Source organism: Microbispora sp. ATCC PTA-5024 (assembly GCF_000511135.2).
In the GTDB taxonomy this organism is placed as follows: domain Bacteria; phylum Actinomycetota; class Actinomycetes; order Streptosporangiales; family Streptosporangiaceae; genus Microbispora; species Microbispora corallina.
The window spans coordinates 797,969-843,517 of sequence record NZ_KI866523.1; the positions used below are offsets into that span (position 1 = coordinate 797,969).

The 45,549-nt window shown below is 71.6% G+C and carries 47 protein-coding genes; 20 read left to right on the plus strand and 27 right to left on the minus strand.

Annotated elements, in window-relative coordinates:
- The first annotated feature begins 171 nt into the window (after window positions 1-171).
- Window positions 172-1,401: a serine hydrolase domain-containing protein gene (locus MPTA5024_RS16230; RefSeq protein ID WP_036324860.1), complete on the plus strand. Its 1,230-nt coding sequence runs from the start codon at window positions 172-174 to the stop codon at window positions 1,399-1,401.
- Between the two features lie 89 nt (window positions 1,402-1,490).
- Here the strand turns inward: MPTA5024_RS16230 and MPTA5024_RS16235 are convergent, their stop codons facing one another.
- Together MPTA5024_RS16235 and MPTA5024_RS16240 are read right to left on the minus strand one after the other, a co-directional pair.
- Window positions 1,491-2,135, minus strand: coding sequence for a response regulator transcription factor (locus MPTA5024_RS16235; protein WP_036326414.1), 645 nt, complete (start codon window positions 2,133-2,135; stop codon window positions 1,491-1,493).
- On the minus strand, window positions 2,132-3,037 hold the full coding sequence (locus tag MPTA5024_RS16240) for a sensor histidine kinase (RefSeq protein WP_198167184.1): 906 nt from the start codon (window positions 3,035-3,037) through the stop codon (window positions 2,132-2,134). The genes MPTA5024_RS16235 and MPTA5024_RS16240 overlap by 4 nt, the downstream gene beginning before the upstream one ends.
- Before the next feature lie 333 nt (window positions 3,038-3,370).
- Here MPTA5024_RS16240 and MPTA5024_RS16245 point away from each other — a divergent pair, with 333 nt between their 5' ends.
- Together MPTA5024_RS16245 and MPTA5024_RS16250 are read left to right on the plus strand one after the other, a co-directional pair.
- Window positions 3,371-3,904 carry a hypothetical protein gene (locus MPTA5024_RS16245; RefSeq protein WP_036324862.1) on the plus strand — a complete coding sequence of 178 codons (534 nt, stop codon included), beginning with the start codon at window positions 3,371-3,373 and terminating at the stop codon, window positions 3,902-3,904.
- Window positions 3,905-4,019: 115 nt separating this feature from the next.
- Window positions 4,020-4,430 carry a cupin domain-containing protein gene (locus tag MPTA5024_RS16250; RefSeq protein WP_036324863.1) on the plus strand — a complete coding sequence of 137 codons (411 nt, stop codon included), beginning with the start codon at window positions 4,020-4,022 and terminating at the stop codon, window positions 4,428-4,430.
- Between the two features lie 50 nt (window positions 4,431-4,480).
- On the opposite strand, the gene MPTA5024_RS16255 is transcribed toward MPTA5024_RS16250, so the two are convergent.
- The 4 genes from MPTA5024_RS16255 to MPTA5024_RS16270 all read right to left on the minus strand — a co-directional run bounded on the left by MPTA5024_RS16255 (window position 4,481) and on the right by MPTA5024_RS16270 (window position 7,216).
- Complete coding sequence (locus tag MPTA5024_RS16255; RefSeq protein WP_036324864.1) at window positions 4,481-4,759, minus strand: hypothetical protein; 279 nt, start codon at window positions 4,757-4,759, stop codon at window positions 4,481-4,483.
- A 91-nt stretch (window positions 4,760-4,850) separates the two neighbouring features.
- Window positions 4,851-5,399: a TetR/AcrR family transcriptional regulator gene (locus MPTA5024_RS16260; protein WP_036324866.1), complete on the minus strand. Its 549-nt coding sequence runs from the start codon at window positions 5,397-5,399 to the stop codon at window positions 4,851-4,853.
- Entirely contained in the window at window positions 5,392-6,228 is an 837-nt protein-coding gene (locus MPTA5024_RS16265; protein ID WP_036324869.1) for an alpha/beta fold hydrolase, read from the minus strand. The genes MPTA5024_RS16260 and MPTA5024_RS16265 overlap by 8 nt, the downstream gene beginning before the upstream one ends.
- Before the next feature lie 88 nt (window positions 6,229-6,316).
- Window positions 6,317-7,216: a helix-turn-helix domain-containing protein gene (locus MPTA5024_RS16270; protein WP_036324871.1), complete on the minus strand. Its 900-nt coding sequence runs from the start codon at window positions 7,214-7,216 to the stop codon at window positions 6,317-6,319.
- A gap of 121 nt (window positions 7,217-7,337) precedes the next feature.
- On the opposite strand from MPTA5024_RS16270, the gene MPTA5024_RS16275 reads away from it, so the two are divergent.
- The gene (locus MPTA5024_RS16275; protein WP_232326492.1) at window positions 7,338-7,952 is read left to right on the plus strand and encodes a trimeric intracellular cation channel family protein; all 615 of its coding nucleotides are present in this window, start codon (window positions 7,338-7,340) and stop codon (window positions 7,950-7,952) included.
- A 107-nt stretch (window positions 7,953-8,059) separates the two neighbouring features.
- Here MPTA5024_RS16275 and MPTA5024_RS16280 read toward each other — a convergent pair whose 3' ends face one another.
- The 6 genes from MPTA5024_RS16280 to MPTA5024_RS16305 all read right to left on the minus strand — a co-directional run bounded on the left by MPTA5024_RS16280 (window position 8,060) and on the right by MPTA5024_RS16305 (window position 12,767).
- On the minus strand, window positions 8,060-8,419 hold the full coding sequence (locus MPTA5024_RS16280) for a ribbon-helix-helix domain-containing protein (RefSeq protein WP_036324874.1): 360 nt from the start codon (window positions 8,417-8,419) through the stop codon (window positions 8,060-8,062).
- A 367-nt stretch (window positions 8,420-8,786) separates the two neighbouring features.
- On the minus strand, window positions 8,787-9,629 hold the full coding sequence (locus MPTA5024_RS16285; protein WP_051458243.1) for a hypothetical protein: 843 nt from the start codon (window positions 9,627-9,629) through the stop codon (window positions 8,787-8,789).
- 56 nt (window positions 9,630-9,685) lie between these two features.
- On the minus strand, window positions 9,686-10,555 hold the full coding sequence (locus tag MPTA5024_RS16290) for an oxidoreductase (protein ID WP_036324876.1): 870 nt from the start codon (window positions 10,553-10,555) through the stop codon (window positions 9,686-9,688).
- Window positions 10,556-10,603: 48 nt separating this feature from the next.
- The gene (locus MPTA5024_RS16295) at window positions 10,604-11,152 is read right to left on the minus strand and encodes a dihydrofolate reductase family protein (RefSeq protein WP_036324878.1); all 549 of its coding nucleotides are present in this window, start codon (window positions 11,150-11,152) and stop codon (window positions 10,604-10,606) included.
- Window positions 11,153-11,216: 64 nt separating this feature from the next.
- A complete protein-coding gene (locus MPTA5024_RS16300; RefSeq protein WP_036326421.1) occupies window positions 11,217-11,918 on the minus strand; it encodes a helix-turn-helix transcriptional regulator in 702 nt (233 codons plus the stop codon).
- A gap of 180 nt (window positions 11,919-12,098) precedes the next feature.
- Window positions 12,099-12,767, minus strand: a complete 669-nt coding sequence (locus tag MPTA5024_RS16305) for a hypothetical protein (protein WP_157099502.1) — start codon at window positions 12,765-12,767, stop codon at window positions 12,099-12,101.
- A 150-nt stretch (window positions 12,768-12,917) separates the two neighbouring features.
- On the opposite strand from MPTA5024_RS16305, the gene argG reads away from it, so the two are divergent.
- Window positions 12,918-14,366, plus strand: a complete 1,449-nt coding sequence (gene argG / locus MPTA5024_RS16310) for an argininosuccinate synthase (protein WP_036324881.1) — start codon at window positions 12,918-12,920, stop codon at window positions 14,364-14,366.
- A 97-nt stretch (window positions 14,367-14,463) separates the two neighbouring features.
- On the opposite strand, the gene MPTA5024_RS16315 is transcribed toward argG, so the two are convergent.
- Window positions 14,464-14,940: a hypothetical protein gene (locus tag MPTA5024_RS16315; protein ID WP_036324884.1), complete on the minus strand. Its 477-nt coding sequence runs from the start codon at window positions 14,938-14,940 to the stop codon at window positions 14,464-14,466.
- A 187-nt stretch (window positions 14,941-15,127) separates the two neighbouring features.
- Here MPTA5024_RS16315 and MPTA5024_RS16320 point away from each other — a divergent pair, with 187 nt between their 5' ends.
- The gene (locus tag MPTA5024_RS16320) at window positions 15,128-16,177 is read left to right on the plus strand and encodes an aldo/keto reductase (protein ID WP_036324885.1); all 1,050 of its coding nucleotides are present in this window, start codon (window positions 15,128-15,130) and stop codon (window positions 16,175-16,177) included.
- A gap of 56 nt (window positions 16,178-16,233) precedes the next feature.
- Here MPTA5024_RS16320 and MPTA5024_RS16325 read toward each other — a convergent pair whose 3' ends face one another.
- Window positions 16,234-16,872 carry a GNAT family N-acetyltransferase gene (locus MPTA5024_RS16325; protein WP_036324886.1) on the minus strand — a complete coding sequence of 213 codons (639 nt, stop codon included), beginning with the start codon at window positions 16,870-16,872 and terminating at the stop codon, window positions 16,234-16,236.
- A 101-nt stretch (window positions 16,873-16,973) separates the two neighbouring features.
- On the opposite strand from MPTA5024_RS16325, the gene MPTA5024_RS16330 reads away from it, so the two are divergent.
- The 3 genes from MPTA5024_RS16330 (at window position 16,974) to MPTA5024_RS16340 (ending at window position 19,292) form a co-directional block, all read left to right on the plus strand.
- The gene (locus MPTA5024_RS16330) at window positions 16,974-17,825 is read left to right on the plus strand and encodes a DUF72 domain-containing protein (RefSeq protein WP_036324888.1); all 852 of its coding nucleotides are present in this window, start codon (window positions 16,974-16,976) and stop codon (window positions 17,823-17,825) included.
- A 104-nt stretch (window positions 17,826-17,929) separates the two neighbouring features.
- Window positions 17,930-18,664 carry a trypsin-like serine protease gene (locus MPTA5024_RS16335; RefSeq protein WP_051458244.1) on the plus strand — a complete coding sequence of 245 codons (735 nt, stop codon included), beginning with the start codon at window positions 17,930-17,932 and terminating at the stop codon, window positions 18,662-18,664.
- 124 nt (window positions 18,665-18,788) lie between these two features.
- Window positions 18,789-19,292, plus strand: a complete 504-nt coding sequence (locus MPTA5024_RS16340; RefSeq protein ID WP_036324890.1) for a DUF421 domain-containing protein — start codon at window positions 18,789-18,791, stop codon at window positions 19,290-19,292.
- On the opposite strand, the gene MPTA5024_RS16345 is transcribed toward MPTA5024_RS16340, so the two are convergent.
- Complete coding sequence (locus MPTA5024_RS16345; protein ID WP_036324891.1) at window positions 19,289-20,698, minus strand: FAD-dependent oxidoreductase; 1,410 nt, start codon at window positions 20,696-20,698, stop codon at window positions 19,289-19,291. The genes MPTA5024_RS16340 and MPTA5024_RS16345 overlap by 4 nt on opposite strands.
- A 61-nt stretch (window positions 20,699-20,759) precedes the next feature.
- Window positions 20,760-21,914, minus strand: a complete 1,155-nt coding sequence (locus MPTA5024_RS16350) for a methyltransferase (RefSeq protein WP_036324893.1) — start codon at window positions 21,912-21,914, stop codon at window positions 20,760-20,762.
- Window positions 21,915-21,978: 64 nt separating this feature from the next.
- On the opposite strand from MPTA5024_RS16350, the gene MPTA5024_RS16355 reads away from it, so the two are divergent.
- Window positions 21,979-22,476: an NUDIX domain-containing protein gene (locus MPTA5024_RS16355; protein WP_198167185.1), complete on the plus strand. Its 498-nt coding sequence runs from the start codon at window positions 21,979-21,981 to the stop codon at window positions 22,474-22,476.
- 121 nt (window positions 22,477-22,597) lie between these two features.
- On the opposite strand, the gene MPTA5024_RS16360 is transcribed toward MPTA5024_RS16355, so the two are convergent.
- From MPTA5024_RS16360 to MPTA5024_RS16385, 6 genes are all read right to left on the minus strand, one after another.
- Complete coding sequence (locus MPTA5024_RS16360) at window positions 22,598-23,560, minus strand: SDR family oxidoreductase (RefSeq protein WP_036324895.1); 963 nt, start codon at window positions 23,558-23,560, stop codon at window positions 22,598-22,600.
- A gap of 212 nt (window positions 23,561-23,772) precedes the next feature.
- A complete protein-coding gene (locus tag MPTA5024_RS16365) occupies window positions 23,773-25,152 on the minus strand; it encodes a chitinase (RefSeq protein ID WP_036324897.1) in 1,380 nt (459 codons plus the stop codon).
- A gap of 185 nt (window positions 25,153-25,337) precedes the next feature.
- The gene (locus MPTA5024_RS16370; RefSeq protein ID WP_036324899.1) at window positions 25,338-27,191 is read right to left on the minus strand and encodes a ricin-type beta-trefoil lectin domain protein; all 1,854 of its coding nucleotides are present in this window, start codon (window positions 27,189-27,191) and stop codon (window positions 25,338-25,340) included.
- A 128-nt stretch (window positions 27,192-27,319) separates the two neighbouring features.
- Complete coding sequence (locus MPTA5024_RS16375; RefSeq protein WP_036326425.1) at window positions 27,320-28,576, minus strand: MFS transporter; 1,257 nt, start codon at window positions 28,574-28,576, stop codon at window positions 27,320-27,322.
- A 111-nt stretch (window positions 28,577-28,687) separates the two neighbouring features.
- Window positions 28,688-29,944 (minus strand): MFS transporter, encoded by a 1,257-nt coding sequence (locus MPTA5024_RS16380; protein WP_036324901.1) that lies wholly within the window; start codon window positions 29,942-29,944, stop codon window positions 28,688-28,690.
- Window positions 29,945-30,254: 310 nt separating this feature from the next.
- Window positions 30,255-30,839, minus strand: a complete 585-nt coding sequence (locus MPTA5024_RS16385; RefSeq protein ID WP_036324902.1) for a dihydrofolate reductase family protein — start codon at window positions 30,837-30,839, stop codon at window positions 30,255-30,257.
- 562 nt (window positions 30,840-31,401) lie between these two features.
- On the opposite strand from MPTA5024_RS16385, the gene MPTA5024_RS16390 reads away from it, so the two are divergent.
- The 5 genes from MPTA5024_RS16390 to MPTA5024_RS16410 all read left to right on the plus strand — a co-directional run bounded on the left by MPTA5024_RS16390 (window position 31,402) and on the right by MPTA5024_RS16410 (window position 37,911).
- Window positions 31,402-32,913 (plus strand): PP2C family protein-serine/threonine phosphatase, encoded by a 1,512-nt coding sequence (locus tag MPTA5024_RS16390; RefSeq protein WP_232326564.1) that lies wholly within the window; start codon window positions 31,402-31,404, stop codon window positions 32,911-32,913.
- Entirely contained in the window at window positions 32,913-33,287 is a 375-nt protein-coding gene (locus MPTA5024_RS16395) for an STAS domain-containing protein (RefSeq protein ID WP_051458247.1), read from the plus strand. The genes MPTA5024_RS16390 and MPTA5024_RS16395 overlap by 1 nt, the downstream gene beginning before the upstream one ends.
- Window positions 33,288-33,435: 148 nt before the next feature.
- A complete protein-coding gene (locus MPTA5024_RS43525; protein WP_036324904.1) occupies window positions 33,436-33,906 on the plus strand; it encodes a hypothetical protein in 471 nt (156 codons plus the stop codon).
- Window positions 33,903-35,078: a zinc-dependent alcohol dehydrogenase gene (locus tag MPTA5024_RS16405; RefSeq protein ID WP_036324905.1), complete on the plus strand. Its 1,176-nt coding sequence runs from the start codon at window positions 33,903-33,905 to the stop codon at window positions 35,076-35,078. Before MPTA5024_RS43525 ends, MPTA5024_RS16405 begins: the two co-directional genes overlap by 4 nt.
- Window positions 35,079-35,586: 508 nt before the next feature.
- Complete coding sequence (locus MPTA5024_RS16410; protein WP_051458248.1) at window positions 35,587-37,911, plus strand: HelD family protein; 2,325 nt, start codon at window positions 35,587-35,589, stop codon at window positions 37,909-37,911.
- On the opposite strand, the gene MPTA5024_RS16415 is transcribed toward MPTA5024_RS16410, so the two are convergent.
- The 3 genes from MPTA5024_RS16415 to MPTA5024_RS16425 all read right to left on the minus strand — a co-directional run bounded on the left by MPTA5024_RS16415 (window position 37,858) and on the right by MPTA5024_RS16425 (window position 40,124).
- Window positions 37,858-38,385: a Rieske (2Fe-2S) protein gene (locus MPTA5024_RS16415; RefSeq protein WP_051458249.1), complete on the minus strand. Its 528-nt coding sequence runs from the start codon at window positions 38,383-38,385 to the stop codon at window positions 37,858-37,860. The two genes, MPTA5024_RS16410 and MPTA5024_RS16415, sit on opposite strands and share 54 nt — an antisense overlap.
- A gap of 77 nt (window positions 38,386-38,462) precedes the next feature.
- Window positions 38,463-39,545 carry a hypothetical protein gene (locus MPTA5024_RS16420; protein ID WP_036324907.1) on the minus strand — a complete coding sequence of 361 codons (1,083 nt, stop codon included), beginning with the start codon at window positions 39,543-39,545 and terminating at the stop codon, window positions 38,463-38,465.
- 186 nt (window positions 39,546-39,731) lie between these two features.
- Window positions 39,732-40,124, minus strand: coding sequence for a hypothetical protein (locus MPTA5024_RS16425; protein WP_051458250.1), 393 nt, complete (start codon window positions 40,122-40,124; stop codon window positions 39,732-39,734).
- Window positions 40,125-40,372: 248 nt separating this feature from the next.
- On the opposite strand from MPTA5024_RS16425, the gene MPTA5024_RS16430 reads away from it, so the two are divergent.
- Together MPTA5024_RS16430 and MPTA5024_RS16435 are read left to right on the plus strand one after the other, a co-directional pair.
- The gene (locus tag MPTA5024_RS16430) at window positions 40,373-40,903 is read left to right on the plus strand and encodes a peptidylprolyl isomerase (protein ID WP_036324908.1); all 531 of its coding nucleotides are present in this window, start codon (window positions 40,373-40,375) and stop codon (window positions 40,901-40,903) included.
- Between the two features lie 103 nt (window positions 40,904-41,006).
- Window positions 41,007-41,873 carry a rhomboid family intramembrane serine protease gene (locus MPTA5024_RS16435; RefSeq protein ID WP_036324909.1) on the plus strand — a complete coding sequence of 289 codons (867 nt, stop codon included), beginning with the start codon at window positions 41,007-41,009 and terminating at the stop codon, window positions 41,871-41,873.
- A 63-nt stretch (window positions 41,874-41,936) separates the two neighbouring features.
- Here the strand turns inward: MPTA5024_RS16435 and MPTA5024_RS16440 are convergent, their stop codons facing one another.
- Entirely contained in the window at window positions 41,937-42,182 is a 246-nt protein-coding gene (locus MPTA5024_RS16440; protein ID WP_036324910.1) for a cell division protein CrgA, read from the minus strand.
- Between the two features lie 170 nt (window positions 42,183-42,352).
- Here MPTA5024_RS16440 and MPTA5024_RS16445 point away from each other — a divergent pair, with 170 nt between their 5' ends.
- On the plus strand, window positions 42,353-42,952 hold the full coding sequence (locus MPTA5024_RS16445) for an anthranilate synthase component II (protein WP_036324912.1): 600 nt from the start codon (window positions 42,353-42,355) through the stop codon (window positions 42,950-42,952).
- Window positions 42,953-43,208: 256 nt separating this feature from the next.
- On the opposite strand, the gene pknB is transcribed toward MPTA5024_RS16445, so the two are convergent.
- Entirely contained in the window at window positions 43,209-45,065 is a 1,857-nt protein-coding gene (gene pknB / locus MPTA5024_RS16450) for a Stk1 family PASTA domain-containing Ser/Thr kinase (protein ID WP_036324913.1), read from the minus strand.
- A 41-nt stretch (window positions 45,066-45,106) separates the two neighbouring features.
- Here pknB and MPTA5024_RS42225 point away from each other — a divergent pair, with 41 nt between their 5' ends.
- Together MPTA5024_RS42225 and MPTA5024_RS42230 are read left to right on the plus strand one after the other, a co-directional pair.
- Entirely contained in the window at window positions 45,107-45,346 is a 240-nt protein-coding gene (locus MPTA5024_RS42225; RefSeq protein ID WP_198167187.1) for a hypothetical protein, read from the plus strand.
- A 6-nt stretch (window positions 45,347-45,352) separates the two neighbouring features.
- Window positions 45,353-45,549, plus strand: a 197-nt coding sequence (locus MPTA5024_RS42230; protein WP_198167188.1) for a hypothetical protein, incomplete at its 3' end; no start/stop codon positions are given.

Here is a 45,549-nt window from a genome sequence, read left to right on the forward strand (position 1 = left end):
CCAGCAAGATCACCGAAGCCCTCGACGCCGCCTGACCCGACACCGCGGGGTCCTCTCCGGACCCCCGGGACCCGCGGCGGGTCAGCGGCGGCCCGCCATCAGCGCGGCCGGCGATGGTGAATGCCGTGAACGGGTCTCGCAGAGATCGAAACTACGCGTAAGGAGATTCAGATGGGACACACCAAGGGCGGCTTCTCCGAAGCAGGGCTGCGCAGGCTGCGTGAGGTGCTGGCGCGGTATGTCGATTCAGGGAGGATTCCCGGGCTTGTCGCCCTGGTCGGCCGGGGCGACGAGACGCATGTCGAGGTGCTCGGGACGATGCGTCATGACGGTGGCGCGCCGATGCGCCGCGACACGATCTTCCGGATGGCCTCGACGTCCAAGCCGGTCACGATCGCGGCGGCGATGGTCCTGCTGGACGAGTGCCGGCTGCGGCTGGACGACCTGGTGGAGCCGTGGCTGCCGGAGCTGGCCGACCGGCAGGTGCTCAAGCGGATCGACGGCCCGCTGGACGAGACCGTCCCGGCGCGGCGGCCGATCACCGTACGGGACGTGCTGACCTCCACGTTCGGGCTCGGCATGGACATGACGTCGCTGGGCACCCCGATCATGAACGCGGTCTTCGAGCAGGGGCTCACGCCCAACCTGCCGGTGCCCATGCCCGAGCCGGACGAGTGGATGCGCCGCCTGGGCGAGCTGCCGCTCATGTACCAGCCCGGTGAGCGCTGGCAGTACCACATCAGCAGCGACCTGCTCGGCGTGCTGGTGGCCAGGGTCACCGGCCGGCCGTTCGAGGAGTTCCTGAGCGAACGCGTCTTCGAGCCGCTGGGCATGCGGGACACCGGCTTCCACGTGCCCGCCGACCGGCTCGACCGGCTCCCGCCCCTCTACGCTCCCCACCCGCAGACCGGAGAGTTCCTCGTGTGGGACGAGGCCGAGGGGGGACGCCACAGCAAGCCTCCGGCGTTCGCGGGCGGTGGCGGCGGGCTGAACTCCACCGCCGACGACTACCACGCCTACTTCCGGATGCTGCTGAACGGCGGGATGCACGGCGGCGAACGGATCCTGTCGCGGCCCGCCGTCGAGTTGATGACCACCAACCGCCTCACGCCCGAGCAGAACGCCGCCCGCAACGCCATGGCCACCGGCAACGTCCATGTGTCGCACGGCCAGGGGCAGCACGGCGGCTGGGGATTCGGGATGGCGGTGCGGACCTACCGCGGCGACTACGCGCCCGTCGGCCAGTTCGGCTGGGACGGCGGAAGCGGCACCGCGACCTACGCCGACCCGGTCAACCAGCTCACAGGCATCCTGCTCACCCAGGTCGGGGCGTCCACCCCGGACTCGACGCAGCTCATCCACGACTTCTGGACCACGCTCTACCAGGCCGTCGACGACTGACCCCGAGCCGCGACGCAGGCCGGCCCGCCGGTCGCCCTGACCTCGGCGATTCGCGGCCGGCCTCGGCCGGAACCTGCGGCATGCCGCGGTCAGAGAGGACCCAGGTTGTGGCGGCGCGCGTAGTCGGCCGCCGCGGCCCGGTCGGTGACGTTCGCTTTGGCGAAGGCCCGGTTGATGTGCGACTTCACCGTCGCCGGCGAGACGCGCAGGCGGAGCGCGATCTGCGCGTTGGTCAGCCCGGCGGCGATGAGCGCGAGCACCTCCGCCTCACGCGGCGTCAGCCCGCCGGGCGGAGACGGCGGCACACGACCGAGCCGTGCCGTGCCGACGATTCGCGACTGCACCGCCGGATCCATGGGTGACAGGCCGGCCGCCGCCGCGAGGATGGCCTGGGAGATCTCCCGGCGGCCCGCGTTCTTCGTCAGGAATCCGCGGGCTCCCGCGGCGAGCGCGGCCAGCACGGTCTCGTCGTCGGCGTGACTGGTCAGCACCACGACAGCGGTCGAGGGGTGCGCCCGGGCCAACTCCGCGGTCGCGGCGACCCCGTCCGTGTCCGGCATCCGTACGTCCATGAGCACGACGTCCGGGGCGTGCCGGGCGACGGCGGCCACCGCGGTCCGGCCGTCGGCCGCCTCCGCGACCACCTCGATCCCTGGAAGGATCTCCAGCAGGGCGACCAGGCCCTCGCGTACGGTCGCCTGATCGTCCACCACGACCACGCGGACCGGGTTCACGCGCCGACCCACGCGTGGACCCGCCACTGCGCACCCACACGGCCGGCGGTGAGCGTGCCTCCTGCGGCCGTGATGCGTTCGCGCATGCCGGCGAGGCCGTTGCCGCCGCTCACCGGTGCGGCCGTGTCGGCCGCGGCGTCATTGGTGACCGAGACGGCGAACCCGTCGCCGGTGAACGAGAGATGCACGTCGACGGGGGCGCCCGGGGCATGCTTCGCGGCGTTGGTCAGCGCTTCTTGCACCAGCCGGTAGACCGCCATCCCGTGCGACGCGGGCAGGGTGGGCACCGGCCCGGTCACGCGCAGCGTCACCTGCCCTCCCGCCTCGCGGAAGGCGCCGACCAGCCTCTCCACCATCGCCAGTGCCGCGACATCGCCTTCGCGGAGGGCCCGGACCGCCGCGACCGCCTCCTCCTGGCCGCTTCTGACGAGCCTTCCCGCATGCTCCAGGTGGGACAGGGCGCGTTCCTGGTCGCCGGTGGTCTCCAGCGCCGCCGAGGCCGCCTCGACCTGCAACGACAGGCTGGTCAGCGAATGCGCGAGGACGTCGTGGAGTTCCCTGGCGATGCGTGTCCGCTCGGTGAGCGTCGCCGCCCGCGCACGGTCGTCGGCGGCGCGTAGTGCCTGTTGTGCCATGTCCACGTACAGCTTGCGGTTGTGGCCGAGCAGATAGGCCACGAACGCCACCGCGGCATACCCGGCGAGCGCGTCACCACGGTGGTCCAGATATCCCACCAGCAGGACGCAACAGCAGCAGATCACCACGACGCCGCCCGTCCGCGAAGGGAAGTCGGCTCCGGCGCCCACACAGGCCCAGAACGTGAACCAGAAGACGGCCAGCGCGGGATGGAGCACCAGCAACACGCTGCCTGCCAGGCCGGTGGCCAGGATGAGGATCAGCAACGTCCGCGACCCGCCACGCGGCCCCACGACCATCACGGCGACCCAGCTCACGGACGCGACCGCCAGCGCTATGGGAACCTCCGGTCCGGCGCCGCGCAGGCCGGCGGCTCCCGGATGGGCGATCTCCCCCCAGAGTATGAGGGCCAGACCGGCGGACATCGCCGCACGCAGACCCCACATGCCGCGGACGCCCTGCTCCCCCATCCGACGCTTCCCTTCAGGTGGTGGACGGAGTCACACCCGCCTGCACCCAGATCTCAGCCCGTCAGGTTGACGATCTCCACCGGGCACCCCAGCTTAATGTGACCCGAAACTCGCCATTTCGGAGGTCCCGTGTCCACCGCGCTCACCCTCGCCGGCCTCGCGATCGTCGCGGTCGTACTGCTCAAGGACTGGGGTCATCGCAGGGCCACCCCGCTGGGGCTCCTCAGGCCTCTGCTGGTGGCGGCGGTCGTCGTGCCGTTCGTCATGCCGGGCTGGGACATGTCGGGCGGCGGTCTCGTGCTGGAGATCGTCGGACTGCTGGCCGGTGCCGCGATCGGCGTGCTCGCGTCCTCGTTCCTCAAGGTCAGCGTCGACAAGGACGGCCAGGCGTGGACCGACGCAGGGGTGGCGTACGCCGCCGTCTGGATCGTCTACACCGTGGCCCGGCAGGTCTTCATCTATGGCTGCGAGCACTGGTATTCACGGTCACTCGGCATGTTCCTCATCGGCAACCACATCAGCGTGGCGGCCTTCGCCGACTCGATCATGTTCCTCAGCCTTGCCCCGATTGTGAGCAACCGCCTGGCCATCCTGATCCGCAGCCGCAGGCAGACCGTAGCCCACCCCGCCGGCCGGGCGGCGGCTGGGAGTGCCAGGTCGTGAGGGCTTCTGCCTGAGGCAGGGGCGATTCCAGACGGGTTCGCCGCGCAGGGCTGTCACAAACGGGGGAGGCCGTCTGGTCCTTCATGTGGACACTCCCTGCTGTTTGGAGGAACACATGAGCGCTGAGCACGCACACCTGCCCCCGGGCGTCGAGGTGATCGCGGCCCTGTCGGAGGCGGCCGCCCGGATCCCGGACGGCGCCGAGGCCAGGACCGTCCGAGTCACCCTTTCGCCCGGCGACCCCGGCGCGCCGCCGCACCGGCACCCCGGGCCGCTCTTCGGCTACGTGACCGAGGGCGAGATCCTCTTCGAGCTGGAGGGGCAGCCGCCCCGGGTGCTCAAGGCCGGTGACGCCCTGTTCGAGCCCGGAGGCGACGTGATCCACTACCAGGGCGCCAACAACCTTCCGGACGCGCAGTCGCAGCTGGTCGTGACCATGTTCGCGCCGCCCGGTACCCCGGTTCTGACCGTGGTCGGCGCGGAGGAGCTGGCCGAACGACGGCACCTGCGGTTCGCCCAGCCGTGATGACCCTCAAAGCGGCAGCCGGCCGTCGTCGGGAAGGCTGGTAGCAGTGCTCACGTCCTCCTCGCAGCTCGCACTTCCCTGCCGTGCCCGGCCGAGAACGGCGGCTGCGAGGAGGACGGGGCCGACGAGGGCCCGCGCAGAAACGCCGTCACGTGCCCCGGACCGCACCCCACATCGGCAGCCGGCCCGGATGCCAGTTCGGCGAACAGCGTCAGCAGGCTCCGCTTCACCGGCTGCCCGGGCAGATCGTCGGCGAAGAGGGTGGAGTAGCGGGCAGCCACAGCGTCGTAGGAGGAACGGGTCGGCTCGAGGAAGCCCAGATCGGTCATGGCCGGAAAGGTTAGCGATCCCCTCTGACAGGCCGGCTGCCGGCGAGCGCGCGGGAATTCGTGTGTGGTCACACGGCGGGCGGTCGGGGTCTCACTTCGGCAGCCCTGAGATGATCATGCGTTTGAGCTGCTCGTAGCTGTCGTCCAGATCGGCGGGAAGCCCGAACCCGCCTGCGGCCTCAAGGACGGCGAAGCCGTGCACGGCCGACCGCACGCACCTCGCCGCGTGGATGGCGTCCGCGCCCTCGAGCCCGTACCCCCGGAGCAGGGCGAGGAGGATGTCGACCAGCCGCCCGCCCGCCTCGGCCAGCTCCGGCCGGGCCGCCTGGATCATCGCGGCGTACCGGCCGGGGCTGCTCCTGGCGTACTCCCGCCAGACGTTCATGAACGCGTGCAGCGCCTCGGCTCCTGAGAGGCCGAGCACACGCTCGCGGGCCTTGTCCGCCAGCTCGTCCATGACGCGGATGGACACCAGCGTGTTGACCTCCGCGAGGTTGCGTACGTGCTTGTAGAGGGACGGCGTGGCGACGCCCGCGCGACCGGCCACCGCCGACAGGGTGACCGCGGCCGGTCCCTCCTCGTCGATGATCTGCAGCGCGAGATCGACGATCGCGTCGGGCGACAAGCCCGCTCTAGCCACGGGCGTGCTCCTTCAGGAACGGCAGAACGGCATCGGCGACCGCGTCGGGATACTGCGCGTGGGGGTAGTGGCCCGCGCCGTCGATCATGGCGATCGTGCCGCGCCCGGCCGGCATCTCCGCGACGATGCCCTCCGCCTCGGCCCGGGGGTCGCTCCAGTCGGGATCCAGCGTGCCCATGACGACCAGGGCGGGCACCCGGAGGTTCCGGAGCTGGGCGCCGGCGTCGGTCGGCGCGGACATGCCCATTTTGCCGACCACGCCCATCCGGCCCGGGCGGCGCAACGCCCGCCCCAGATCGGCCATGTAGGCGTCGTAGTCGGCGGGCTTGTCGCCGGGGTAGGCGTGGTCGAGGTACCGCCTCCACATCCTCACGCTGCGGAGCGCTCCCGTCGCCATCAGGAGCATCATCCCCTTCCGGTGCCGGCCGTCGCGCAGCAGGGCGCCCAGGTCCGGCTTCTGCGCCCGCGTGAACGGGCCGATCTCGACCACCGCGGTGACCAGATCCGGATCGAGCGCCGCCGCGATGGTGGCCGAGCCGCCGGAGAAGGAATGCCCGACCACGACCGCCGGCCCGCCTAGATGGCGGATGAGGGCGAGCAGATCGTTGGCGGTGTCGGTGCGGGTGTAGGACGACCAGCCGGTCGTCGACTCGCCGTGACCGCGCAGGTCGGCCGTGGCGACGCGATACCCGGCGGCCACGAGCGTGGCGGCGAGGAAGCGGTAGGCCTCCCGGCCGTCGCCCATGCCGTGGGACAGCACGACGAGCGGGCCTTCGCCGGTCACGTCGTACGCGAGCCGTCCGCCCTCGATCTCCAGGTATTCGGTCACAATGGCCTCCTTGGCTAAAGCTAATAGCCGCAAAGCTAACGCTATTAGCCCTGGTCGTCAAGTCATGCGCCGTACGGCGCTGGGGGCCTCACCCGTGGGCGCGAAGAGCGGCGATCAGCCAGGTGAGGGCGGGCATGGCGGACGGAGCGGGCTCATGCCCGTTGAGCACGGCTATCAGCTGCCAGTAGCGCTCCACCCGGGCGTCGGCGACGGTCTCAAGCCACCGACGCAGCTCGCCGCGTTCGTCGGGGGACAGGTCGGGCTTGACGATCTGATTCAGAACGGTCCGGCCCTCGACCGAGTCCGGCGCGACCGACTCGGCTGTCGCCCGGTTGGCGTGCTCCAGGGCAAGCGACCGGAGCTCGTACCCGTGGCGCGACGCCGCCGACGAGGCTCCCGTGAGCGCGATCCGCCGGAGCCGTCGCCGGAAGTCCTCGTCGGCGACGAGGTCGGCCAGCTCGATCCAGGCGTCGATCTGGCGCGGCGCCGGATCGTCCGGCAGGTCCCGCATCCACTCCGCGACCACCTTGGCGTCGTCGTCCAGCGTGATCCCGGCGAACGTGGTCTCGATGAACTCGTCGATGACCTGCTGACGCCCGGCGGCGGACAGGTGGGCGAGTTTGTGCGTCATCATCGTCTCCTCGGTTGTGCCACCGCGCTTCGCGATCGTGCGGAGTACGGCACGGCGAAGCTTCAGAGCTGTGATCTCCGCGTCCAACGCTCGGGCGTGCGCCTCGGCCACCTCGGCCACCGTGACCTGCCGCGCCATGATCTGCTGGACGGCCTCCAGCCCGATGCCGAGCTCGCGCAGGGTCCGGACCAGATCGAACCGGGCCACGGCGGCGGCGTCGTAGAGGCGGTACCCGCTGGCCGACCTGTCAGTGGGCACGATCAGGCCGCTGTCGGACCAGAAGCGGATGGTATGCACCGAAAGACCGGTACGTCGAGCGATCTGGCCCACGGTGTACAGCTCTGTTCCGTCACTCACGAGGACGAGCCTGCACCTTCGAGCCACTCGAGACTCAAGCCGTTCCACGAAGTGATCGTCGGGTTGTTGGCCTTGGGGCAGTATGTGGCGATGAGCAGGGCTTATGGGAGACTGCACGGCTGTGACACCCCTGCTCGACCTCGCCGGAGTCTTCGTTTTCGCCCTGTCCGGCGCGCTTGAGGGCGTGCGCAAACGGTTCGACGTGGTCGGCATGGTGGTGCTCGCGTTCTTCACCGCCGTCGGGGGCGGCGTCATGCGTGACCTGTTCATCGGCGTGCAGCCCGCCGCGTTCCGGGACGCGGGATATCTCCTCGTGCCGGTCGCGGCCACCGTCATCGCCTTCTTCTGGCACCGGCAGGTCGAGCGGGCGATGCCCGGCGTGCTCGTCTTCGACGCGGCGGGCCTCGGCCTGTTCTGCGCCGTCGGGACCACCAAGGCCCTCTACTACGGCCTCGCGCCGCTGCACGCCGTGTTCCTCGGGGTCTGCACCGCCGTCGGCGGCGGCGTCATCCGGGACGTCCTGTCCGGCCAGAGGCCGACCCTGCTCTACGACCGCCAGCTCTACGCCGTGCCGGCGATGCTCGGCTCGACGGCGATGGCCGTGCTGTACACACTCGGCGTACGAGGATTCGCCGCCACCCTGTCCTCGGCCGTGCTCGCCTTCACGCTCCGCATTCTCGCCATGCGGTACGGCTGGCGCGCCCCCCTGGCCAAAGGCATCAGCGGGTCCACGTGAGCCGCCGAGTCGGCGCCGTCACTTCGCTGGAACGTGACGTCAACAACGCGGTTCACACGTCGGCGAGGCACTCCGGCTGAGGGTGGGATGACCTGTGGGTCGTGTGCTCATCCCGCTCTGAGGAACTGCTCAAAGGCTTCCCGTGCGAGCGCGGACACACTCTTGCCCTCTTGCTCGGCGCGGGCCTTCGCGCGCTCGCGCAACTCCTCCGGAAGCCTGAAGGAGACCCTTGGAGAATGTGTGCCCTCGCCGGTGAGTGACGGACGGCCGAGGCGACTGGTCGGTTGAGGAACACGGCCTTCGTCGATTGCTTGGTGAACATCGCTGATCGCGTTCCGCACGTACTCGTCGTCGATCAGGTTGCCCTTGGTGTCGTAGATCTCTTCAGACTCGCTGTCGATATCGGAGTCGTGGTCCAGGATGAGTTCGATGTCTTCCGGCGGCCAGGCTGCCTCGTGCTCAGTCATGCGTCCTTCTCCGAAGCGCGGTCGGCATCACATGGATGATCACCAGAGCTTTGTCAGTGAGGATGCCGATCATTTCCAGCTCCACACCCCGATCATCGGGGGCCGATCCAGACCCATCTGTCCTCCAAGGTCGGGTCTTTGGCCGGCACGATCGCCGGAGGCCCGGCGCGGACGACATGTAGGGCACGCGCCTGTCCGATGCGATGCTTTCGCGCCGATCGTTAGAAGCGCAACTTCTTCATGCCCGCATTATGTCTGACATAACATTCCTCGATGGCCCGTTCTGGAATGCCGGACGCCGAGTCTCGACAGGCCGCTCCGACCATGGGATGGGCACGGCTCGCCTATGGCCGCCCACCCGTCGCGATCACCGACTCGGGCTCCGGCGCCGGCGGCGATCGCGAACGGTGGCGTTTCTCCGCCAGACGAGTGGCCGGAGCTCTGCGGGTGCGCCGGGTGCGTTCTCGGCGGCGAGCATCTCGCGGCGGGAGATCATGGCGACGGACACCTGCCGGCGGAAGTCGCAGAAGGTCTGCACCTCGCCCTCCCCGCGGCGCAACTCCCGGTAAGGGCCGTCCAACTCGGTGTAGGACATCCCCTCGTGCGCATGGTCGTGCAGCGTCGCCACATTGACGGCCCAGCTGCGGAGCAAGGAGGACGAGGCCCGTACGGTGACCAGGCCGCCCGGGTTCGTCACCTCGGCGGCCCGGAGGTCTTCCGGGGGACGCCATCTCCGCCACCAGGTGCCGTCGTCCCGCTGATCGCGCCACTCGCGGACCGCCGCGTCGAGACCCCAGGTCTGCCACCGCACCGTCCCCCGCGCCTCTCTCGGTACGGCGAGGCTTCGGGTGAGGAGACGGACGGAGCGTGCCGGCAGATGCGTCACCTCAGCGGGCACAAGCGCAATGGGAGAGCCGTGTTCGGCGTCGAACGGGTTGGGGCAGATGAACCGCCGGTCGATGAGCACGACCGTGCCGGGCCGCCGCTGGAAGGACAGGCCCCACAGCAGGCGGCTCAGCAGGAGCGCGCCATGCGGGTCGGAGAGGATGTGCCAGGTCTCGTGGTGGAAGTTCGTCGAGAACCGGACGCGGGTGCCGGGCCGGAGCGTGATCACTGTGTAGTCGCGGCCGTCGGCCCGCAGATCGTGCCGGTGAAGCTTGAGCCCGTCTCCGATATCGCGGGCGTTGGACGGCCTGAGGCGGCTACGCACGATCTCGCGGGGCTGGGGGACCGGGTGGCCGACACCCGTCCTCCTGACGGAGAGGGCTATGCGACGTCCCCGGCGAGCTCGGCGAGGTCGTCGGCGGTCAGCCGCAGCGCGCCGGCGGCGACGTTCTCCTCCAGGTGCTCCGGTGACCCGGTGCCGGGGATGGGCAGGATGTTCGGCGACCGGGCCAGGAGCCAGGCCAGCGCCACCTGCGGCACGGTCGCGCCGTGGCGGGCCGCGACGGCGTCCAGGTGCTTCGCCGTGATCGGCTGGAAACCGCCCACCGGGAAGAAGGGGACGTAGGCGATGCCCGCCTCGGCGCACGCGTCGACGAGGGGGTCGTCGTCGCGGCGGGACAGGTTGTAGAGGTTCTGCACGCAGGCGATGGGCGCGATCGAGCGGGCTTCGGCGAACTCGGCCGCGGTGACGTTGGAGATGCCGATGTGGCGGATCAGGCCCTCCTCGCGCAGCGCGAGCAGGGTCTCCAGGGGCCCGGCCAGGGACGTCTCGGTCTGATCGGGATCGCCCATCCGAAGGTTCACCACGTCGAGGCGGTCGAGGCCGAGCGAGCGCAGGTTCGCCTCGACGCCGCGGCGGAGCCCGCCGGGGGTGAGCCCGGTCCTCTCCCCCGGGGGCAGGGCGATGTCGGAGCCCTCGACCAGCGATCCCACCTTGGTCACGATGACCAGGTCGTCCGGGTAGGGGGACAGCGCCTCCCGGATCAGCTCGTTGGCCACCACCCCGTCACGCGAGTAGTAGTGCGAGGTGTCGATGTGGTTCACCCCGAGCTCCACGGCCCGGCGCAGGACGGCGAGGGCCATCTCCCTCCCGGGCCGGTCACCCCTCGGCCAACCGGTCAGCTTCATCGCGCCGTACCCGATGCGCGACACCTTCAGGTCGCCGCCCAGGAGCCAGGGTTCGCCCGTCATGGGCACCGACTCTAACCGAGCCGGGCCCATGCAGCCGGGGGAAATCGGTCAGCCGGCGTCCGGCACGTAGCTCAGGTTGAGCACACCGGTCTTGAACGTCTCCGACGTGACCAGCTTCAGCTTGTGGGTCGGGGTGTCCTCGAACAGCCGCTGGCCGTGGCCGACGACGATCGGGTGCACGAGCAGGTTCAGCTCGTCGAGCAGCCCGTTGGCGAGAAGCCACCGCACGGTCGTCGCGGAGCCGGACATCTGGATGGCGCCGTCGGTCTGCTCCTTGATCTCGCGCAGCCTGGCGGCGGCGACGTCGCCGGAGAGGACCGTGGTGTTGTTCCAGTCCGCCTTCTCCAGGGTGTTCGACACGACGTACTTGTCGGCGTTGTTGATGAACGCGGCGAAGTCCTGGTCCTGGTCGGTCGTCGTCCAGTACGCGGACCACTCGTCGTACAGCTTCCGGCCCATCAGGAACCCCGTGGCCCGCTGCATTCCCGCTCCGACCGCGGCGCCCATCTCGTCGTCGAAGTACGGGAAGTGCCACTGGTCCGGCGACTCGACCACGCCGTCCAGAGAAATGAAGAAATTGGCGACGATAATGCCCATTGCTCTGCTCCCTTGCCTCATGACTGACATGGCTGCGACAGGGAGGATAGGCGGGCGGCAACCCTCAGGTCTTGTACAGAAGCGACAGCGGCTCCGCCGGGTCCCGCTCGCTCAGCTGCGTGGCGGTCCGCCCGACGTAACGGGTCAGCGACCGGGCCAGGTGGGGCTGGTCGAAGTACCCGAGCCGATGGGTCACGTCCTGGGCCGGCACACCCTCCTGGAGCAGGATCGCGGCCCGCCTGGCGCGGTCGATCTGCCGGATGGCGCCGCGGGTGAGGCCGGTGGCCGCGACGAACCGCCGCTGGACGGTACGTTCGGACACGTCCGGCGGGGCGCCGCGAAGCACCCCGGCGATGACCGGGTCGACCTCCAGGATGCCCTCGCGCGCCAGCCGCCGGACGAACTCCTCGGCGTTGTCGTAGTCGGGACGGCGCCAGGTGGAGCCCTTCAGCCAGAAGGATTTGCGGGTCGTGTCCGGGATCTCGGCGGACCCGTCGACGAGCCGGTGGAGCGGAAGGTGGGGCATCGACGTGCCGAGCGCGAAGATGATCCCGAAGAACGTCGCGTCCTCGGGCACCGGCGCGACCCCCGCCCTCGACTCCGGCCCCTGCACCGACGCGCTGACCTGACCGCGGTGCTCCCAGAAGACCAGATCCCAGTGGGCCGTCGCGACCGACGTCATCCGTTCGACGTCGTGGCTCCTGCTCCGCCACACCCGCTCGATGTACGGCGAGTCGGACGATCGGCTCTCGATCTCCAAGCCCACCTGAGACATCCCCCTTCGTCCCATTGGCGCCCTGAACGGCCAGTCTGGCATGAGATCGCCACGACGTCGTGGGCGTTCGCCTCGACGCGCTCTTCATCGGAATCGGCCGCGACCGAGAATCGGCCGCGACCGACGTCCAGCGCCGGGAGGCGCAACGGGGGACCGCTCCGCGCCGCGGGATCATCCGCTCGAACTCGGCGCGGCGGGCCCGCCGCCGGCGCGGAAGTCGCGGCGCGCTGCCGGTGACAGCAGAAGGGCCGTGATCGCGACGGGGATCGCCACGAGGAGCGCCGCTTGGAGGACGGACAGCCTCCACTCCACCGGATCCGGCGTCGCCAGAGGGGACAGCTCGCCCAGTAACCGCGCGCAGGCGGCGGCGCCGACGCAGACGGATGCGACGACCGCGGCCCAGCGGGCGGTGGCCCTCCGGCGCAGGACGCCCACCGCGAGCGTCACGAGGGCGGCGACGAGGATCGCGACCGGCGGGAGGAGGACCAGGACGAGAATCCCGTCCATTTCCACGGCCTGGCGGCGGCCGGCGTCCCACAGCGCGGCTGCCAGCACCCCGCCGCCGACCAGGAGGCAGGCCGCCGAGACGGTGGCCCAGGAGGCCCGGTGCCCCGCACGGCCGGGGTGGCGTGTGCCCTGTCCGAGCAGGGCGCGCGCCGCCACGCCGATCAGGACGCCGGCGACGGCGCCGAGGGGAGCGCCCACGGTCGCCAGGCCGCCGACGTGCAGGCCGAGGATCGCCGACATCTCCGGGCCGATCACAGCTCCGGAGACCGCGCCGGGAACGGCGGCCGACGCCAGGCGCAGAACGGGGAAGGCCGCGGCCCTCGGTGTGCTCATGTCCATACGCCAAGCCTGCGACCAGGGCGTTTCGCGCGCCATCCGTTCTCGTACTCAGGTGGTCCTGGTCCTGCTGCTCACCTTCGGAGCCACCGGGCGATCCGATGTCGGCGTTGCATGTTCATGCATGAGCGTGTATAACTTCTACTTGTGTCCAAGGTGCTCACCTCTCTGCCTGTCGGCGAACGGGTCGGGATCGCTTTCTCCGGCGGTCTCGACACCTCGGTTGCGGTCGCGTGGATGCGCGAGAAGGGTGCAGTGCCCTGCACCTACACCGCCAACATCGGCCAGTACGACGAGCCCGAGATCGCCTCGGTGCCCGGACGCGCCACGGCGTACGGCGCGGAGGTCACCCGCCTGGTCGACTGCCGGGCTGCCCTCGTGGAGGAAGGGCTGGCGGCCCTGGCCTGCGGGGCGTTCCACATCCGGTCCGGCGGCCGTGCCTACTTCAACACCACGCCGCTCGGGCGGGCCGTCACCGGCACCCTGCTGGTGCGCGCGATGCTCGAGGACGACGTGCAGATCTGGGGCGACGGCTCCACCTTCAAGGGCAACGACATCGAGCGGTTCTACCGGTACGGCCTGCTCGCCAACCCCTCGTTGCGGATCTACAAGCCGTGGCTGGACGCCGACTTCGTGAGCGAGCTCGGCGGCCGCAAGGAGATGTCGGAGTGGCTGCTCGCCCGCGACCTGCCCTACCGGGACAGCACCGAGAAGGCGTACTCCACCGACGCGAACATCTGGGGCGCGACCCACGAGGCCAAGTCGCTCGAGCACCTCGACACGGGCATCGAGATCGTCGACCCGATCATGGGCGTGCGGTTCTGGGACCCCGCCGTGGACATCACCCCCGAGGACGTCACGATCGGCTTCGAGTACGGGCGGCCGGTGACGATCAACGGCAAGGAGTTCCCGACGGCGGTCGACCTGGTCCTGGAGGCCAACACCATCGGCGGACGGCACGGCCTCGGCATGTCCGACCAGATCGAGAACCGCATCATCGAGGCCAAGAGCCGGGGCATCTACGAGGCGCCGGGGATGGCGCTGCTGCACACGGCGTACGAGCGTCTGGTCAACGCGATCCACAACGAGGACACGCTCGCCAGCTACCACAACGAGGGACGGCGGCTGGGCAGGCTGCTGTACGAGGGCCGCTGGCTCGACCCGCAGGCGCTGATGCTGCGCGAGTCCCTGCAGCGCTGGGTCGGGATGGCGGTGACCGGCGAGGTGACGCTGCGCCTGCGGCGCGGTGAGGACTACTCGATCCTGGACACCTCCGGGCCGGCGTTCAGCTACCACCCCGACAAGCTTTCGATGGAGCGGACGGAGGACTCCGCCTTCGGCCCGGTCGACCGCATCGGCCAGCTGACCATGCGCAACCTCGACATCGCCGACTCCCGGGCCAAGCTGGAGCAGTACGCCAGGGTCGGCATGGTCGGCAGCCAGCAGCCGGCGCTCATCGGCGCCGCGCAGGCGGCCTCGACCGGGCTGATCGGCGCGATGCCCGAGGGCGGCGCCGAGGTGATCGCTTCGCGTGGTGAGGTTCCGGCCGACGACGAGCTGCTCGACCACGCCGCGATGGAGTTCGGCACCGACTGATCCGCCCCGGCGGACACGGCAGGCGCGCGAGCGGCGGCCGGGATGCGGCCCGAGGGCCCGGTCCGGCCGCCGCCGCTTTTCCGGCGGGACGGCGTGGTCAGCTGAAGCGGAGCGCCATGGCGTCGGTGTGTCCCGACCAGGTCAGGGTCAGCCGCCAGCAGCCCGCCTTGGGCAGGTTGACCGACGACGGGCCGGGGCCGCCGTCGATCTGGCGGGCCACCGACGTGCTCGTCCCGTCGAGCACGGCTCTGATCTTCAGCGGGTCCATGGGCCGCTGCGGCACCCGCGAGACCCAAAGGATCTTGTTGGCGACGTCGGGATCGGCGGACGCCACCGGCGGGTAGTTGAACAAAACGGCGACGATGTCTCCGCGCTCGCCGAACACGTGGGGTGTGCCCGTCCCGTCGTCGCTGAACCCGCCCCTCGCCCAGGTGGGCAGCGCGTCCCGGGTGACGGCGGAGACGCACGTGCCCGACGACGGCCGTGGAGCCTGGGACGCCGGCGCCGGAGACGAGCACCCGGCCAGCAGGACGAGAGCGCCCAAGGCCACGGCGAGGCGCCTGATCGTGGTCATGCCCGGCCTCCAGGTGATGCGCGACGACCTTCTCGTGCGCATTGTCCGCCCCGGCCCGTACGAAGGCCAGCGATGTGCCGGAGACGTCGGCCGATCGGGGGACAGCCGGCGGCCACACTTGCCCTGGAGCCGACTCCAGATCCTAGAGTGCAGGGTGATCCCCTCCCGACGGCTGAGGAGTAACGACATGCGCTACCGCGTCCTGGGCGGCACCGGCATCGAAGTGAGCGTCCACTGCTTGGGGGCGATGATGTTCGGCGCCGTCGGCAACCCCGATCACGACGCGTGCGCGCGCATCGTCCACGCCGCCCTCGACCAGGGGATCAATTTCGTCGACACCGCCGACATGTACTCTGCGGGCGAGTCGGAGGAGATCGTCGGGAAGGCGCTGCGGGGCCGCCGCGACGAGGTCGTGCTGGCCACGAAGGTGCACTTTCCGATGGGTGAGGGCCCCAACCGCGGCGGCAACTCCCGGCGGTGGATCGTCAGAGAGGTGGAGGAGAGCCTGCGGCGCCTGGACACCGACTGGATCGACCTGTACCAGGTCCACCGTCCCGACCACACCACGGACGTCGAGGAGACGTTGTCGGCGCTGACCGACCTGGTGCACCAGGGCAAGATCCGCGCTTTCGGTTGTTCGACCTTCCCCGCCGAGGACGTCGTCGAGGCCTACCACGTGGCGGATCGCCGTGGCCTGATGCGCTTCCGGACCGAGCAGCCGCCGTACTCGCTGCTGGCCCGCGGGGTCGAGGCGTCCGTGCTGCCGGTGTGCCAGAGGCTGGGCATGGGCGTGCTGACCTGGGGTCCGCTGGCCTCGGGGTTCCTGACCGGCAGGTACCGAAAGGGGCGGCCCGTCGACCTGGCCTCCGGCCGCGCGGCGCTGACCCCGGCCCGGTTCGACCCCGCGCTGCCGGTGAACGCGGCGAAGCTGGACATCGTGGAACGGCTCGTGGAAGTGGCGGACGACCTGGGCTGCACGCTCCCTCAACTGGCCGTCGCGTTCGCCGCCGCCCACCCCGCGGTCACCTCGGTGATCCTCGGTCCGCGGACCGAGGACCAGCTCAACGGCCTGCTGAAGGGCGCCTCGCTCACGCTCGACGACGCGACCCTCGACCGGCTCGACGCGATCGTGCCGCCGGGGACCGATGTCTACCGGCCCGACGGCGCGTGGCGGCCGCCGGTGCTGACGGACCCGGCGCGGCGCCGCCGTCCGCTCGCCGACCGCTCGGCGGCGTAGGCCGGCGGCCGGGTCGGAGCGGGCCGCCCGGCTCAACAGGCGGGGGGCCGCTCGGCTCAGCGGGCGGGGTGCCGCTCCAGTGCCCGGGCCAGGCGCTGTTCCAGCCTCGCGCGGCACTCGGGCCATTCGGCGTCGATGATCGAGAAGACGGCGGAGTCGCGGAGCCGGCCGTCCTCCCCCGGCGCCCACGACTGGGACCAGTTCCGCAGCACGCCCTCGAACCGGGCGCCGGCGCTCTCGATGGCGGCACGGGAGCGGACGTTCCTGGCGTCCGTCTTCAGGTCGACCCGCGCGACGTCCCACTCCTCGAAGGCGTGGCGGAACAGCAGGAGCTTCGACTCGACGTTCAGCCCGGTCCCCTGGGCCGACGCGGCGAGCCAGGTGAAGCCGACCTCCACGGCGCACAGCCGGTCGCCGTCGGGCCACATCCGGGGGTCCCAGAAGGCCGTGGCCCCGACCGCCCGCCCGGAGGACGTCTTGATCTGCGCGTACGGCGCGAGCCTCCCGGTGGCGGCACGGCCGAGCTGGGCGTCGATGTACGCCCCGACCTCGGCGGCCCGGGGGACCCACGTGAACGCGTACGAGCTCCTGTCCTCCTCCGCCGCCACGGCCAGGTCGGCCGCGTGACGGTGGTCCAGCGGCTCCAGGCGCACGAGCCCGCCCTCCAGGACCGGCCCCTCAAGCCTGAAACCCATCGATCCTCCCGCTGATCCCGAACGCGTCGGGGCAACACTAGCGAGTCCCCACATAGAGGCATCGATCACGGTGGTCGCCGGGCTTTGGGTAGCGTCGGGGCATGCGGCTTCATGTGGGATGCGCGATGTGGACGCACGCGCCGTGGCAGGGACGCCTCCTGCCCCACCCGCTCCCTCCGGGCGAGCGGCTGCGTGCGTACGCGACCTGGTGCAACGCCGTGGAGGGGAACACGACGTTCTACGCCACCCCCGCGAGGAGCACGGTGGAGTCGTGGGCCCGGCAGACCGATCCCGACTTCCGGTTCGTGGTGAAGCTGCCCAAGACCGTCACCCATGAGCGCCGCCTCGCCGGCGCCGACGAGGAGCTCCACGCGTTTATGGACGCGATCGAGCCGCTCGGGCCGCGGGCGCACGCGCTGTGGGTCCAGCTGCCCGGGTCGTTCGGGCCGGGGGATCTCGGGTCCCTCGCCGGGTTCCTGCGCCGGGTGCCCGGCGCGTACCGGTGCGCCGTCGAGGTGCGGCACCGCGCGTTCTTCGACGACGCCCGGTCGGAGGGGCTGCTCGAACGGGTCCTCGTGGACGCGGGCGCCGAGTGGGTGCCGTTCGACACGACCGCGCTCTTCCGGAGCCCCCCGACGAGCGACGCCGAGCGGGAGGCCTGGACCAGGAAGCCGCGTCTGCCGCGCCGCTCGTCCCCCCTGACCGACCGCCCGATCGTGCGCTACATCGGCCGCGACTCCGCCGAACGCACCGTGGAGGGCTGGGGGTTCTGGGTCGAGACGGTGACCGGCTGGCTGCGGGAGGGCCGGTCGCCGACCGTGTTCGTCCACACGCCCGACAACGCCGACGCGCTGACGCTGGCCCGGCGGTTCCACGACGAGGTCCGGGCCCGGGTTCCCGAGGTCGACCCCCTGCCGGAACCCCTGCCGGCCGAGCCGCTCACCCTCTTCTGACCTCGGTATCGAGTTCGTAGATCCTTCCCTGGCATTGGCATCCGGCGGGTAGGGCCACGTACAGTTCGTGAATGCGTTTTGTCCCCTTTGTCATAGTTTTTGCTGTGCTTCTGGGCGTCGCCCCCCGCGCCTGGGCCATCACGAACGGCACCCCCGACGGGGTGGGGCACCCCGAGGTGGGCGCCCTCATCGGCGACAAGCCGTACCGGGACGGCACATGGTCCTACTGCACGGGCACGCTGGTCTCGCCGACCGTGCTGCTCACCGCGGCCCACTGCGGGGAGCACGCGCAGAAGTCGGCCAGGGTGGCGTTCGCCGCCCACTACAAGCCGGGGGACGCCGTCCACACCGGCCGCTTCCTGGCCGACCCGCGGTACAAGAACGAGTCCGACCCGTACGACATGGCGGTCGTCCTCTTCGACCGGCCGGTCACCGGCATCGTGCCGGCCGTCCTCCCCGAGGCAGGCCTGCTCGACCGGCTGCTCGACTCAGGTGAGCTGGACGAGTCGCAGTTCACGCCCGTCGGGTACGGCTCGCTGACGCCGTTGAGGGGCAAGCACGGGCCGCAGTTCCAGTACACGGACTCCCGGTACCGGACGTCCATCTCCTTCAAGAGCCTCGGTCGGCGATGGCTGGAGCTGTCGCCCGGCGACGACGGCGGCGGGACCTGCTACGGCGACTCGGGTGGCCCGAACTTCCTCGGCGGCCCCGACTCGCACCTCCTCGTCGCGACGACGATCAGCGGCGACGGCGACGCCTGCTCGTCCACCAACAGCGACTACCGGCTCGACTCGGCCTCGGCGCGCGAGTTCCTGGGCTACTTCGTCACGCTCCCCTGACGGTTTCCGCACGCTCCGCCAGGGGGAGGCTGCACCCAGGCGCCCGCGTCAGGGCGTCCCACGACCGGGTTGGGGGTCCTCGTGACGGTTGCGTCCCCGGCGCCGGGGCCGGCGGCGACGTGACATGCACAGCTTCGGCGACGCGCTCATCGGCGACTGGCACCTGGCCGTGTACGCGGCGGTCAAGGCGGTCGCGCTGTTCCTGACCGCCGCCGTGGCCTTCCGCCTCACCGAGCGGCGCACGATGGCCGAGTTCGCGCCGTTCGACTGGGTGGCCGCCGTGGCGGTCGGCGCGCTCGTGGGCCGGACCGCCACCGCGACCGACGCCTCGTGGCTGACCGGCTCGGCGGCGCTGCTCACCCTGCTCGGCGCCCACGCGGCCGTCACCCGGCTGCGGTTCCTGCCGCGTCTCGGCCGGCTGGTCGACCCTCCGCTGCGTGTGCTGATCCGCGACGGGCAGGTGAACCGGCGCAACCTGCGCCGCTGCGGCCTCACCGAGGCCGACCTGGAGGCCGTGCTCCGCCAGCACGGCCACTACGGCCCGGCCGGCGTCCACCTCGCCGTCTTCGAGGCCAAGGGGGCCGTGTCCGTCCTCGCCCGGCCGCCCGGCGTGCCGGACGAGGGTTAGGCGCCCGCCGTTCCCGGCTCGTCGACGCGGACGACGGTCGCGAGGACCTCGTTGAACGCCTCGGTGGACGTGGGGTGGGTGTAGACGGTGTCCCGGAGCTCGGACGCCGTCACCCCGTGCCGCATGGCGAGCGCCACAAAGTTGATCATCTCCTGGGCGTCCACGCTCAGCAGCGTGGCGCCGAGGATCTCGTCGGTGTCGGCGTCGACCACGAACTTCATCAGCCCGCGGGTGTCCTCGACGATGTACGCGCGCGGCATGGCGGTGATGTCGGCCACCCGCTCGCAGGCGATCCTCACGCGCCGGCCCGCCCGCCTGGCCTCCTCCTCGGTGAGCCCGACGGCCGCGAGCGGCGGGGTCGTGAACAGCGTGCGGGGGATCGCCACCCGGTCGTCGGTCGATCGACGGCCCTCCCCGGTGAGCTGGTCCATCACGATGCGGCTGTCGTCGAGCGACAGGTACGTGTGCTGCGGGCCGCCGTGGACGTCCCCCAGCGCGTAGATGTGCGGCCGGCTCGTCCGCAGGTGCTCGTCGACCTCGATCGCGCCCCGTTCGATGGTGCGGACGCCGGCGGCCTCCAGCCCGAGGCCGCGGGTCGCGGGTGCCCGGCCGGCCGCGGCGAGGATCGCGTCGGCCTCGATCGTCTGCCGCCGCCCGTCCTTCTCGTAGACCACGGTCGCGCCGGACGCGGCGTCGCGGACCTCGGTGACCCGTGCGCCCGTAAGGATCTCGACGCCCTCCTCGGCGAGGATGCGCTCGACCGCCTCGGCGGCCTCGACGTCCTCGTGGCCGAGGATGCGCTCCGAGGTCTCGAACACGGTCACCTCCGACCCGAACCGGCGGTAGATCGAGGCGAACTCGATGCCGAGGTAGCCGGCGCCCAGGATCGCGAGCCGGTCGGGCAGCGCCGTCGTCCGGATGAGGTCGGTGCTGGTCAGGGTGCGTGGACTGGCCCGCAGGCCGGGAATGTCGGGGACGATCGGCTCGGCGCCCGTGTTGATCAGGATGGTGTCCGCCGTGACCGTGATCCGGTCGCCGTCCGTCTCGACCGTCACGGTGTGGGGGTCGGCGAACTCCGCCCGGCCGGTGATCACGGTGACCGTCTCGAGGCCGTTGAAGGACTCGTAGTTGCCGGCGCGGAACTTGGCGGTGAGCGCCTGCACCTCCTCGACCGCGTGCGCGTACCACTCCCGCGCCGGGTCGTCGGGCCGCCTCATCTCGGCGTGGTGGACGAGGGCCTTCGTCGGCACGCACCCCACGTTCGGGCAGGTGCCTCCGTACATCTGGTCGGACCGCTCGACGAGGACCACGCGCCTGCCGAGGCGCCCCATCCTCGCGGCCACGCTCTTGCCGCCCTTGCCGAACCCGATGACCAGCAGATCGGCGTGGACCGTCTCGGTTCCCATGCCTTCAGTCTTGGCAGCGGCGGTATGCCCTCACAACCGGCATTGCCGTCATTTTCCCTGTTCAGCGCTTCACGGCGCGCAGGACGACGAACTTCGGGTCGCTGGCGGCGACCTCGCAGTTGCCGAAGAGCCGCCGCAGCTTCACGTGGTAGCCGAGGTGCCGGTTGCCGACCACCCACAGCTCGCCCCCGCGGCGCAGCGCCGCCCGCGACCCGTTGAACATCCGCCAGGCCGTCGCGTCGGTCGTCGCGCGGTGCGAGTGGAACGGCGGGTTGTTCAGCACCAGGTCGACCGTGCCGGGCGGCACGGACGACATGCCGTCGGCGGCGAGGAACGCCGCCCGGCCCGCGTCCCCCCCGTTGGCCAGGAACGTCGCCTCCGCCGAGGCCAGCGCCTGGTAGGACTCGTCGACGAACGTCACCCGGGTCTCCTCGCCCGACAGCGCGGCGGCCAGGCCGATGACACCCGTGCCGCAGCCGAGGTCGACGACGTGCTCGCGGCCGCCCATCGGCGGGAGGTTCCGCAGGAAGAGCCGGGTCCCGATGTCCAGGCGGTCGGCGCAGAAGACGCCCGCGTGGCCGGTGACGACGCGCCCGGAGACGGCGCCGACGTCCCCCGGGAGCGTGTACGTCCGGGGCCACGGGTTGGCGCCCCTCGGCAGCCCCGGGTCCGGGGAGCAGAAGATCAGTCGGGCCTTCTTCGCCGCCAGCGACGTCCTGGTCGGGCCGAGGACGCGCTCGAACAGGTGCAGCGTCGAGGTGTGGATCTCGGTCACCATCCCCGCGCCGACGACCACGGTGCCCTCGTGCAGGCGGGGGGCGAGACGGTGAAGCTGGTCCTCCAGGAGGGCGAGGCTCTTGGGCACCCGGACCAGCAGCACGTCGATGCGGCCGGGCGGCTCGTCCCTGGTCGTCAGGAGCCGTACGGCGTCGTCGGCCGCCCCGGCGCGCCGCAGGTTCGCCCGGGTCGCCTCCCGGCCGAGGAAGGAGTCGCCGATCTGCACGGGACGGTGCGCGGCGAGCGCGGTGGCCAGGGCGCCCCACCGGTCGCCCAGCACGACCACCGTGCCGGACAGGTCGACGGGCCCGGCGTCGATCCCGTCGAGGTGCCGCAGCAGGTACTCGTCGGCGGCGTCCCACGCGCGGAACGGGTCGCGGGGGTCCTCCGGGAATCGGGCGAGGTCGAACGCGCCCCTCGACGTCGTCAAACGGTTCATCGCGCTTAAGGCTAGCGATCGGCGGGCCGTGCCCGCGCACACGCGTGTTGCTACCCTCGCCCTCGTGGCGATCAGGAACTCCCACTGCTCCTTCTGCGGAGCGGCCTACGCCCCCGGCATGCCCTGGCCGCGTACCTGCCAGGAGTGCGGCGGCACCAGCTACCTCAACCCCCTGCCGGTCGCCGTGATGGTGCTCCCGGTGGACGACGGCCTGCTCGTGGTCCGACGGGACGTCGAGCCGCACCGCGGCCTGCTCGCCCTCCCCGGCGGCTTCATCGACGTCGGCGAGAGCTGGCAGCAGGCGGCCGTACGGGAGCTGCGCGAGGAGACGGGCGTCGTCGTCGACGCGGCCGGCATGCGGCTGTTCGACGCGCTGAGCGCGCCCGACGGCACCGTGCTGATCTTCGGCCTCGGGCCGCGCACGACCGCGGACGCCCTTCCGCCGGTCGTCCGCACCGCCGAGACGAGCGAGTGGCTGGTGATCGACGGCCCGCGCGAGCTGGCGTTCCCGCTGCACAGCATGGTCGCCGCTCGTTACTTCGGCCTGGCCGGATCCGCCTGATCGTAGAGGTGGGACAGCCGGTCCTGGAGCTTCTCGTGCCGGAACCGGTACACCGGTCCCGCCTGGCGGAGCAGGCCCACCCGGTGGGCGGGCCGGACCTCCCAGCGGGGGCCGGCGGCGGTCAGGCCGATGCCTGGCGGACCTCGGGATACGCGACGCCGGTCAGCCGCTCGGACACGGCCCACAGCCGGGCGGCGGCGGCCTCGTCGAGGGCCCGGCGCGGGATCCTGGCCGTGGCGAACCCGCGGGTGAGCTCGGCGAAGCCCGCCGGGCCGTAGTACGCGCCGCCCTCGGCGGCCGGGCTGGTCGCCGCGTACAGGGCGGGCAGGATGCCGGTGGGGATCTGCTGCCACATCCAGGGCACCCGGTAGAAGGCGCGGGTGACGGCCATGACCGGCCCCGGCGACCGGCGTCCCATCTGCGGGCCGGTGATCTGGAGGTTGGTGACGGTCGCCCCCGGATGGGCGGCGGTGCTGAGGATCCCCCAGCCGGCCTGCCGGCTGCGCCGGTCCAGCTCCAGGGCGAACATCAGCGTGGCCAGCTTCGAGGCGCCGTACACCCGGAGCGGCCGATAGCTCTTCTCGCTCTGCAGGTCGTCGAAGTCGAGGCGGCCCCAGCCGCCGGCCAGGCTGCTCACCGCCACCACCCGGGCCGTCCCGGCCGCCCGAAGGAGGGGCAGCAGATGGGCGGTGAGGGCGAAGTGGCCGAGGTGGTTGGTGCCGAACTGCAGCTCGAAGCCGTCCCGCGTCTCCTCCCGCCGCGGCGGGGTCATGATCCCGGCGTTGTTGACCAGGATGTCGATCGGCCGTCCCTCGGCGGTGAGCGTCTCGCCGAGGGCCGCGACGCTCTCGAGAGAGGACAGGTCGAGGTCGCGCAGGCCGAGCCTGGCGCCCGGCACCTCGGCGGTGACACGCTCGACGGCCTGGGCGCCCTTCTCGCGGTTGCGGACGGCGAGGATCACCTCGGCCCCGGCCCTCGCCAGGCGTCCGGTGAGGCCGAAGCCGATCCCGCTGTTCGCGCCGGTGACGACCGCCAGCCGGCCCGTCAGATCGGGAACGGCGACGTCGGTGGGCGTGCGTGCCATGAGGTCCTCCCTGGAGTCGGTGCCGTACGACGGGACAGTAACGGACCGGCGGTGGAGGCGATCTTCCGCGAGATCCTCGGACACGCCTGGCGGAGGGCAGGACGCCGAGCCGTACGGCTGGGCGGCGGCGGGGGCCGCTGGGGCGACCCGGATGCGGAGGTCCCGCGGACCGCGCCGCGAGGGCGCGATCCGCGGGACGCGCTTTCCGCCGGTCAGAAGCCGGCCGTGATGCGGGTGAAGTCCCAGTCGGACTGGGAGACGCCGCTGCAGGTCTCCTGGACACCGCCGCCCGGGCACGGCCGGTCGCGGTTGACCGACCAGAAGGCGAGCCGGCCGAGGCCCTTCGACTTCGCGTAGTCGCGGATCTGCGTCCACGTGGCGGTCGAGGTGACCTCCTGCTGGTCGGACAGGCCGTTCATGCCCGAGATGCCCATGTGTGCGTAGGCCTGGGCGTCGGTCCAGCCCCAGGCGCTCTTGAGGGCGTTCTTCAGGCCCTCGGCCGCGTTGACCGTGCTCTGGTACATGTTCGCGCCGCCGCCGAAGTCGAACGGCATGATCGTGTAGTTGTCGATGGTGACGCCGAGCGCCTTCGACTGGTTGATCAGGCGGACGCCGTCGCCGCCGGGGCCGCTCGTACTCGTCCCGAAGGTGAGCGCGACCTTGACGTTCGGGTTGTTCTGCTTGACGATCTTCAGGCCGCCCAGGATGCGGTCCTGGACTGTGTAGTTGGAGAACTCGTCGGTGTTCTCGATGTCGAAGTCGACGACCGCCGGGCCGACCGCGTTGATGACCTGCTGCACCGCGTTCGCGTAGGCGGACGACGACGAGCAGTTCGGGCCGAGCTTGTTGCCCGACCAGCCGCCGAAGGAGACCTGGACGCTGCCGCCGGCCGACTTGATCGCCGAGATCGTCTGGGCGTCCACGCCGCCGCTCAGCGGCCGTGAGCCGTCCCACATCGGCGTGCACCCGCCCCCGGAGAGGATGAACGCCATGGTGAACGACTTGATCCCGGTCGCGCTCATGACCGAGGTGGCGCTGGGCGGGCTGCCCCAGCCCATGTAGAGGTACGGGGCGCCGGGCAGCTTGCCGGTGGGCGGCGGAGGCGTGGTGCCGCCGCTCGGCGGCGTCCACCGCTGGTTGGCCCCGGCGAAGCAGTCCCAGATCTGCAGGGGTGTGCCGTCGGCGGAGCTGGGGCCGGTGGCGTCGAGGCACTTGCCCAGGGCCCGCAGGGTGCCGTCGGATCCGGCCGTCCAGGTCTGGGCGGCGGTGCCGTTGCAGTCGTAGATCTGCACCTTGGTGCCGTTGGCGCTGTTCGCGGCCGCGACGTCGAGGCACTTGCCCAGGGCCCGGATGGTGCCGTCCGTGCCGACGGTCCACTGCTGGGCGGCCGTGCCGTTGCAGGTGTAGAGCTGGACCTGGGTGCCGTTGGCGCTGTTGGCCCCGGCCACGTCCACGCACTTGCCGCCGTACCCGGTGATCTGGCCGGTCGCGGCGAAGGCGGGTGTCAGGCCGGTCGCCACGAGGGGGATGGCCGCCACGAGCGCGCCCACGAGCAGTCGCAGGCGAGAGCGGCCGGGATGTACCGGTTTCATGGGGGGTGTCTCTTTCTGTAGAGAGGATGGAGCTTTAACTAAGCAACGGATTAAGGGGGTGAGAGGACCTCCTCCGCAGTGGCCCTTCCCGTTCGAGTGGGCAGCCTCGAATTGACAGGAAGGTTTCCTAACTATTTATGTTCGGAATTTAACGACGGGAGGACACGTCCAGTCAAGAGAGGGGATCAGGACAGGACGGCCCACTTCTGGTTGGCGCCGCCCGTGCAGTCCCAGATCTGCAGGGGCGTGCCGTCGGCGGAGCTGGGGCCGGTGGCGTCGAGGCACTTGCCCAGGGCCCGCAGGGTGCCGTCGGATCCGGCCGTCCAGGTCTGGGCGGCGGTGCCGTTGCAGTCGTAGATCTGCACCTTGGTGCCGTTGGCGCTGTTCGCGGCCGCGACGTCGAGGCACTTGCCCAGAGCGCGGATGGTGCCGTCCGTGCCGACGGTCCACTGCTGGGCGGCCGTGCCGTTGCAGGTGTAGAGCTGGACCTGGGTGCCGTTGGCGCTGTTGGCCCCGGCCACGTCCACGCACTTGCCGCCGTACCCGGTGATGGCCTTGCCGCCTCCGCTGCCGCCGCCCGACTGGGTGCCGGACCAGGTGAACGTGGCCGAGGTGCGGGCCGGCAGGCTGTAGGTGAACGACTGGCCGCCCCAGGCGACCTTGACGCTCTGGGTGCCGCCGGTCGTGTTGTACACGATGAGGGCCTTGGATCCGTCCGGGTTCTTCCAGGCGACGTTCTTCACCGCGGAGTTGGCCGTCGAGTCGATCCGGTACGCCCCCGGCCGGACGAACTTCGTCAGGTGGCCCATCGTGTAGTACTCGATGGTGTAGTCGACCTGGCCGTTGCGCCCGTCGCCGTTGTGCACGGTGACCAGGCCGGTGCAGGTGCCGCAGCCGCCGTTGTGGGGGCCGTGGGCCTGGTCCACCGCCAGGCTCCACTTGATCCAGCTGCGGTCCCAGTTGCGGGTGTAGTCGATCAGGTTGTTCATGTCCTCGGCGTGCTGGCTGCCCGCGTCGGTGATCCACGTGCCGCCCGAGTGCTCGGTCATGTACGCGTTGACGTTCGGGTACAGGTTGTGCACCGTCGTCTGCTGACCGACGTCGCCGCCGTACCCGTGCCACGCGATGCCGCCGAACAGCGGGTCGTTGCGGATGGCGGTGTCGTTGAGGAGCGGGGCCACCCAGGTGTCGTAGCCGTCCCAGTTCCAGTCGTGGATGAGCGTCTTCGTGGTGATCCCGGCGGAGCGGAAGGCCGGCCACAGGGCGTTCTTGACGAAGTACGACAAGCCGGAGGCGTTCCACTGCATCGACGGGTAGCCGTTGCAGCAGCCGGGCTCGTTCTGCGGGGTCACGTAGTCGATGTGCAGGCCCTGGGCCTGGTACGCCTGGATGTACTTCGCGAAGTACTGGCCGTAGGCGCCGTAGTACTGCGACTGCAGCCAGCCCTGGACGTAGGAGTTGTTGTCCTTCATCCACGGCGGCGCGGTCCACGGCGAGGCCATGATCTTGAGCGCCGGGTTCAGGGCCTTGGCCTGCTTGGTCAGCGGCACCACGTCGACCAGGTCGTGGGCGATGGAGAAGTCGTCCACGGTGCAGCAGGTGTCGTCGTAGGTGTAGCTGTAGCGCGCCAGGTCGGAGGCGCCCATGGGGTTGCGGACGAAGCTCAGGCCGATGCCGTCCACCGGGTCGAACAGCTTGCGCATGACGGCGTCGCGGGCGCTCGCGCTCAGCAGGCCGCTGCTGTTGAGCAGCCACGCCGCCGTGTCCGTGAACGACGCGCCGCCGCCCTCGAACTGCTGGTAGGCGGTGTTCTCGTTGACGGTGATCGTCTGGTTGGCGGCCGGGCTGCTCGCCGCGAACGCCACCGGGGTCTGCTGCTGCAGCCCGCGCGTCACGGTGAGGCCCTGGGCGTCGGACGTCGTGGTGAGGTAGACGTTCACGGTCTCGCCCGCGGCCTGGGCGGCGGGGGCCGTGACGACGGTGGCGCCCGCGACCAGCAGGGCAGCGGGCAGCGCGAGACGGAGTCTTCGCAGGGACATGGCGGGATCTCCAACCAAGGGGGTGAGTGAAGAACCAGCCCGTACGGTCCTGCCCGACAGCGCACCGGCGTGAGGTAGTGGTAACACGCGGAAGGGGCCCGCGCAACGGGAACGCCGGTGCGAATCCTCTACGCCTTCGGCCGGTCCGCCATCGCGTCGTACCGCCGGAACGCGGTCACGGAGAAGCCCGTCACGAGGACGAGCACGGCGCACAGCAGGCCGCCGCCTGCCCACGCCGGCACCAGCCCGAACGCGGTCGCCGTGGCGCCCGCCCGCAGGTCGCCGAGGCGCGGCCCGCCGGCCACGACGACCATGAACACGCCCTGCATGCGTCCGCGCATCTCGTCGGGCGCGTACGTCTGGAGGATCGTCTGCCGCCACACGGCCGAGGCGAGGTCGGCGGCGCCGCCGACCGCGAGCAGGGCCACGACCAGCCACAGCGGCTGGGCGTACGCCGCGGCGGCGACGGTCAGGCCCCAGATCGCGATGACGAGCGTCAGCGCCACCCCCTGGCGGCGTACGCGGCCGATCCAGCCCGAGGAGACGCCCGCGATGACCGACCCGATCGCGATGCCGGCCGACAGCCAGCCGAACGCCACGGCCGAGCCGCCGAACCGCTCGGCGGCCAGCTCCGGGAACAGCGCCCGCGGCATGGCGAACGCCATCGCGATGATGTCGACGACGAAGGACATCAGCACGATCGGCCTGGTCCCGATGTAGCGGAGCCCGTCCACGACCGAGCGCAGCCCCGGCCGGGCGATCTCGCCGAGCGGCGCCAGGCGCGGCAGCCGTACGGCGGCGTAGAAGCCCGCCCCGAAGAGGATCGCGTCGATGAGGTACGCGAGCGCGTAGCCGCCCCTGGCCAGCACGACGCCGGCCAGCAGCGGCCCGAGGACCGAGCCCATGCTGCTGATCAGGAAGTTGAGGGTGTTGGCCGCGGCCACCCGCTCCTTGGGGACGATGCGGGGGATGATCGCGCCGCGCGTCGCCGACGTGATCGCGAAGCCCACGGACTGGAGGGCGACGACGGCGAGGACGAGGTAGACGTTCTTCAGGCCCGAGATCGCGTGGATCAGCAGGGCCAGGGTGGCCGTCCAGGCCACCACCGAGCCGGTGAGCAGGAGCCTGCGGCGGTCCATCGCGTCGGCCACCGCCCCGCCCCACAGGCCGAAGATCACCAGGGGGACCAGGTTGACCGGGCCGAGCAGACCCACCCAGAGCGACGAGCCGGTGATCGCGTACACCTGCCCGCTCACCGCGACCGTCGTCAGCTGGAAGCCGATGAACGACACGCCCTGGCCGATCAGCAGGCGCCGGTACGCCACGAGGCTGAGCGGGCGGGTGTCGAGGGCCACACGCCTCAGGGCCGACTGGACCCTTGCCATCCCCACCTCGCCGACGTGCACGAACAGAACCCGCCGTACTTTACCCCCGCAGTCTGAGCGCACCCTGTGGGGGTCACTGTCGCTTTCGTCCGGAATTGGGGAGATGGAGTGTCAGACGTTGCTGGGTGCGGCGTCGACCGCCTCCTCCGGGACGCGCAGGTTCCGCACGCCGGGGGCGGCCAGCGTGGCCAGCGAGACGAGGACGATGATGACGCCGCACGCGGTCAGCGCCGGTCGCGGCCCGGTGACGACCGCCAGCGGACCGGCCACCATCAGGCCGATCGGGCCGAGCATGAGCGAGCCGAGCGCGTCGTAGGAGCTCACCCGCGACAGCGCCTCCGGCGGGACCTCCCGCTGCATGGTCGTGTTCCACAGGACGCCGAAGATGTCGAAGCTCACGCCCATCACCACCGCGCCGAGCACGACCGACCACAGGGGCGCGGCCGCCCCGAGCAGCAGGGACGGCAGGGCCGTCGGCAGCGTGAGCAGCGTCGCCACCAGGATGGGCCGGCGGGGACGCAGCCGCAGCGTGACGACGACACCTGCGATCATGCCGACGGCCTCCCCCGCGAGGACGGCCGACCAGGCGGCCGCGCCCCCGAGCGACTCCTTGGCGACCAGCGGGCCCAGTACGCCGTGGGCGGCCTGCAGGGCCATCACGAGGATCGAGAACTGCGCGACCACCACCCACAGCCACTGCCGCGAGACGAACTCGCGCCAGCCGGTCCGCAGATCGGCCAGGACCGAGTGGCTCTGCGCGGCCCGCCGCTCCGCGGGGGTGAGGCGCAGCAGGAGGATCAGGCAGCCCGCGCAGGCGAACATGGCGCCGCTCACCGCGAGGGCCACGCCGCCCCCGAGCAGGACCACCGCCGCCCCGCTCAGCACGAGCCCCGCGACCCGCGACACGTTGGTCCCGAGCCCGAGCAGCGCGTTGGCGGTCTGCAGGCGTTCGGACGGGACCACGTCGGGGACGATCCCGGTCAGCGCGGGGAAGAGCACGGCCGAGGCCACGCCGCTGAGCGCGCTCGCCGCGACGAGGGCGGGCAGCGGGGTCCACCCGGTGAGCAGCATGGCCGAGAGCGCGGCGTACGCGGCGGCGTTGAGCGTCTCCCCGGCCGTCATGACCCGGTGCCGGGGCAGTCGGTCCGCGAGGACGCCGCCGACCAGCATGAACGCGACCATGGGCAGCGCCTCGGCGGTGAGGACCGCCGACAGCGTGGCGGCGGTCGCCCCCGGCAGGCCCAGCACGCCGAAGGCCAGCGCCACCGGCGCGAACGAGGTGCCCAGCACGGAGACCGTCCGGGCCGTCAGCAGCAGCGCGAAGCGCCGGTCGCGGAGGAGGCCGAGGTCGCGCCGGAAGCCGTGCATCGCCGTGTCCCGCCCCTCACAGGTCTTCGTCCCGCGGCCGTCGCCCTGCAGTGGCCGCCGCTGTCCGGCGCCGGCCGCGTCCGCCCGCGGCGCGGGACCCCCTTCGGGCTGTGCGCGGCCCGGGGCGAGGACGGCCCATCATGCCGGGCGGGCGGCGTCCGTGTCACTCGCTTAACGCCGCGTACGTCGTGGCGCGCCGCCGTGCCCGCCCGGTGGCTCATGCGGGCTGGGCGGGCTGGAGTCTCGCGCAGCCGCCGGGGCTCCGGCTGAGCTGCTCGTGTGCCGACCCCGGCCCGCCGGGCGTCCGGCGTTAGGGCGACGGCGTCATGACCCGGTACCGCAGGTGGGTCACGTAGGGCGACTCGATCACCCGGGTTCGCTGGAGCTCGACCCGGCGGGGGCCGAGATGATCGAACAGCCGCAGCCCGTCACCCAGCAGCACCGGCGCGAGCTGCAGGTCGATCTCGTCGACGAGACCGGCGCGCAAGGCCTGCTGGGTGACGTCGGCGCCCATGACCACGACGGTCCCCTCGCCCGCGACGGCCCTCGCCTGCCGTATGGCGCTTGCGAGGCCGTCGTCCACGAAGGTGAACGTCGCGCTCTTCATGGGCATGGGCGGGCGGCGTTCGTGGGTGACCACGAACGAGGGCGCCGGGAACGGGGTGTCCTCCCACACCCCGACGCCCACGTCGAACGTGCGCCTGCCCAGCACGACGGCACGCGTGACGGCGGACAGCTCCCGCATCACCTCGCCGTCCGGCCCCCCGTCGGAGGCGTTGAACACCCACTCGTGCAGACGCAGGCCGCCCTCGCCCATGGGTGACTCCGCGCTCACCCGGGGGCCGGCCATGAAGCCGTCGAGCGACATGGTGACGTGCACGACGACCTTCGCCATATGGGCTCCTCCTATCGGGAGACGAGCCGAATCTACGCTCCGGCACCGACAGAATCGGGAGGACGCCCGGAGCACGGTCACCCGTCCGGACGGCAGGAGGGACAGGCCGGCTCACGACGAGCGGCCCGCCGGCGCTCTGCCCAGTGCAGGCCATGGATACGGTTCAGGTCATGGACAAGCCGATGGTGGTGACCACCGGCATGATCGGCCCTTCCTCAGGCGAGTGACGATTCTCCTGTTTTGGGCACCTCTGTACCGTCCCTTGTGGCAGCTCGGGAACATTTTTCTCGTATCACTTCATATCGGACGCGCTGTGGGGCAGAGCCGCACGTGGGCGTACGCTCGTCGGGCGCTTATTGTGAACGGCGAAGGTACCCTCATCGGCAAGGCAAGGGCGATCTCCCCGGTCCCGCCGCTCTTGCGAGGTCACGAGGTCGCTTACAGGAAGGTGGCTGGCGTTCATGGGCGGAGGTGACGGCACTCTGCGTCTGACGCCCATGACCCCGCCTTCGGACCGCTCTGCCGACGTTGCCCTACAGAGACGATCGGTGCCGTGGTGGAGATGACGACGGCCACCGTCCAGGCCATGCTGGACGCGATGCCGATCCAGGCCGTCTGGTCCGAGCCGATCCGCGACGAGACCGGAGCCGTCGTCGACTTCGAGGTGCGCGCCGCGAGCCCCCGGGCGACCGACGTGCACGGCCGGGTCGGCAAGGAGCTGATCGGCCTGCGGGCCGTCGAGGCTTACCCGACGATCGCCGGCTCGCCGCTGTGGGAGGGCTACCTCCGCGTGATGGAGACCGGGGAGGCCGAGGAGGTCGACCGCTACTCCCACGTCGAGACGGGTGACGGCGTCCCCCACCGGACGGTGTGGAGCGTCCAGGTGACCCCCGTCTCCGGGGGGATCGTCAGCGCGTGGGTCCGGCTCGACGAGGAGGAGCGGCTCACCACGCGCATCAACCACACCGAGAGCCTGGGCAACCTCGGCTGGGGGCGGTGGAGCCTGCTCAACGGCGAGATCGAGTGGTCGCCGCAGCTGTACGCGATCCACGGGCGCGACCACGCCGAGGGGCCCCTCGACCTGCAGGACTACCCGGCCATCACCCACCCCGAGGACGTCCCCCTCCTCCGGGACGCCCTGGACAGGCTCGCGACCGTGGAGGGCCCGCAGGAGTTCGACCTGCGCATCCGGGTCGACGGCGAGCAGCGCCACGTGCGGGCCGTGCTCGAGGTCAGCCGGGACGCCGCCGGCCAGCCGGTCGAGGTGCACGGCGTCATCCAGGACATCAGCGACTGGCACCGCGCCGCCGAGGAACTGGCCGAGATCAACCAGCGTCTGGAGGAGGAGTCGCAGCTGACGGCCCGCCTTCAGAACATCATCCTGCCGCCTCCGGACGACCCCTTCGCCATCCCCGGCCTGGAGATCGCGGTCCGCTACTTCCCGGCCGAGACGGCCCCGCTGGGCGGCGACTGGTACCAGGCGATCCACCTGGACCACAACCAGGTGCTGCTGGCGGTGGGCGACGTCGCCGGGCACGGGCTCGCCGCCGCGTCCGCGATGGCGAAGCTGCGTCATGCCATCACCGGGCTCGCCTTCGCCGAGCACGAGCCCGCCCAGATCCTCGTCGCGCTCAACCGGCTGCTGCGCCGCATGCGCCCGGACGTGCTGGCGACGGCCGTGGTGGCCCGATATTCGCCGAAGGACCGGATCCTGACGTGGACGCACGCCGGCCACCCGCCGGTGCTGCTGATCCGCGGCGACCGGGTCCAGCGCCTGCTCCACCCCGGTGTGCTGCTCGGCGTGTTCGAGGACGTGAGCTACACCGCCGCGAACCTGCGCCTGGAGCCGGAGGACCTCCTCCTGATGTTCACCGACGGCCTCATCGAGCGGCCGGGGCGCGATCTGTTCGAGGGACTCGACGCCCTGTGCGCCGCCATCGAGACCGCCGTACGGGGGACCACGCCGGCGGAGCGGCTGGCCGCCGTCATGGACGCCCTGGTGCCCAGCAACACCAGCGACGACACGTGCATCCTCGTCGCCCGCATCACGCCGCACAATCTGGAAGGGTCCTGATGTCCGATCTTCACATCTCGGCTCCCACGACCCGGTTCGTCGTCGAGAGCAGCGGATCCGCCGGAGTGCTGACCGTTCGCGGGACGCTCGACTACACCGCCCACGACAGCGCCACGGAGTTCTTCGACAAGGCGTTCGCCCAGTTCGGGCCGCACCTGGTCGTGAACCTCCTGGAGCTTGACTTCCTCGACTCGCGGGCGACCGGGCTGCTCATCGGCTGCTGGAAGCGCGCCGTCGACGAGGGCGGATGGCTCTCGCTCGTCGCCGTCGAGCAGGGCGCGGCGCGCGTCCTGTGGATAACCGGCCTCGCGTTCCACGTCCCCGTCTATCCCACGGTGGAGGAGGCCCTCGCGGCCGCTCCCGCGCAGGACTGACGACCGTCCCGTCCGTCCTGCCCGCCGATCGAGCGGCCCTCTGTCTCGGCGTACGGTCAGCAGGCCGCAAACATCCTCGAATCCGGCGGGATGCCCGCCCCCTCCTCGGGTAGCACGCAGGAAGCTGTCCGGATTAGGGGGCTAAATCATGAAACGTGCAATTATCGGCGCACTGGGGCTCGCCGCCGGCGGCGTCGCGGTGGCCCGATGGCTCGCCTCCCGCCGGGTTCCGGCCGCGTTCGAGGACGAGGCGACGCGCTGGCTGGGCGTCACCGTCAACCGCGAGCAGGACGAGATCATGCCGGGCGGCCGCCTCCCGGAACCGCTGGCCGGGCTGGACGCCGAGGTGCGCGTGAACCGGGCCCCGGGCGGCCGGGGCACCGAGCTGTACGCCCGCCCCCGGGAGCACGTCCCGACGGGCGCCACCGCCGTCCTGTCCCGCATCCGGGGCGACGACCCCCGCCAGGCGGTGCGCGAGGCCCTGCGCGAGGCCAAGTGCGTCGCCGAGACGGGCGAGGTGCTGCGGTCGGACGCCCCGGTCGGCACGACCCGGCCCACGCTGCCGGGCAAGGTTCTGGACGCGGCGCTCCGGCGGGCGCCGGGAGAGGGGCGACTGTGAAGGCGGTGTGCTGGCAGGGCGTCAACGAGCTGTCGGTCGAGCAGGTGCCCGACCCGGAGATCCTCAACGCCCAGGACGCGATCGTGAAGGTCACTGCGAGCACGACCTGCGGCTCCGACCTCCACCTCCTGGGCGGCTACATCCCGGCCATGCGCGCCGGCGACGTCATCGGCCACGAGTTCCTCGGCGAGATCGTCGAGGTGGGCCCGGAGGTCTCCCGCCACCGGCCGGGCGACCGCGTGGTGGTCTGCTCGATCATCGGCTGCGGCCGGTGCCGGCCCTGTACGGACGGCATGTGGTCGCTGTGCGAGAACAGCAACCCGAAGCCGGGCCTGACCGACCTGATGTGGGGCGGCTCCACTGCGGGGATCTTCGGCTACTCCCACGCCATGGGCGGCTTCCGGGGCAGCCACGCCGAGTACATCCGGGTGCCGTTCGCCGACTACAACGCGTTCACGGTCCCCGACGGCGTGGACGACATGGACGCGCTGTTCGCCTCCGACGCGGCGCCCACGGGCTGGATGGGGGCCGACCTCGGCGGGGTCCGCCCGGGCGACGTGGTGGCCGTGTGGGGCTGCGGCGGCGTCGGCCAGATGGCCGCCCGCGCCGCGATGCTCCTCGGGGCCGAGCGGGTGATCGCGATCGACCGCTACCCCGAACGGCTGGCCATGACGGCGCGCCACGTCGGCTGCGAGGTCGTCGACTACACGAGCACGGACGTGAACGCCGAGCTGCGGGAGCGGACCGGCGGACGGGGTCCGGACGTGTGCATCGAGGCCGTCGGCCTGGAGGCGGAGGGCACAGGCCCGCAGCGGATCTACGACGGGATCAAGCAGCGGCTCCGCCTGGAGCAGGACCGGCCGATCGCGGTCCGCGAGGCGATCCACGCCTGCCGCAAGGGGGGCTCGGTCTTCGTGCTGGGCGTCTTCACCGGCTTCGTGGACAAGTTCCCGCTCGGCGCGCTGATGAACAAGGGCCTCACCCTGCGCGGGGCCCAGCAGCACGGGCAGCGGTACATCCCGCACCTGCTCGACCTGATCGCGCGGGGCGAGCTCAAGACGTCCCACCTGGCGACCCACACGATGACGCTCGACGACGGGCCCCGGGGCTACGACATGTTCAAGCGCAAGAAGGACGGCTGTGTACGGGCCGTCTTCCGCCCCTGGATCTAGGCGTCTCGACGGCGGTCTCCCGCTCTCCGACAGCCCGCCGCCCCGGCGTCGGGCCGGGGCGGCGGGCTCGCGAGCTCAGCGGGTGGCTGGGGCGGCCAGCCGTTCCGCCTCTTCGTGAAGCGCCTCGACGAGGAGGAGCTCGAGCCGGAGCTCCTCGTCCACGAGGCTGTCCAGGACGTCCATCCGGGCCTCCTTGATTGCAAGACGTCCCGCGGCATTCAGCGGTTCACCGGTCGCATAAGCGAATTCCGGTATGGAACTGAATGATGTGACCGGCTTGACCCGGTCACAGCGGGTTCCCGCATGTCGTGGCACTACCCCGGCGCGCTGTGACATCACTCCCAAGCGTCACCCGTTTCACACAGACGACAGAGGCGGCACGCGCGGAGGAATCACACGGAGGAAGAGGACGAGCATGGCGACGGACGGCCCGATGCCCTAGGATGAGAGATCCTTTGCATTCGCACGGCAAAGACAGAAAACTCTCTAGAAGGAGTTTATCAAACACATGGCATCCCGTCAATCCGGCACGGCCCGCGCCGAGGCGCTGCGGGAGGAGCGGTCCTACGTCTCCATGCTGTACGAACGGCTCGACGTCGCCCGTGACAAGGCTCGGCGCGCGCTGAGCGAGGTGTTCGGCCGCGGCGCCGCCGGCACCCGGCAGGCGCTCGTCGAGCGGGAGGTCTCGGCCGGCGAGTACGCGCGCCGGGTGGCCCAGCTGTCGGCCGTCGAGCGGGGGCTGTGCTTCGGGCGGATCGACGACTCCTCCGGCCTGACCCTCTACATCGGACGGGTGGGGCTGCGCGACGACGACCACGAGTCGGTCCTGGTCGACTGGCGGGCTCCGGCGGCCCGGCCCTTCTATGTGGCCACCCCCGGCGACCCCGGCACGCTCGTGCGGCGCCGCCACCTGCACACGCGTGACCGCACGGTCGTCGACGTCGACGACGAGGTGTTCGACCTGGACCGGATGAGCGAGGGCGACCGCCGCACCCTGGTCGGCGAGGCCGCGCTCATGGCGGCGCTGCGCCGCGGCCGGACCGGGCGCATGGGCGAGGTCGTGGCCACCATCCAGGTCGAGCAGGACCGGGTCATCCGCTCGGGCCTGGCCGGCGCGCTGGTCGTGCAGGGCGGGCCGGGGACGGGCAAGACGGTCGCCGCGCTGCACCGCGCCGCCTATCTGCTCTACGCCCACAGGGCCACACTGGAGCGGCGCGGCGTGCTCATCGTCGGGCCGAACGCCACGTTCCTCCGGTACATCGGCCACGTCCTGCCGGGGCTCGGCGAGACCGAGGTGGTGCTGTCGAGCCTGGGCGAGCTGCATCCCGGCGTCCACGCCACGGAGGAGGACCCGCCGGCGACGGCCGTGGTGAAGGGCGACCCGCGGATGGCCGCGGTGATCGGGGAGGCCGTCCGCGACCGTGAGCGCGTGCCGGACGGCGAACTGGAGGTGGCCGTCCCCGTCCGCACGTCGATCCGCGGCGGGGTGGAGGTGGTGGTCGAGGAGATGACGCTCCGCGTCGACCACGCCACCTGTCGGCGGGCCCGCGACCGCGCCCGGTCGCTGCGGCGCCCGCACAACCTCGCCCGGCGGCGATTCGTCGACGACCTGCTCGTCGCCCTCGCGCGGGACGAGGCCGCGCAGCTCGACCGCCCGGTGGACGCCGACGACCTGCGGTACGCCGCCGCCTCCCTCTGGCAGCACGCCTCCGTCAGGGCCGCGCTCGACGCCCTGTGGACCGACATCGGCCCGGAACGGCTGGTCGCCGAGCTGCTGTCGGACGGGGAACGGCTGCGCGCGGCCGCCTCGCCGTACCTGACCGAGGAGGAACGCGCGGCTCTGCTGCGCCCGCGCGATGCGCCCTGGACGGTGGGCGACGTGCCGCTGCTCGACGAGGCGGCCGAGCTGCTCGGCGAGGACGACGGCGCGGAGCGGGCGCGGCGGCGCGAGGCGGAGGCGCGGCGCCGCGACGAGGAGCTGTTCGCGCGGGAGGTGCTCGTGGTGAACGAGCTCGACGAGCAGATGGACGCGGCCTCCGTCGCCGGGCGCAACCGCGACGAGGGCCCCTTCCTGACCACGGCCGACCGGGCCACCCGCGACCGGACCTGGGCGTACGGGCACGTGATCGTGGACGAGGCCCAGGAGCTGTCGCCGATGGCGTGGCGGACCGTGATGCGCCGGGTCCCGGCCCGTTCGCTGACCGTCGTGGGCGACGTCGCGCAGACCGGCTCGGCGGCCGGCGCCCGGTCGTGGGCCGAGGCGCTCGACCCCTATCTGGAGGGCCGCTGGCGGGAGGAGCGCCTGACCGTCAACTACCGCACGCCGGCGGAGATCATGGAGGTCGCGGCCGACGTCCTGCGGGCCGTGGCGCCCGGCGAGGAGCCGCCCGAGTCGGTCCGGGACGGCGAGGCCCCGCCGCGCGCCCTCCCGGCCGCGGAGACCGACCTGCGCCGTCTGGTCGAGGAGGAGATGCGCGCGATCGGGGAGGGCCGCCTCGCGGTCGTCGTGCCCGACGGCCGGTACGGCGAGGTGGCCGGGCTCCTGGCGCCGTACGTCGAGGCGGCCGACCCGCTGGACTCCCCGGTGGCCGTGCTCACGGTCCGGGGGTCGAAGGGACTGGAGTTCGACGCGGTCGTGGTCGTCGACCCCGCCGCGATCCTCGCGCAGTCGCCCAAGGGCGGCCAGGACCTCTACGTGGCGATCACCCGGGCCACCCGGCGGCTGACCGTGGTCCACGAGGGTCCGTTGCCGCCGATGCTCCGGCGGCTCGCGGGCGGCTCAGGCGAGCCGGATGACACCCTTCCTGACCTTGATCTTCTTCTTGGGGAGTGAGCGGGTGGCCGGGCCCCTGACGACGTGACCGTCGGAGATCGAGAACCTGCTCCCGTGGCACGGGCAATTGACGGTGCCGCCGCTGATCGTCGCCACCGTGCAGCCCATGTGGGTGCACTTGGCGGTGAAGCACCGGAAGACGCCCTTGGACGGCTGGGTGACGACGTACTTCCCTTTGATGATCTTCCCGCCGTGCAGGGGGATGCTCGAGGTCTTCGCGAGCACCGCCCCCTGCGCGGCGGCCTCGCCCTCCCTGGTCTCCTCGGACGCCTCCGCCGGCTCGGCGAAGGCCGCCCGGGTGAACAGGGCCGCCGTTCCGGCGAGCACGGCCTTGGCGAACAGGGCGCGCCGGCCGGACGCCCGCGCGGGCGGCTCCGGGACGTCCTGCGTCGCGGGGGGTTCGGGGGTCTCGGCTCGGGGGGTGGCGGAGGGGTCGGCGGGCCCGGGGAACTCGGACATGACGGGCTGGGACATGTCACACCTTTCGCGGCGTGGACCGGACATCCTCAGTACGGCCCGCCGGTCCCGCCGGTTCACGCCCCCCCTGGCGGTCACGCCGGGAAGGAGGGGTGCGGGCCGAGGGCCCAGTACTCGAACAGCCCGTGGCCCACGATGCCGTCGTACTCGAACCGTCCCACGGCGTCGACCATGCCCCACATGCGCGCCGCGTCCTCCGGCAGCGTGTACGTCACGCCCTGGACGACCGGTCCCCGGCCCTGGTACATGCCGTGCCGCCAGTCGGGCTCCAGCCCGTACCCGGTGCCGGCCATGAGGTGCACGGGCAGGATCGGCGTGCACCTGACGTCGAACGGCTTGCCGCCCGGCGGCGCGAACGCGATGACGGCCGACTCCACCTCCCGGGTCCCCTCGCGGTAGACGGGCCGGTACTCGGGCCGGCCCAGGTACTCCTCCTCCCGGTCGTCGCCGAAGCCCCACACGCGTACGGCCTCCTCCAGGAGGCGGCGGCCCTTCTCGTCCTCCTGGACGATGCACAGGATCGCGTGGTCGTCGAACTGCATGGGCGCGTAGAGCCAGTAGAAGGTTCCGGCGTTCCTGGCCTGGATGCCCGGCGGCTCGGGCTCGCCCACCGGCCGGATGCCCCACGACCGGTCGCGGGTGCCGCGCCAGCGGCCGGGGCTCACCTCGACGCGCTCGTCCCCGATCGTGATGTGGCCGCTCCACCGGCCCGTCTGCGCCAGCCGTACGGAGTCGAAGACGACCCGCTCCTGCCAGCGGAGGAAATGCCGGGGCTCCAGCGTGGCGGGGATCGTGCCCTCCCAGGCCAGGTCGAACGACAGCCCGTGCTCGTTCGGCTCCAGGACGACCCGCAGGGCGCGCAGCCCCTCGACGACCTCGACGCGGAACGGCCCGACGGCCGTGTCCATCCGGTCCGCGCCGAGCTCGCGGGACGCCCGGACGACCCGGTGGAGGTCGCGGTGGCGGACGCAGGCGAACGCGTCGGTCACCCCGAGGTTGGGGTACTGCCCGAGGCCGACGATCAGCATGAGCTCGTCGGAGCAGGGGTGGCAGTTGAAGTAGTAGCGGTCGTAGAAGTTGCGGTCCGACGTGGTCACGTGCCGCATGACCTGGGGGGCCTGGTGGACGGGGAAGTCATCGAGCGGCGACAGCGTCATGCTGCGTGTGTAGTCCCGCCTCCCCGGCCCGTCAACGCCCCAGCCTTCCGGCCCGTCGACGCCCCGCCACCCGGCCCGTACACTGTGCCGTCTCCCCGGCCCGTCGACGCCCCGCCTCTCGGGCGGGGAACGCGTACGGCCGGCGTCGGGGGGACGCCGGCCGTACACGCGGAGACGGTCGGACCGTCAGGACAGCTTTCCGGAGATCTCGTCGCCGGTCTTCTCGACCTTGTCGCCCACCTCGCCGGCCTTGTCCCCGACCCACTTGCTGGCGTCGGAGCCGGTGTGGCGCATGCTGTCCCTCATCGTGTCCGTCCACCGCTGGGCGTTGTTGCGGTACATCGCCACGCCCACGGCGCCGATCGCCGCGCCGCCGAGCAGCGCCACGACGGGCCAGCGCCTTCGGGTGCGCCGCGCGGTCGACACGTCGATCCGCCTGGCCAGCTCGGCGAGGAACGCGCTCACGATCGGAGCGATCTGCTCCTCGACCGACTGCGCGGCCTGGTCGAGCTTCGGCGCCGCCCAGATCCGGGCGTCCTCGATCCGGTGCGAGGCCAGATCCCGCGCGGTCTCGGCCATGGGACTCACCCTGCCTCCGGCCCGGGTTGCCTGGACCCTCATCCGGTCCAGCCACGTCTGCGGAATCGCGATGTCGACGCGGCGCCTTCTTCTCATTGTCAGGGACACGATCAACCTCCCCTATCGACGGGGCCCCGTGACGACCCCTTCCCGCATGGTCGTCGCTCAATCACGACCGGTGCTCGGAGGCATCCTCGATACCCTGTTAACCGGACAACTAACACCAGTGCATAAAGGGGGCGGCCTTCGTGGCTGAGAACCTCATCGCGAACCTGCGGACCAACCGGGGCACCATCCGGGTCAAGCTCTTCCCGAACAAGGCGCCGAAGACCGTACGCAACTTCGTGGAGCTCGCCGAGGGCACCCGGGAGTGGACGCATCCCGGGACCGGCGAGAAGACGACCGACAAGCTGTACAACGGCACGATCTTCCACCGCGTCATCAGCGGCTTCATGATCCAGGGCGGCGACCCGCTCGGTCAGGGCATCGGCGGCCCCGGGTACGACTTCGACGACGAGATCCACCCGGAGAACCAGTTCAACCGGCCGTACCTGCTGGCCATGGCCAACGCGGGCAAGCGCTTCGGCAAGGGCACCAACGGCTCGCAGTTCTTCATCACCGTGACGCAGACGCCGCACCTCAACCAGGGCCACACGATCTTCGGTGAGGTCGTCGAGGGCAGCGAGGTCGTCGACGCGATCGCCAAGACGCCGACCGACGGCCGGGACCGCCCGCTGGAGGACGTCGTCATCGAGGACGTCACGATCGAGCGTTCCTGACCGTTCGCGGGCAGCGATCGGGTCCCGGCCGCCGAGAGGCGCGGCCGGGACCCGATCGGCTTATAGGCTGGTTCTCAGTGGACCCGCCCCTTGGAAGGACTCCATGACGTCCCAGCCACCGTCGCCCACGCCGCCGGGCGCGGAAGCGATCCCGTACTGCTACCGGCATCCCGACCGCGAGACCCACGTCCGCTGCCAGCGCTGCGAGCGCCCGATCTGCCCCGACTGCATGCGCGAGGCCGCCGTCGGCCACCAGTGCGTGGAGTGCGTCCGCGAGGGCAACCGCACGGTGCGGCCGGCCACGGCCGTCTTCGGCGGCGCCGCCGTCGCCGCGCCCCGGGTCACCTGGGTCCTGCTCGCCCTCAACGTGCTGGCGTACGGCGCCGAGGTCCTCATGCCCGACGAGGTCCTGCGCCGGTTCGAGATGTGGTCGTACGGCGTGTACCGGGGCGAGTGGTGGCGCCTCATCACGAGCGCCTTCCTGCACGCGCCGCCGCCGTCGTTCTGGCACATCGTGTTCAACATGTGGGCGCTGTACGCCATCGGCCCCGAGTTGGAGCGGCGGCTCGGCTCGGCGCGCTACGCCGTGCTCTACCTGCTGTCGGCCCTCGGCGGCTCGGTCGCCGTCTACCTGTTCGGCACCCAGGCGGTCGGGGCGTCCGGCGCGATCTACGGCCTGTTCGGCGCGCTGTTCGTGGTGGCCCGGCGGCTCGGGTACGACGCCCGCGGCGTGCTCTGGCTGATCGGGATCAACGTGGTGCTGACGTTCGTGGTCCCCGGCATCAGCTGGCAGGGGCACCTCGGCGGCCTGGCCGCCGGCACGCTCGTCACGCTCGGCTTCGCCTACGCGCCCGCCCGCAACCGCGCGGCCGTCCAGTTCGGGACGGCGGTCGCGGTGCTCGTCGCCCTGGTCCTGCTGGTGACGGCGCTGCCGCCGGGCGCGTACCCGATCCCCGGTGTCACGGGCTGAGATCGCCGCTGCCCACAGGCTGTGGATAAAGACTGTGGAAAGATAGCGCCCAGCCCCGTCCGATCAGCGCCAGCGGGTGGAAAGCACCACTCCGGCGATGATGAGGCCGAAGCCGGCCAGCAGGTTCCAGTTGCCCAGCGCCGCCATCCCCGGGAAGGACGGCGCGATGTAGTAGATCGCGATCCACGCGATGCCGATGATCCAGCACGCGACCATCACGGGCGCCAGCCACCGGGGGCTGACCTTGACCGTCTGCGCCTTCTGCGGCGGGGTGTAGACGGCCTTCTTGCGAGTCTTCGACTTGGGCACGGGATCTCCTGGTGGGCACCCGCGTCGTTCGTGCGGGCTCTGTCGATAGCGTAGTCGCTGGGGCGGTGAAGTCCCGAGCAAGGATAGTCGGCGCGGCCGCGCGGCGGCGATTCCTCGTGTCCGATTGGCGTAGTCTGAGGGTCCTAATCTCCTCTTCGCACGGTGGCCGCATGACCGCGATTCGCGTGCTCGTCGTGGACAATCATGACAGCTTCGTCCACACGATCGTGCAGTACCTGCGCGGGCTCGGCGCCGACTGCGACGTCCGGCCCCGCGACCACGTCACGCTCGCGGACACCAAGGGCTTCGACGGCGTGCTCGTCTCGCCCGGCCCCGGCGCCCCCGAGGCGGCCGGCGTCAGCGTCCCCCTCGTGCTCCACTGCGCGGAGCGCCGGCAGCCGCTGCTGGGGGTCTGTCTCGGCCACCAGGCCATCGCCGTGGCGTACGGCGCCACCGTGGCCCGCGCGCCCGAGCTCATGCACGGCAGGACGAGCCTCATCTCCCACGACGGGCGCGGCGTGTTCGCCTCGATCCCGTCGCCGGTGTCGATGACGCGCTACCACTCGCTGGCCGTGATCCCCGGCACCGTTCCGGACCCGCTGGAGGTGACCGCGACCACCCCGGACGGCGTCATCATGGGCCTGCGGCACCGTGAGGCGCCCATCGAGGGCGTGCAGTTCCACCCCGAGTCGGTGGTGTCGGAGCACGGCCACCGCCTGCTGGGAAACTGGCTCGACCAGATCGGCCGAAATTCCCCCGGAACCCTGTAACGCTCGCCGTCCCCGTGACGACTACTGGATGAGGGCTTCCGCCATTGCCCCCGAGTGGCGGAAGCCCTCTTCGTCGTTCCGGAACCCGTCGCCACGGAAACCGGGCCTGTCGTTCGGAACCCGTCGCCACGGAAACCGGGCCTGTCGTTCCGGACCGGTCGCCACGCGCACCCGGGCCTCCACGCGCGGAGGGGGCCACGCGGGCCGGTCGCCCGCGTGCCCCCTCTCGCGATTCGCCTGCCGCCGGGGCGGTCCGCTAGTTGCCGAACGGGTTGTCGCCGTCGCCACCGAGGTCCACGCCGCCGCCGTCGTCGGTCGGCTGGTCGGTCGGCGTCTGGTCCGTCGGCTGGTCGGTCGGCAGATCCGTCGGCTGCTGCGAGGGGCCGCTGGAGACGGTCAGCGTGATCGTGGTGCCCTGCTGGAGCTTGGCCCCCGGCTCCGGCGCCTGGTCGATCACGTTGCCCTGCGGGACGCTGTCGCTCGGCTGCTCGACGGTCTTGACCTTGAACCCGGCGCCCGTGAGCGTGCTCTTCGCGTCCGCCAGCGTGAGGCCGACCACGCTCGGGACCTCCACGGTGTCCTTCGGCACGTACAGCCGGATCAGGTCGCCCTTGGACGCCTTCTCCCCGGGGGCCGGGTTGGTGTCGAACACCTTGCCCTGCGGCTTGCTCGACGCCTTGGACACGATGCTGACCTTGAGACCCAGGGCCTCGAGCTCGGCCCGCGCCTCCTCGGGAGACTTGCCGAGCACGTCGTCGGGGATCGTGACCGACTCCTCGCCCTTCGACAGCACGACGGTGACCGTGGCGCCGGGGTCGGCCATCTCCTCGCCGGCCGGGTCCGTGCTGATCACGGCGCCCTTCGGCACGTCGGAGCTGAACTGCTCGGGCCCGTAGGCGATCTTGAACCCGGCGCCCTTGAGCGCCTGCTCGGCCGCCTCCTTCGTCTGGTTGACGACAGACGGCACCTTCACCTGGTTGGCGGTGTTGCCGCCCGAGCTGAGGAACGCGTACCCCACGCCGATGAACGCGCCGATGATGGCCAGCGGGATGAGGATCCACGCGGCCGTCTTGAGGGCCGTGTTGCCCCCGCCGCTGCGCCGCCGCCCGTCGTATCGGCCGCCCCGCTCCTCGGGGCCGTACTCGTACTGGGGGATGGACCGGGTGCCCTGGGTGGGGACGCCGCCCGCCGTCGTCATGGTCCGCGTGCGGTCGCCGCCGCCGCCGTACGTGCTGTAGTTGCTGGCCAGGGCCATGGTCTGGGGGTCGACCGGCATGCCGGACAGGGCGCGCTGGAGGTCGCCGCGCATCTCGGCCGCGCTCTGGTAGCGCTGGATGGGGTCCTTCGCCATTGCCTTGAGCACGATCGCGTCGGCCCACTTGGGGATCTCGGGGTCGATCCGCGACGGCGGGATGGGGTCCTCCCGCACGTGCTGGTAGGCGATGGCCACCGGCGAGTCGCCGGTGAACGGCGGCTGGCCCGTCAGCAGCTCGTACAGCACGCAGCCGGTGGAGTAGATGTCGCTTCGGGCGTCGACCCGCTCGCCGCGGGCCTGCTCCGGCGACAGGTACTGGGCGGTGCCGATCACCTGGGCGGTCTGGGTCATCGTCGCGGCCGAGTCGGCCATGGCCCGGGCGATGCCGAAGTCCATGACCTTGACCTCGCCGTTGATCGTCAGCATGATGTTCGCCGGCTTGATGTCCCGGTGCACGATGCCGCCGCGGTGGCTGTAGTCGAGCGCCCGCAGGATGCCGTCGACCAGCTCCATCGCGCGCTCGGGCAGCAGCCGCCGGTCGGCGCGCAGCAGGTCGCGCAGGGTCCGCCCGTCGACGAACTCCATCACGATGTACGGCACGGGGGTGCCGTCGACCATGTCCTCGCCGGTGTCGTAGACGGCGATGATCGAGGGGTGGTTGAGCGAGGCGGCGGACTGGGCCTCCCTGCGGAACCGGGCCTGGAACGTGTGGTCCCTGGCCAGGTCGGATCGCAGCGTCTTGATGGCGACGACGCGGTCCAGACGGATGTCCCGGGCTCGGTACACCTCGGCCATGCCGCCACGCCCGACCACGCCGTCGAGCTCGTAGCGTCCGCCGAGAAGTCGTGGCTGAGTCATTTCCTGCACTGTCCCTTGCCGTTCATCTTGGGGTGCCGCCGGTGTCCATCATCGATGCCTTTCCTCATCACGTCCCCTCATCCGGAGGGCTCGTGTCGGTCGGGTCGTCGACGGGGGTCGAGGTCTCGCTCGGCGCCGGGGTCGGGGTTGACGTCGGAGTAGGGGTGGGGGTCGCGGACGGAGCCTGCGTCGGCGTCCGGGTGGCAGGTGCCGACGTGCTTACCGTAGCCGACGGCGAGGCCGCGGGCGCCGCCGACGTCGCCGGAGTGGCGGGCCGGTGAGACCGCGTGACCGACGGCGAGGGGCGGTGTGAGGGGGACGGCGACGTGGTGGGCGTGGTCGTCGTCTCCACGGGACCGCGGCCGGTGTCGTCGGACGTGAAGGCGGTGAAGGCGAGCACGCCCGCGCCGACCGCGACCGCGCATCCGGCGGCGGCCAGCAGCACCACCGCGGGGCGGCGGCGCCGGCCCGGCCGGCCCGGCCC

What these genes read in the sequence shown, in the direction of transcription:
- MPTA5024_RS16345 (WP_036324891.1), bottom strand. Translation starts at nt 20,698, where the DNA reads ATGGGAACCGAGACGGTCCACGCCGATCTGCTGGTCATCGGGTTCGGC.
- MPTA5024_RS16255 (WP_036324864.1), bottom strand. Translation starts at nt 4,759, where the DNA reads ATGACCGATCTGGGCTTCCTCGAGCCGACCCGTTCCTCCTACGACGCT.
- pknB (WP_036324913.1), bottom strand. Translation starts at nt 45,065, where the DNA reads ATGACTCAGCCACGACTTCTCGGCGGACGCTACGAGCTCGACGGCGTG.
- MPTA5024_RS16390 (WP_232326564.1), top strand. Translation starts at nt 31,402, where the DNA reads ATGACGACGGCCACCGTCCAGGCCATGCTGGACGCGATGCCGATCCAG.
- MPTA5024_RS16350 (WP_036324893.1), bottom strand. Translation starts at nt 21,914, where the DNA reads ATGAACCGTTTGACGACGTCGAGGGGCGCGTTCGACCTCGCCCGATTC.
- MPTA5024_RS16435 (WP_036324909.1), top strand. Translation starts at nt 41,007, where the DNA reads ATGACGTCCCAGCCACCGTCGCCCACGCCGCCGGGCGCGGAAGCGATC.
- MPTA5024_RS16410 (WP_051458248.1), top strand. Translation starts at nt 35,587, where the DNA reads ATGGCATCCCGTCAATCCGGCACGGCCCGCGCCGAGGCGCTGCGGGAG.
- MPTA5024_RS16315 (WP_036324884.1), bottom strand. Translation starts at nt 14,940, where the DNA reads ATGACCACGATCAGGCGCCTCGCCGTGGCCTTGGGCGCTCTCGTCCTG.
- MPTA5024_RS16365 (WP_036324897.1), bottom strand. Translation starts at nt 25,152, where the DNA reads ATGAAACCGGTACATCCCGGCCGCTCTCGCCTGCGACTGCTCGTGGGC.
- MPTA5024_RS16330 (WP_036324888.1), top strand. Translation starts at nt 16,974, where the DNA reads ATGCGGCTTCATGTGGGATGCGCGATGTGGACGCACGCGCCGTGGCAG.
- MPTA5024_RS16295 (WP_036324878.1), bottom strand. Translation starts at nt 11,152, where the DNA reads ATGGGCATTATCGTCGCCAATTTCTTCATTTCTCTGGACGGCGTGGTC.
- MPTA5024_RS16340 (WP_036324890.1), top strand. Translation starts at nt 18,789, where the DNA reads ATGCACAGCTTCGGCGACGCGCTCATCGGCGACTGGCACCTGGCCGTG.
- MPTA5024_RS16445 (WP_036324912.1), top strand. Translation starts at nt 42,353, where the DNA reads ATGACCGCGATTCGCGTGCTCGTCGTGGACAATCATGACAGCTTCGTC.
- MPTA5024_RS16250 (WP_036324863.1), top strand. Translation starts at nt 4,020, where the DNA reads ATGAGCGCTGAGCACGCACACCTGCCCCCGGGCGTCGAGGTGATCGCG.
- MPTA5024_RS16320 (WP_036324885.1), top strand. Translation starts at nt 15,128, where the DNA reads ATGCGCTACCGCGTCCTGGGCGGCACCGGCATCGAAGTGAGCGTCCAC.
- MPTA5024_RS16290 (WP_036324876.1), bottom strand. Translation starts at nt 10,555, where the DNA reads ATGACGGGCGAACCCTGGCTCCTGGGCGGCGACCTGAAGGTGTCGCGC.
- MPTA5024_RS16325 (WP_036324886.1), bottom strand. Translation starts at nt 16,872, where the DNA reads ATGGGTTTCAGGCTTGAGGGGCCGGTCCTGGAGGGCGGGCTCGTGCGC.
- MPTA5024_RS16380 (WP_036324901.1), bottom strand. Translation starts at nt 29,944, where the DNA reads ATGCACGGCTTCCGGCGCGACCTCGGCCTCCTCCGCGACCGGCGCTTC.
- MPTA5024_RS16425 (WP_051458250.1), bottom strand. Translation starts at nt 40,124, where the DNA reads ATGGCCGAGACCGCGCGGGATCTGGCCTCGCACCGGATCGAGGACGCC.
- MPTA5024_RS16370 (WP_036324899.1), bottom strand. Translation starts at nt 27,191, where the DNA reads ATGTCCCTGCGAAGACTCCGTCTCGCGCTGCCCGCTGCCCTGCTGGTC.
- MPTA5024_RS16375 (WP_036326425.1), bottom strand. Translation starts at nt 28,576, where the DNA reads ATGGCAAGGGTCCAGTCGGCCCTGAGGCGTGTGGCCCTCGACACCCGC.
- MPTA5024_RS16230 (WP_036324860.1), top strand. Translation starts at nt 172, where the DNA reads ATGGGACACACCAAGGGCGGCTTCTCCGAAGCAGGGCTGCGCAGGCTG.
- MPTA5024_RS16385 (WP_036324902.1), bottom strand. Translation starts at nt 30,839, where the DNA reads ATGGCGAAGGTCGTCGTGCACGTCACCATGTCGCTCGACGGCTTCATG.
- MPTA5024_RS43525 (WP_036324904.1), top strand. Translation starts at nt 33,436, where the DNA reads ATGAAACGTGCAATTATCGGCGCACTGGGGCTCGCCGCCGGCGGCGTC.
- MPTA5024_RS16360 (WP_036324895.1), bottom strand. Translation starts at nt 23,560, where the DNA reads ATGGCACGCACGCCCACCGACGTCGCCGTTCCCGATCTGACGGGCCGG.
- MPTA5024_RS16420 (WP_036324907.1), bottom strand. Translation starts at nt 39,545, where the DNA reads ATGACGCTGTCGCCGCTCGATGACTTCCCCGTCCACCAGGCCCCCCAG.
- MPTA5024_RS16305 (WP_157099502.1), bottom strand. Translation starts at nt 12,767, where the DNA reads ATGAGCACACCGAGGGCCGCGGCCTTCCCCGTTCTGCGCCTGGCGTCG.
- MPTA5024_RS16280 (WP_036324874.1), bottom strand. Translation starts at nt 8,419, where the DNA reads ATGACTGAGCACGAGGCAGCCTGGCCGCCGGAAGACATCGAACTCATC.
- MPTA5024_RS16415 (WP_051458249.1), bottom strand. Translation starts at nt 38,385, where the DNA reads ATGTCCCAGCCCGTCATGTCCGAGTTCCCCGGGCCCGCCGACCCCTCC.
- MPTA5024_RS16395 (WP_051458247.1), top strand. Translation starts at nt 32,913, where the DNA reads ATGTCCGATCTTCACATCTCGGCTCCCACGACCCGGTTCGTCGTCGAG.